This is a genomic window from Streptomyces sp. NPDC022910 (assembly GCF_055561075.1).
Genome location: NZ_JBVHHL010000027.1, coordinates 57,672 through 106,726, shown reverse-complemented (window position 1 = coordinate 106,726; position 49,055 = coordinate 57,672). Strand labels below are relative to the sequence as shown.

Genomic DNA, 49,055 nt, shown 5'->3' with positions numbered 1-49,055 from the left:
CGCAGGTTCGGCCCGTACTCCACCCGGCCGGCCCCGGCGCCCTCGGGCCGCTTCGCGGTGTGCACCCGCCCGCACTCGCAGGCCACCGCGTGCTGGTCGTACTGGACCACGCTCACGCTGACCAGCGGGATCTCGTGCTGCTGGTACCGGTCGGCCACGCCCAGGTCGGTAGCCGCGCCCAGGTCGGCGCCACAGTCGCACGTGCCCTCGGGGTAGCGGTCCTGGTGGTCGTCGAGTTCGTCCTGCTCGCGCCAGCGCAACGCGGTCCCCGACGCGCCGGGCTGTTTGCCCTTCGCCCGCCCGGAGGGCTTGGCGCGGCGCTCCTTGCGCGGCGGGGTCCGACCCGGGTCGTCGTCCTTCGAGGACGGCATAGAGGAGTTGCCGCTGTTGCGCGAGAGCAGATGCTGCAGCCGGGCCAGCTCCTCGGCCTGCTGCTCGAACTTCTCCATCAATTCAGCGAGTTGCGTAGACAACGCAGTGATCTGCGCGTCCTGACCAGCGATCACAGCCGCCTGTGCATCGATCCGAACCGCCTGGGCACGGGCGAGCGCAACCAGCTCACCGTGCGACAGCGACTCAAGATCGGACACAACAAGATCCAATCACACCGCCGCCCCACCTGTGCTCACAGGCCGTCATCAGCAGCCCGCGGCCATCACGCTCCGATTACCCGCTGAAGGTTTGCTCTGCGAGGTCGCCCGGCCCCTCGCCGGGCGACCTTCAGAAACGAAGGTTCGTTGAAGGTTCCGGCGATCAGGCGCTCACCTCATAGGCAGCCATCTCCAGCCTGTTCAAGGCAGTCGTCGCGTCAGCAGAAGGCTGTAGATGCTCGTGATAGTCAGGCCCCCTGTCGATCCGCTGTGGCATACGCCGCAGGGCATCAGCGACGAGCTGGCGAGCACGCTTCCGGTGGCCGGCCTCACCATGGCCCTCGGCGCGGAGCTGGGCGACGGCGACCCCCCACGGCACCGCCAGCGGATCATCACCCAGGAACCGGCCGATGTAGCGGACGGTGCAGATCTGCACCGCCATGCCCAGCCGGTGCGCGTCCGTACGCCGCAGCGCGATCAGGTCACGGTCGTCGTCATCGAGGAAGAAGAACCGCTCCAGCTCCGGACGCGTGGGCACCTGGGTGAACGTCCCGTACGCCTCGGCCTGCTCATCAGTCAGAAACTCCACCGGCATGAAGCGGACCGTAGTCAGCACCAACAGCCGCCCGGCGACCTTTCCGTGTACCCCAGTGGCAGCCGCATCCCGTGTGCCAGCCGACCATGATCAATCTCAGCGGCACTTTCTGTACCGCAACTACTCACACCAGGAGTTCGGCGACAGGACCCAGCGGCGCCTGATCGTCCGGCACCCCCAAGCGGGCGTCGCTCAGCTGAAGACGATCATCGAACCCTGGGCGAGGCTCCGCGTCGCCGCCGCGTGCAGGCCCAGCCAGACGTGCCGTTCGCGGGCGAACGGGCTCGGGTCGTACGGGGCGGGGAGCGCCGGTTCCTCCAACGCCGTGGGGGCGAGGGGGGCTTCCGGGGCGACGGGCGGGTTCGCCGGGTCGATGCCGATCGAGGGGGCGACGGACTCCAGCTCCCGCAACAGGGCCTGGGACGAACCCAACGGTCCGCCGCCCGCGAGCAGCTCGTCGTTCGACAGCGGCTGCGGGAAGTCCACCGGGACGTACGCGCCTGCGTGGTCGTAGTGCCACACCAGATGCGACTGCTGGGCCGTCGACTCGAACATCTCGAGGAGCTGCTCGTAGTCGCCGCCCAGCTCGTCGACCGGCGTCACCGCCAGACCGCACACCTGGAGCAGATAGGCGCGGCGCAGGAAGTGCAGGGCGTCGTAGTCGAAGCCCGCGACCGGCGCCACCTCACCGGTCAGCCCCGGCATGTACTGGTACACCGGCACCGGCGGCAGTCCTGCCTCGCCCAGCACCTTGTCGTAGAGGGCGAGTTCCTCCGCGAACGGATTGTCGGGCGTGTGGCACAACACGTCGACGAGCGGGACCAGCCACAGGTCACAGGCCAACAGTAAGCTCCTCGGGTTATCGGTGTGGTGCAGGCAGCGTAATGGGCGCGGGGTCCGGGCGCCTCAACCGTGCAGGTCCCATACCCACACGCCGCCGACCCACTTCCCGGGACGGCCCACCAGTTCGTCCACGGCCTGCCGTAGCTGGTTCTGGTACGGCTGCGGCGCCAGTACCAGCGCCCCCGCCTTCCAGTACGCGAAGTCGACGCGTGCCTGCGCCCGCCAGTTCTTGCCGATCACCGGGGCCACTCCGGTGAAGCTGATGTCGCGCAGCATGCTGGACGTGTAGCGGGGCGACGCGGTGTAGATGCCGATGCGCTCGCTGCCGTAGGGGCCGTTGAAGTAGCCGCCGGGCATGGTGAACGCGAGGCCCGCCGCGGTCTGCCAGTGCAGCGCCTCCGCATTGCCCGAGTCGGGCAGCGGAATCGGTACGAGCGTCTCGTCCTTGCCGACGTACGACTTCCACGTCCCGTCCGTGATGAAGGCCGGGACCTGGGCGCGTTCGACCGTCTTCAGCGGCGCCGGAAGGATGGGGATGAGTGCCGCCGCGACCGCGGTGAGGCCGATGAACTGGTTGCCGATGTTCGGCGTGCGCACCAGCCGCTCGACCGCCACCGCCAGCAGCATGCCGAGGGCGGGCGCGCAGACCATCGCGACCCGCCCCTCGATGACCGACTCGAACAGGGGCTTGTCCGCGAGCAGGGCCCACGGGCCGGGGACCGTGCTGTTGCTGAGCGGGATCCTGAAACGCGGACCCAGGGAGAGGAACGCGGCCGCCACCGCCGTGAAGGCCAGCGCCTTGACCAGGGCGTGCTCCCACACCCGTACGACGATCGCGAAGGCCAGGGCCACCAGCGGCCAGCCGTAGAAGGCGTTCTGCTCGGTGGGGTTCAGGGAGAGCGCGTTCGCGGTCACCTCGTTGCCCGCGACCAGCGAGCGCTCGGCGAAGGAGAGCAGGGCGAGCGGGCTGTTGCCCGCCTTGTCGCCGTGGAGCACGCTCTTGTAGCTCTGCGGACCGAAGAACTGCCAGTACAGAGGGAGCGCGACGAGCGGGAGGCACACCGCCCCGCCGATGGCCAGGCCCTTCAGCAGCGGTCGCCAGGCCGCCTTCGCCACGTCCCGGCGAACGACCGCGTACGCGCCCGCGAACAGCACCATGCCGAGGGACCCGAGCAGCAGCGGCTCCTCGCCGAGGAAGATCTGGTACGCCGCCATCAGCCCGAGGACCACCCCGTCCCGTACGACCCGTGTGCCCGCGCACAGGCGCAGCGCGCGCTCGATGATCAGCGGGATCATGAACAGGACGGTGAAGTTCGGGTGGGCGTTGGCGTGGCTGACCATCGGGGGCGCGAAGGCGGCGAGTGCCGCGCCGACGAAGGCCGCGCCCCGGTGCCGCACGACTCGTTTCACGATCAGCCGGTACCAGGCGGCGGCCGTGGCGCCCAGTCCGAGCGTCATGACGAGGGCGAGGGTGACCGCGGGGCCGAGGAGCAGCGTGACGGGTGCCAAGGGGACGGTCAGGCCCAGCATGACCGTGTTGGCCATGAGGTTCACGCCGTCGGGGTAGCCCTGGAGCGTGGTGAAGAGGGGGTTGCGGAGATGGGCCACGTTGTCGGCCGTCACCGCGAAGAACCACTCCCACTGGTTCTGGTCCTGGAGCGAGTCCGGGAGGTAGCGGTGGTTCGGGTCGGCCCAGCGCCCCGAGTACAGGCCCACCGACATCAGCAGGAACACGGCGACCGCGAGAAGGTCGGCGGGGCGGACGGAGCGGATCTTCAGGGCGGCGAGCTCGGCCAGGACGCGGGCGTAGTCGAGGGGGCGGACCTTGGAGCCCGGCTGATGCGCCCAGCGCACCGGCACCTCGGTGACCGGCCAGCCCGAGCGCCGGAAGTGCTGGAGTATCTCGACGTCGATGCCCCAGCCGCTGAGCCGTGATGCGGCGAACGCCTCGCGGACTCGGTCGCCGTCGAAGAGTTTGAAGCCGCACTGGGTGTCGCGTATGCCGGGAACTGCGATCCGTCGTATCAGGAGGTTCCCGGCCCGCCCGAGCAGTTCGCGGACGTGGCTCTGGTGCCGCTCTATGGTCGCGCCCGGCGCCGAGCGGGAGCCGATCGCCGCCGAGTGCCCCTCGGCCAGCGCCTTCTCCAGCGCCTCCAGTTCCTCGATCGGAGCGGCCAGGTCGGCGTCCGTGACCAGGACACGGCGGCCGTACGAGACGAGGACGCCCAAGCGCAGGGCGTGGCCCTTGCCTCGGTTGCGGGGGCTGGTGACGAGCTGCACGCGCCGGTCGCCGACCGAGGCGGCGGTGACGACGTTCCGTGTGCCGTCGGTGGACCCGTCGTCGACGACGACGACCTCCCACTCGCCGAAGCGGCCCTCGTTCTCGCGCAGGTACGCCACGATCGCGTCGAGGGTGGGTCCGAGCCGCTCCTCTTCGTTGTAGGCGGGGACGACGACGGACAGGTCGATGGAGATGGCCGGCATGTCCTCTATGACGTCCGCGGCCTTCGTCGCGCTCATCCGGCGGCCAGTCGCTCGAGCAGGGCGAGGGAGTGCGCGTTGTACGCGGCGACGATGGCCTGCGCGGCGGCGGGGCCGCGGCGAGCCAGCGCGTCGACGAGTTCGGTGTGCCCGGCCCAGAGGCGGCCCCTGAGGTCGGTGGCCTTGCGCAGATGCTGGACCGCGCAGACCCAGGACTGCACCCGCAGCCTGTGCAGGAAGTCGGCGAGGTAGAGGTTGCCGTACAGGGAGCTCAGCTCGCGCCAGAAGCGCAGGTCGTAGCCGATCAGGACGTTCAGCTCGCCGGCGGCGGCGGCGCGCTGCGCCTCCTCCCCGCGGCGGCGGACCGTGGCGAGGGCGGCGGCATGGCGGGGGTGGTCCGCGATGGCCTTGCCCTCGCCGTCGGCGAGGCGGTGGAAGATCCCGTCGGTGACGAGGCTGCGGGCCTCGATCATCTCGCGGTAGTCGTCGAGGGAGTAGGCGTGCACCTCGAAGCCGCGGTGCTGAACGGCGTCGAGGAGGCCCTGGGCCGACAGGTCGACCAGGGCCTCGCGGACGGGGGTCGCGGAGACGCCGTACTGCTCGGCGATCTCCTTCACCGTGAACTCCTGCCCCGGCTGCAACCGGCCGGCCAGCACCTCGTCGCGGAGCGCGTCCGCGATCTGCTGCCGCAAGGTGCTACGGGTGACCGCGCCATTGCCGGGCATCGTGGTCTGGATCCTCCATCCGCGGGCGGGTGCGTGTTCCTCATCGAGCACGTCACCTTACGCGGTGGGGGTTCCTGAGCGCCGCGCACGGCGTGGCGGCGTGCGGCGCGGTCCGGCAGGCGCCGGACCGTCATGCGGTGTACTCGTCCGCCACCGACAGCGCCGCGTCCAGGGCCGCGAGGCCCTCCTTCGCCTCCGCCTCCGTGATGGTGCAGGGCGGGACGATGTGCGTGCGGTTCATGTTGACGAAGGGCCACAGGCCGTTCGCCTTCGCGGCGGCGCCGAACGCGGCCATCGGCGCGTTCGCGTCGCCGGCCGCGTTGTACGGCACGAGCGGCTCCCGGGTCTCGCGGTTCTTCACCAGCTCCAGGGCCCAGAACATGCCGACGCCGCGCACGTCGCCCACCGACGGGTGCCGTTCGGTCAGCTCGCGCAGTCCCGGTTCGATGACCTGCGCACCGACGACCGCCGCGTTCGCGACGACGCCCTCCTCGGCCATCACGTCGATCGTGGCGACGGCCGCGGCGCAGGCCAGCGGGTGCCCCGAGTACGTCAGACCGCCCGGGTAGGGCCGCTTCCCGAACGTCTCCGCGATCTGCCCGGAGACGGCGACGCCACCGAGCGGCACATAGCCGGAGTTCACGCCCTTCGCGAAGGTCATCAGGTCGGGGGTCACCTCGAAGAGGTCCGCGGCGAACCACTCGCCGGTGCGCCCGAACCCGGCCATCACCTCATCGAGGACGAAGACGATGCCGTACTTGTCGCACAGGTCGCGGACGCCCGCGAGGTACCCGCGCGGCGGGACCATGATCCCGGCGGTCCCGGGGATCGTCTCCAGGATGATCGCGGCGATCGTCCCCGGACCCTCGAAGGCGATGGTGGTCTCCAGGTGCTCCAGCGCCCGCTCGCACTCCTGCTGCTCGGTCTCGGCGTAGAACCGCGAGCGGTACAGGAACGGCGCCCAGAAGTGCACCACGCCCGCGGAGCCGCTGTCGGAGGCCCAACGGCGCGGGTCGCCGGTGATGTTCACGGCCTGCTGGGTGCCGCCGTGGTACGAGCGGTACGCGGACAGCACCTTGGGCCGGCCGGTGTGGATGCGCGCCATGCGTACGGCGTGCTCGACCGCGTCGGCGCCGCCGTTGGTGAAGAAGATCCGGTCGAGGTCGCCGGGGGTGCGTTCGGCGATCAGCCGGGCGGCCTCGGAGCGGGCCTCGACTGCGAAGGCGGGCGCGAACGTGGTCAGCGTGGCGGCCTGCTCCTGTATCGCGGCGACCACCTTCGGGTGCTGGTAGCCGATGTTGGTGAAGACGAGCCCGCTGGTGAAGTCGAGATAGCGGTTGCCGTCGTAGTCCCAGAAGTACGACCCCTCCGCACCGGCGACGGCGAGCGGGTCGATGAGGTCCTGCGCTGACCAGGAGTGGAACACGTGCGCACGGTCGGCGGCCTTCACGGCAGCGCCGACCTCGGGGTCGGTCTGAGGGATCATGCGCGGAAGCGTAGGTGTCCGTGACACGGAGACGACATCGGCGTTCTGTTTGCGCTCGGGGGCTTTCAGCGACAGGTTGTCGCACGGGGCGATGCCCGGGGACCGCTTCGAGAAGCGTTCTCGCACGCGTACGGGTCGCGGTGGACCCCGCTGGAAGCGGATGCCCGACCCGTTACGGAACCGTAGACACCGCTCTGGCCGGCTCCCTCCTGCGGGGGCATTATTCTCGGGCTGTCGCAGGGGGGTAGCAGGGGGGCAGGTGACGCGGCGATGGAGAAGCTGGGGGCGGGGGATCCGCTGGGGGTCGCCCCGGGGCTCGAGCTCAGGGGGAGTGTCGGGGCCTATCGACTGCTCGCCCGGCTCGGGGCCGGCGGCATGGGGAACGTGTATCTGGCCCGCTCCGACCGGGGCCGTACCGTCGCCGTGAAGCTCGTGCGGCGCGAGCTGGCCGAGCAAGAGGAGTTCCGGGCGCGCTTCCGGCATGAGGTGCAGGTCGCCCGGCGTGTCGGTGGGTACTGGACCGCACCCGTCCTCGACGCCGACACCGAGGCCGACATCCCGTGGGTCGCCACCGGCTATGTCGCGGGCCCCACCCTCCAGACCGTCGTCTCACAGGACCACGGCGCCCTGCCGGAGCGCTCCGTGCGCATCCTGGCCGCCGGTCTCGCCCACGCCCTCCAGGACATCCACGCCGCCGGGCTGATCCACCGCGACCTCAAACCCTCCAACGTCCTGGTGACGATCGACGGGCCGCGGGTCATCGATTTCGGCATCGCCCGTGCCATGGAGACTCTCACCGGAGCGTGGCTCACGCGTACCGGAGCGCTCGTCGGATCGCCCGGGTTCATGTCCCCCGAGCAGGTGCGCGGCGACCGCGTCACGCCCGCATGCGACGTCTTCTGCCTGGGATCCGTCCTCGCGTACGCCGCCACGGGCGTCCTGCCCTTCGGCACCTCCGACAGCGGGGTGCACGCCCTGATGTTCCGCATCGCGCAGGGGGACCCCGACCTGGACGGCATGCCCGAGGAGCTCGCCGGTCTCGTGCGGGACTGCCTGCGCAAGGACCCGGCCGCCCGGCCCACCCCCGCGCAGATCCTGGAACGGACCGGCGCGGAGGACACGGTCTCCGGTGGCCGAAGCCGGGACCCCTGGCTGCCCGGTGCCCTGGTCGCCCAACTCGGCCGCCACGCCGTGCGGTTGCTGGACGTGGAGGATCCGCAGGAGGCGGCGGGGGCCGCAGGCCCGGTGAACTCGGCGGATGCGGCGGCCCAGGGGGCTGCGCCCGGAGCGGTCGGCGCCGACGGGGGTCCCGCGGCCTCCGGCGCCGGTGCCCCGCAGGCCCCCGTGGACCTCACCAAACAGCTTCCGGCGGCTCGGGCCCCGGAGGTCTCACCCGAGCACGCCCCCGCGCCCGACGCGGCGGACGGTGCCGCCCCGGCCCCGCCCGGCCGGCCCGGCGGCCTCGACCGGTTGCCCACCCAGGTGGCGGGCCCCGGCCGGACGCGTTCGGCGGGCGCTCCGCCGGCCGCCCACCCGGCCTACGGCCACCCGCAGCAGCACCCCCAGACCCCTGCGTACGGCTACCCGCAGAACGCCGACGGCTGGGGCGGCGCCCCGGTCCCCGGCTACGGTCCCGCCCTCGGCTCGACCCCGCCGTACGGGCCACCCCCGTACGGTTCGCCTCCCTACGGTGACCCGGGACAACAGGAGACCCGGCGCAGAAGCGGCCGCTCCACCACCGTACTGATCGTCGTCGCCCTGGTGGTCGCGCTCTGCGCGGGCGGCTCCGTGTACGCGCTCATGCGGGGCGGCGGGACCGGGACGAGCGGCGCCGCCGGTCCGTCGCGCACCTCCTCCGCGCCCACGACCCACGGCCCGACGACGCCCGCGCCCCCCACCCCGGCGAGCGCGAGCCCGACCACGCGGTCCCCCGCTGCGGGCGCCGTCCCCGACGCCTACCTCGGCACCTGGAACGCCGCCATCGACAACGCCAACGGGCACAGCACCCGCCGCCTGGTCGTCCAGCAGGGCGGGGTGGGTGACATGGTGCTCTCCCTGACCGCGGACGGCCCGCCCGGCAGCGGCACGTACCACTGCGTCTTCCAGGCGAAGCTGGCCGGGAGCCCCACTGCCGACGGTCCGTTGGAGATCGGTCCGTCCACGGTCACGGTCGGCCGTCCCGCTTCCTCCTGCACCCCGGGCGAGGCCACGGAACTGACGATCCTCCCGGACGGCCGCCTGAGGCGTGTGAACACGAGCACCGGCGAGTCCCTGACGTACACGAAGGCGGGCTGAACTCCCTTTACCCGCTTGCCTGTTGAACGTCACGCGAACTTCGGCGGACGGCTCCTGCGTGTGTCCGCCGACGGGCCGTACCGTGACCCCACGATCGGCTCCGGGGAGTAGCGGGGGACCCACGGTGCAATGGCTGAGTCCAGAGAACGTCGTGGCCGTGGGGACCGCGGTCCTCGGTGTCGTCGCATCCGGTGTCATGGTCTGGTACGAGCGCCGGGTACCGCGCCGCAAACGCGTCGGCTACCGCGTCCAGATGGACAACCCGATAGGTGACGACGTCCGCTCGGGCCGCGCGAACAGACGCCTCGGACTCTTCGACGAGACCCCGGGCATGGTGGACGCCACACTGGTCCTCCTCCGCATCGAGAACGACGGCTCGCAGAGCATCGACCGCGACGACTACACCGGCCCCGAACGCCATGGCCTGACCGCGGTCTTCACCGACCGCACCATCGGCGGTGTCTCGGTCACGCAGCCGACCGACACCGACCACCTCATGGACCACTTCACTCCGGAGCGGGGCTTCGGTTATGAGGGCAACAAGCTGCGCATACCTCGGGTCCCGCTCAACCGTGGCGACCACTTCAAGCTGCTCGTGCTGCTGTCGGGCGGCGATGTGGGCCGCGAGATACGGCTCATCGGCGGTATCCGGGACGGCGAGGTGCACCCCAACCGCAGTGCCACCCCGGACGACAAGGCGCCCCTGTTCAGCCGAGCGGCCCGGCTGATCAGCATCACCCTCACCCTCAGCGTCGTCACGCTGGCCGGCATCGTCATCGCCCGCGACGACAACCCGCCCCCCATCGGCTGCGCCCGCGGCTCCCTGACGATCAGCGGCTCCACTGCCTTCGCCCCCGTGGCACGGGAGCTGGCGAAGGAGTACGAGAAGAAGTGCGAGGGCTCCGACATCACGGTGGACGCGCGCGGGAGCGAGGCGGGCGTCGGTGAACTCGCCGCCCGGGGCGCCCGGTCGAAGGGCTCCCCGTCCATGATCGCGTTCTCCGACGGGCCCACGGCCGACGGGTCCCGTGACCTCGAGGGGAACAGAGTCGCGGTGCTGGCCTTCACCCTGGTGGTCAACCACGGCCTCGATCTCAAGGGCGGGCTCTCGCTGGCCGACGTACGCCGCATCTACCGCGGGCAGATCACACGCTGGAAGCAGCTCGACGCCCGCCTGCCCGATCTGCCCGTGGTGCTCGTCAGCCGCAACGCCGACTCCGGCACGCGGCAGATCTTCCAGCGGCAGGTGCTGGGCAGCTGGGAGCGGGCCCCCAGCACGTCGCTGGACTGTGTGCACAAGGACGACAGATCCGCCCCCGTCATGCGCTGCGAGCTCGACTCCACGCAAGAGGTGCTGGACAAGGTGGCCCAGATCCCCGGCGCCATCGGCTACAGCGAGCTCAACCTCGCCCTCGGCCACAAGGGCCTGCGCCGGGTGTCCCTGGACGGTGCCGTGGCCTCCGTCGAGGACATCGAGTACGGCAGGAGCGACTACCCCTATCGCGGGGTCGAGTACGCCTACACCTACCGCCGCCCGTCCGCGGGATCTCTCGCCGCCGGTTTCCTCGCCTACCTCGGTCAGGGCGTCGGCGAGACCGTGATCCGGGCCCACGGCCATCTGCCGTGCTCAGCGCGGGCGGTGCTGCCCCTGTGCGCCGACGACGGAGGAGGAACCTGACGCGTACGCGGCTCCCGGTGGGACGACGGGCCCCTGCGGTGTCTGGTGGGACGACTGGTTCGTCCCGCGGCTCCCGGTGGGACGACGGGCCCCTGTGGTGTCTGGTGGGACGAGCGGCTCGTCCTGTGGTGTCCGGTGGGAGGACCGGTTCGTCCCGCGGCTCCCGGTGGGAGGGCGGCTCGGTCCTGTGGTGTCTGGTGGGAGACCGGCCCTGCGGTGTCCGGTGGGACGACTGGTTCGTCCCGCGGCTCCCGGCGGGACGACCGGCCCCTGCGGTGTCCGGTGGGACGAATGGCTCGTCCTGCGGTGTGCGGTCGGACTACTGGCTCGTCCTGTGGTGTCCGGTGGGACGACTGGCTCGTCCTGTGGTGCCGGCTGTCTCACCTCGGCTCCGGCGGCCGCTGACGGGGCATGTTCGGCCGGGCTCCGTTCGGCGGCGCGAACCTTCCCGGCACCACCCCGTCCGCCCGCGGCGCGGTCATCCCCGTCGACTGGATGCCCAGCGGCCCCGACCGCGTCCGGAACTCCACCATCCAGTCCGCCGTCTCCGCCCGCACCAGCTCCGTCACGTCCTCCGAGAACCGCCGCAGCACCGAAAGGCAGCGCTCCGCGGCCTCCCCGGCGGTCCCCTCCGTCGGCCCCAGCACCTCCCGCACGCACTCCGACGCCCAGTCGAACTGCAGCGCCTGCAGCCGCCGCTGCACGGCCTGCGCGGTCGCCACGTCCCTTATCCATCCGGACGTCACACCGAAGAACCGGTCCCCGGCGACACAGGCCGCCCCCAGCAGCAGCGACAGATACGCCCACGGCGCGACCCCGCGCGCCACCCCGGTCAGATCGAGCAGCGGCAGCGCGGCCCCGCACACGGCCCCGGCCGCCGCGCCCCCGCGCAGCACCAGCGCCCCTCGCCGTTTCCACACCCGGTTCGCCAGATACCAGGCCGCCGTCTCCAGCGCCCGCTGCTCCACCCACCGGTACAGCTCGTCGAGCCGCCGTGCGGGCTCGCCCCAGTCGCCGTGCGGGAACGGCCGCCCCGCCAGGTCGTCCGGCCGGGGCCCCGCCGCACCGTCGCCCCGCCCGTCCTGGACCGGACCCTCGGGCTGCATCTCCGGCTGACTCACCCGGCACTCCCTACGTACGGCTGTGACGTTCCGCGATGCGCACTCCGCGGAGCGCCCGGCGCCCACGTCGCGCACGCTTCGCAATGTGCTCGTGACGCATGGTGCTGAAGCGCCGGACCCTTCCTACCGCCCAATGGGTGGCGAGCACCCGGGTTTCACCTCTTTTCCGCCCGGAAGTGGGCCCTGGGTCAGGTACAGGACGGCGGCCAATCTCACTCGAAAGAGTGCCGTCGTGGTGCCGGACCGGGTCCGGACGGACTACCGGAGCGATCGTCCCGGTGACCACGTAGGCTCGTGCCAGGCGGCAAAACCCGCCCTGACAGCCGCACGAAACCCTGACAGCCGTACCGTACGAAACCAGGAGCTGATCGTGATTCCCGGTGGTGGCCAGCCCAATATGCAGCAGTTGCTCCAGCAGGCCCAGAAGATGCAGCAGGACCTCGCGAAGGCGCAGGAGGAGCTGGCGCGGACCGAGGTCGACGGCCAGGCGGGCGGTGGTCTGGTGAAGGCCACGGTGACCGGTTCCGGCGAGCTGCGGGCCCTGGTCATCGATCCGAAGGCGGTGGACCCGGAGGACACGGAGACGCTCGCCGACCTGATCGTCGCGGCCGTCCAGGCGGCCAACGAGAACGCGCAGACCCTCCAGCAGCAGAAGCTCGGCCCACTGGCCCAGGGCCTGGGCGGCGGCATCCCCGGCCTGCCGTTCTGAGTCCACCGGCCCGTCCCTTCTAAGAAAGGCGAGGGCCAACTACCGTACGTACCAAGAAACCGAGCCCGGCTACCGTACGTACCGACGCTCTCCAGGAAAGGCAGTCCGTTGTACGAAGGCGTGGTCCAGGACCTCATCGACGAGCTGGGGCGGCTGCCCGGCGTCGGTCCCAAGAGCGCGCAGCGGATCGCCTTCCACATCCTGCAGGCCGAGCCGACCGACGTACGTCGGCTCGCCCAGGCGCTGCTCGAGGTGAAGGCGAAGGTCCGCTTCTGCGCGACCTGCGGCAACGTCGCGCAGGAGGAGCTGTGCGGCATCTGCCGTGACACACGCCGCGACACCTCGGTGATCTGCGTGGTGGAGGAGCCGAAGGACGTCGTGGCGATCGAGCGGACCCGCGAATTCCGGGGCTGCTACCACGTCCTGGGCGGCGCGATCAGCCCGATCGAGGGCGTGGGGCCGGACGACCTGCGTATCAGGGAGCTCCTCGCGAGGCTGGCCGACGGTACGGTCACCGAGCTGATCCTGGCCACGGACCCGAACCTGGAGGGCGAGGCCACGGCCACGTACCTCGCCCGGATGATCAAACCCATGGGCCTCAAGGTCACCCGCCTGGCCAGCGGCCTCCCGGTGGGTGGCGACCTGGAATACGCGGACGAGGTCACCCTCGGCCGCGCCTTCGAGGGGAGACGACTCCTAGATGTCTGACGCCACGCTGCACTCCACGACGCAGGACCCCGACGACTTCGCGGTGCAGATCGCGGACCAGATCGAGAGTTTCCTGGTCGCCGTCACGGAGGTCGCGAAGGGCGACGAGCCGGACTCGGCCATTCCGTTCCTCCTGCTGGAGGTCTCCCAGTTGCTCCTGGCGGGCGGCCGCCTCGGCGCACACGAGGACATCGTCCCGGACGAGCGCTACGAGCCGGACTCCGGCCCGGATCCGGACGCGGACGACCTGCGCGAACGCCTCGCCGCCATGCTGGACCCGGTCGACGTCTATTCGGAGGTCTTCGACCCGTACGAGCCGCGCAGGGCGCCCGTCCCGGCCCGCATCTCCGACGACCTGGCGGACGTCATCACCGACCTGCGCCACGGCATGGCCCACTACCGTGCCGGCCGCACCACCGAGGCCATGTGGTGGTGGCAGTTCTCGTACTTCTCCAACTGGGGCTCGACGGCGTCCGCGACGCTCCGCGCGCTCCAGTCCCTGGTCGCGCACGTGCGGCTGAACCAGCCCCTGGAGGAGCTCGACGGCCTCGACACCGACCAGGACCTCGGCGAGGAGGCCCTCGCCGAGGAGGCGGGCAGGGTCATGGCCCGGGAGATCGCGGGGCCGCTGGGGCTGCGGCCGGTCAAGTAAGCCGGCGGCCCCCTTCCCGGGCGTGGCCGGTCATGCAAGCCCGGCGACGCCCTTCCCGAGTGCGCTCAGGCCTCTGGCCAGCGCGAGCAGCAGGACGAGGGCGCGGGCCAGCTTCTCGGGTACACGCCCCGCGAGGGCCCGGCCGACCAGGGCGCCCGCAACCATGGCGGCGACGGCCAGGGCCCAGACGGGCGCGGTGAGACGGGGCGGTCCGTTGGACGCCACGGACACCGCGTTCACGACGACGCCGTAGAACTGTGCGTTCGGCACGAACTCGCGCACCGTCCACTCGGAGTTGAAGGCAGAGAGGGAGACGGGCGGTCCTCCGACCCCTGCGGCGGAGTTCATGAACCCGCCGAGGCCTCCGGCGACGACGGCCCCTCGCCCGCCGCGCAGTCCGGGCACCCGCAGACCGCGCATCACCAGCGCCACCGCCACGGTGACGAGCGCGCCCATGCAGGCCAGCAGCGCGGGTTCCGGCAGTTGCCGGGCCATCCAGGTCCCGGCGGGCACGGTGATCACGGCGGCCAGGCACAGGCGCACCATGACCGTGAGCCGTACCGTGCGCCACCCGTGGGCGATCCCGACGGCACTGATGGCCCCGGCGGCACAGTTGGCGAGCGCGACCCCCTGGGTCATGGGTCGGCATCCTTCCGCCGCCGGTCCGGTGGGATCAAGCGGCCGGCAGCCGGAGATCGAGGGATAGGCGTACGACCCGCACCTGTGCTTGAACTTGATTCACAAGCGTCTCCTGTGACACGCGGCACTTTCCGAGTACGGGGCCCGCGCCTGGGCAGATGCGGTGCTGGAGCGGCCGAATGGCGGCGGAAACAGGCGGTGAAAAGCGCCGTACGTCCGTCGTACGCCCGAAGAAAACCGGGGTGATCCCGGGGTGAGCGGGACATCTCACCATGCGGTATCCCGGAAGGGAAATTCGGTCGCTCGATAGACTGAGCCGACCGCACTCGCACTTGCGCAGATGCGGAAAGAGACGGACTGAGCGAGGAGCGCACGTGGGCCTTGTCGTGCAGAAGTACGGAGGCTCCTCCGTAGCCGATGCCGAAGGCATCAAGCGCGTCGCCAAGCGGATCGTGGAAGCGAAGAAGAACGGCAACCAGGTGGTTGTCGTCGTTTCCGCGATGGGCGACACGACGGACGAGCTGATCGATCTCGCCGAACAGGTATCCCCGATGCCTGCCGGGCGTGAGTTCGACATGCTGCTGACCGCCGGAGAGCGGATCTCCATGGCCCTGCTGGCGATGGCGATCAAAAACCTGGGCCACGAGGCCCAGTCCTTCACCGGCAGCCAGGCAGGCGTCATCACCGACTCGGTCCACAACAAAGCCCGGATCATCGACGTCACGCCGGGGCGCATCCGCACCGCGCTGGACGAGGGCAACATCGCGATCGTCGCCGGTTTCCAGGGCGTCAGTCAGGACAAGAAGGACATCACGACCCTGGGTCGCGGTGGCTCCGACACGACCGCCGTGGCGCTGGCCGCCGCCCTCGACGCGGAGGTGTGCGAGATCTACACCGACGTCGACGGAGTGTTCACCGCCGACCCGCGTGTGGTGAAGAAGGCCCGGAAGATCGACTGGATCTCCTTCGAGGACATGCTGGAGCTGGCCTCGTCCGGGTCCAAGGTGCTGCTCCACCGCTGTGTGGAGTACGCCCGCCGCTACAACATCCCGATCCACGTCCGCTCCTCGTTCAGTGGGCTGCAGGGCACGTGGGTCAGCAGCGAGCCGATTGAGCAAGGGGACAAGAAGGTGGAGCAGGCCATCATCTCCGGTGTCGCGCACGACACCTCCGAGGCCAAGATCACGGTCGTCGGCGTGCCGGACAAGCCGGGCGAGGCCGCCTCGATCTTCCGCGCCATCGCCGACGCCGAGATCAACCTCGACATGGTCGTGCAGAACGTGTCGGCCGCGTCGACCGGTCTCACGGACATCTCCTTCACGCTCCCGAAGACCGAGGGACGTAAGGCCATCGACGCCCTGGAGAAGGGCCGGACCGCGATCGGCTTCGACTCGCTGCGCTACGACGACCAGATCGGCAAGATCTCGCTCGTCGGCGCGGGCATGAAGACGAACCCGGGTGTCACGGCGTCCTTCTTCGAGGCGCTGAGCGACGCGGGCGTGAACATCGAGCTGATCTCGACCTCCGAGATCCGCATCTCGGTGGTCACGCGCGCTGACGACGTGCCGGAGGCCGTCCGCGCGGTGCACACCGCGTTCGGCCTGGACTCCGAGAGCGACGAGGCCGTCGTCTACGGAGGCACCGGGCGATGACCGGCCTCCCCGGCGGGGGCGCGGGACGCACGAAGCCGACGGGTCTCTTGTTCGGGGGGCCGGGTCGTACGGCGTCGACGGGTCTCTTGTTCGGGGGGCCGGGTCGTACGGCGTCGACGGGTCTCTTGTTCGGGGGCTCGGTTCCTACGGCGTCGACCAGCCTCCCCTTCGGGGGCCCTCTCCCTAGGGAGTGCCGATGACGGCGCGGACCGACAAGCCGACGCTCGCGGTCGTGGGAGCGACCGGGGCCGTCGGCACGGTCATGCTCCAGATCCTGTCCCAGCATGCGGACATCTGGGGCGAGATCCGCCTGATCGCCTCACCGCGCTCGGCCGGCCGCAAGCTGGCCGTGCGCGGTGAGGAGGTCGAGGTCGTGGCGCTGGCCGAGGACGCGCTGTCCGGCGTCGACGTGGCGATGTTCGACGTACCGGACGAGATCGCCGCGCACTGGGCGCCGATCGCCGCGGGCCGGGGCGCGGTCGTGGTGGACAACTCGGGTGCGTTCCGGATGGACCCCGACGTTCCCCTGGTCGTGCCGGAGGTCAATCCGCACGCGGCCCGGGTGCGTCCGCGCGGCATCATCGCCAACCCCAACTGCACGACTCTCACCATGATCGTGGCTCTTGGCGCGCTGCACGCCGAGTTCGGATTGCGCGAGCTGGTCGTCTCTTCCTACCAGGCCGTCAGCGGCGCGGGACGCGCGGGCATCGACACACTACGGCAGCAGCTGTCTCTGGTAGCCGGCACGGAGCTGGGGACCAGCCCCGGTGACGTACGGCGCGCGGTGGGCGACAACACGGGGCCGTTCCCGGAGCCGGTCGCGCTGAACGTGGTGCCGTGGGCCGGATCGCTGCGCGAGGACGGGTGGTCCTCGGAGGAGATGAAGGTCCGCGACGAGTCCCGCAAGATCCTTGGGCTGCCGGACCTGCGCGTGGCGGTCACGTGCGTGCGCGTACCGGTGGTCACCACGCATTCGTTGACGGTCCACGCCCGCTTCGAGGGCGAGGTCACGGTGGGCCGCGCCCGCGAGATCCTCGACACCGCGCCCGGCGTGGTCCTCTTCGACAAACCGGCGGCGGGCGAATTTCCCACGCCCGCCGACGTGGTGGGCACGGACCCCGCCTGGGTGGGCCGGGTGCGCCGCGCCCTGGACGATCCCACCGCGCTCGAACTGTTCGTGTGCGGCGACAATCTACGCAAAGGTGCCGCATTGAACACGGCGCAGATCGCGGAGTTGGTGGCGGCGGAGCTCGGGGCGGCGTAACGCCTCACGGGGTGCCGGCCACCCCGGTGGGTGCCGTGTGCCCGGCGCAGTGCGTAGGTACTCCTGCGGCGATGTCCACTGGCCGGAAACCCCGTGGCCGTTGGCTGAATCGTTTGTAGGATCTGTGTCGGTTCCATGGATGCTCGTTGGTCCGGACCACTTGAATCGAAGCCTCTCGGCGTCCGAAGATTTCCCTCCCCGCCCTCGCAACCGCGCGCAGGACGGGGAGCGTCTTTGCGGTCGGCCTTCGGGGGGCCGGGCACCACACATACGGGGCATAGGGGAAGAGCGGGTACGCATGAGGGCACTTGACGCACGGTCCGGTGCGCTGGGGGGCGCACGACAGTACGTGCAGACGGACGTGATGCCTGTCGCAAAAGTGATTCCTGCCGCGTACAACCCTGACGCGGGGAGACGTGTCCAACTGGCGTGGCAGAGGTTCTCGAATTCACCGCGGTACAGGCGAGGGGCGCGGCTCTTCGTCCACCACGCCGCCCCCGCTTGCCCGGCGCGCCCGGCGGCATGCCGGTGATCGCCCCCATGCCCGCAGCGCGGCCCGCCCGCATCCCGAACCAGCGCGAGGACGCCGACGAGACGACGGTCGCCGGCACCACGGTCGACCACCTCACCGAGACCTACCGCGCCCACTACCGCTCCCTCCTGGGTCTGGCGGCGCTCCTCCTCGACGACACCGCGTCCTGCGAGGACGTCGTCCAGGAGGCGTTCATCCGCGTCCACTCGGCACGCAAGCGCGTCCGCGACCCCGAGAAGACGCTCGCGTACCTCCGGCAGACGGTCGTCAACCTTTCGCGTTCGGCCTTGCGCCGCCGCATCCTCGGCGTCAAGCTGCTGTCCAAGCCGATGCCGGACATGGCGAGCGCCGAGGAGGGCGCGTACGACCAGCTGGAGCGCGACTCGCTGATCAGGGCGATGAAGGGCCTCCAGCGCCGTCAGCGCGAGGTCTTGGTGCTGCGCTACTTCGCTGACATGACCGAGGCCCAGGTCGCCGCGACACTGGGGATCTCACTGGGGTCGGTGAAGGCGTACGGTTCCCGCGGCATAGCGGCGCTCCGTACCGCGATGGGGGCGTCGGCATGAGCGAGTACGACGAGCGGCGCGCCGCCTCCTGGGGGCGCGACTCCCACGAACGACACGAGCCGTACGAGTGGCACGAGCCGACGGGCCGACCCGAGCCCCACGAGGACGAGCACAAGCAGCATGCTGGGAACGGAACTGTGAACCACCGCCCCGACGACCAGGGCCGACACGAAGCCGGACCGGACCGCGCTGCTTCCGACGCGACGGCAGCCGACGGCTTCGCGCTCGGGCGCGGTGCCTTCGACGGCGGGAACGACTCGGGCACGGAGCACAGGGGCTTCGACGGCGGAGCCGAGGACCCGGGTGCCGACGGCTTCCGAGGGCGGCACGACGACTTCGATGCGGCTGCCGACGGCTTCGGCGTGGGCCGGGATCGGCTTATGGCGGCACTCGGGGGGCTTGGCCGGGGCGGCGTCGGAGCCGGTGGTTCCGGAGCTGGTGGGGGCCGTCCGGGCGCCAAGGGGTCCGGGGCCGGACCCGACGAGCCCGAAGCGACCTCGGAGGGACTCGGCGCCGACGAACTGGCGCTGCGGCGGATGCTGCACCAGGCGGTGCGCGAGATCGAGCCGCGCGACGGCACGCTGGAACATCTACGGCGCGCGGTGCCCGCCCGGCGTGCCCGCAAGCGGCAGGCTTTGGTCGGTATGGCCGCCGCCGCCCTGTTCATCGGCACGGCGATCCCCGCCCTCGTCCATGTCTCGAACGCCACCGGCTCCAACGCCGACCCCTCCATCGCCGGCCAGGCCTCAGAGGCCCAGGGCGGCACCACCCAGGGCAAGGGCCCGGACGGCGGTTCCAGTGGTCCCGCGGGCTCCTCAGGCACGTCCAAGGACAAGGGCAAGGACGGCCAGAAGGGCAAGGAGGACAAGGGTAAGGGCGCGAGCAGCGGGGTCACGGACGGGGCCGACCCGACGGCCTCCGCGCAGAGCGCACCCGCGTGTACGGCGACCCAGCTCGGCGATGCGACCGGCACCGTGGGCGCCCCGGACTCCACCGGCACCGTCTACGGCACGTTCCGCGTCTCCAACATCTCCACCACGAGCTGTACCGTCTCGGGCGCCGGCAGCGTGGGCACCGTCGCCCAGGGTGCCGCGGACTCGTCCAAGATCAGCGTGGTCAACCATGTCGCGGGCGACGTGGCCACCGGTCTGCCCGACCCGTCCCAGGAAGTCACCTCCTTGGTGCTCAAGCCGGGGGTGGCATACGAGGTCAAGTTCGCCTGGGTCCCGTCGCAGACCTGCCCCACCACAGGTGACGGCGGCACCGGCGACCCGTCCCCGAACCCGAGCCCTTCGGACACCTCGAGCGCGGGCGGCAGTACGGGCACGGACAGTGGTGGCACGGCACCGCAACTGGTGAGGGAGGACGGCGTGGCCGAGGGCAGCGTGGTGGTCTCCCACACCCCGGAGATCGGCTCCGGCACCTCGACGGCGACCATCTCCAACGCGTGCGCCGGCACGGTCTACCGCACGGGAATGCTCCCGGCCACCTGAGCCGCACGCCGGCACGGCTCCGCCTGCCGCGTGGGTTTCGAACTGGATCCCGCCTTGCGGGGGCCTCGAGCAGCTCCCAGCCATGGCCTGACTGTCGAGTAGGTGGTTCTCAGACCGAGGTGGGGTCTCAGGCCGGGGCGGGCCTCAGGCCGGGGTGGGGTCTCAGGCCGGGGTGGGGTCTCAGGCCGGGGCGGGGTCTCAGACCGGGGCGGGCCTCAGGCCGGGGCGGGCCTCAGGCCGGGGCGGGGTCTCAGACCGGGGCGGGCCTCAGGCCGGGGTGGGGTCTCAGACCGGGGCGGGGCCTAAGACGAGGGTGGCCTCGGGCCGGAGAGGCCTTGATGGGTGGGCCTCGGATCGAGTGGACCTCGGATCGAGTGGACCTCGGATCGAGTGGACCTCGGATCGAGTGGACCTCGGAGGTAGGGGTGGGCCTCAGGCCTTCGTGGCCCGTGCCCGGCTCTCGCCGGCGGCTTCCTCGCTTCCGGCCTCCTTCGCCGGGCCCTCGGCCGAACCGTCGCCCCCGGCGGCCGCCGCCCCGGAACCCGTTCCTCCCGTTCCCTCCGGCACGAGCCCCAGTTCCGCGTCCCGGGCGTATTCGGCCTCACGTCGCAGCAGCCGGAACCACATGAAGACCGTGAAGCCCGCGAATACGAACCACTCACCCGTGTAGCCCAGGTTCTGGAACGCCTTCAGGTCCAGCCCGGAACCGTCGGGCGCCGTCGCCGGTACGGCTTTCATCCCACCGTCGGCCTTGTCGAGGGTGACCCACGCGTCGTACACGTCGTACGGCACCAGGTTCACCAACGACGCCGCACTGATCGCCGCGGTCTGGTCGGCGGGCAGCCCGCCGCCCGCGCCCACCCCGTTCGCCCCCGGGCTCTCCGACGCCTGCAGGGCTCCCGTGACGGTGACCTCGCCGGTCGGCGCGGCCGGAGCCTTCGTGGTGTCCGCGTCGCCCGGCAGCCAGCCCCGTACCACCGGAAGTGCCTTGCCCGTGTCGGTCCGCAGCATGGTCAGGACGTAGAAGCCGCGTGTGCCGTCCAGCTCACGGTCCGGCACCAGCAACTGCTTCCCGTACCGCCCGGTGGCCGTGGCCCTCATCCCGGACGTCCTCTTGTCCACCGGGAGCAACTCGTCCACGGGCCGGGCCGCCTCCTTCCGGTCCGCGGCGACCCGCTCGGTCAGCGTCCGGTGGTCCTGCACCCGGGCCTCGAACCGGCTCAACTGCCATGACCCCATGAAGATGCAGAAGGGGATGGCCAGCAGCACGAAGACGTTGATTCCCCACCAGCGGGGCGTCAGCAGGAACCGGTACACGCCCTCAACGGTACGGTGCCGCCCCAGCGGTCCTGCGTGTGGGGGCCGCGGACGCGCCTGAGGGATCCATGGACGTGCACCCGGGACCCATGGGCGCCCGCTTGTGGGATCCGCGGACTTGCGCGTAGGACCCCAGGACCGCGGTGGGACCCCGACGTGCCGGTGGGGCCCGTGGACCTACCGGTCGGAGCTGTGGACGGCTTGTGGGACCTGTCCCGCCCGTGGATCTGTGGGCTCGTGCCTGGGGTCCCGGACGGCGTGGGGCGCATCGGGCGACCCGCGGGACTCGTGGACCTACCGATCGGAGCCGTGGACCCGTCCACAGGACCTGCGCACCCGCCCGCGAGGCCTTCGGCACACCCCGCGGAGGCTGGGCACACGCCTGCGCCAGCACCCCCGCTCGCGAGACCTGGCACCCGCTCGCGAGACCTGGCGCCCGCTCGCGAGACCTGGGCACGCGCCCGCTCGACCTGGGTTTGCGGGGCACACGCGCATGCCCCGCAAGCCCGACCTGACCCCTCGATCTCGGGCACGCCATCCGTCCGACGCGCCCCTGCCCCGGTCGCCGAACCCCGGAGGACACCGCCCGACCTACACCGCGCTCGCCGCTCCCCTCACCTCCTCCGATGCCGCCCCCAGGTGCCGCGCGGCGAAGTCCAGCTCCAACCGCACCTGCTTGATCCGCTCGTCGACCACCAGCGAGCCGTGCCCCGCGTCGTACCGGTACACCTCGTGCACCGCGTCCCGCGCGGCGAGCCGGTCCACATAGTTCTCGACCTGGCGGATCGGGCACCGTGGGTCGTTCACCCCCGCCGAGATGTACACCGGAGCCTTCACCGCCTCGACGTACGTCAGCGGCGACGACGCCTCGAACCGCTCCGGCACCTCCTCGGGCGTGCCGCCGAGCAGTGTCCGGTCCATCGCCTTCAGCGCCTCCATCTCGTCGTGGTACGCCGTGACGTAGTCCGCGACCGGGACCGCCGCGATACCGATGGTCCACGCGTCCGGCTGTGTGCCGAGCCCGAGCAGCGTCAGGTACCCGCCCCAGGAACCTCCCGTCAGGACGAGCCGCTCCGGATCCGCGAGCCCGGACGACACCGCCCACTCCCGGACCGCCGCGATGTCCTCCAGCTCGATCAGCCCGACCCGGTGCTTGAGAGCGTCCGTCCACTCACGTCCATAGCCCGTCGAGCCGCGGTAGTTGACCCGCACCACCGCGTACCCGTGGTCCACCCAGGCCGCCGGTCCCGCCGCGAACGAGTCGCTGTCGTGCCAGGTCGGACCACCGTGGATGTCGAACACCGTCGGCAACGGCCCGCTCGCCCCCGCCGGCCTCTGCACCAGCGCGTGGATGCGGCCGCCGGGCCCGTCCACCCACACGTCCTCCACCGGAACCGACCCCGGCGACTTCATCCCGGGCGGATCCAGCACGACCTCGCCCGACGTCGACCGCACCACGGGCGCCTCGGCCGCCGACGACCACAGGTACTCCAGGGTCCCGTCGGGACGGGCCGTCGCCCCCGACACCGTGCCCGGCGGCGTAGGCACCCGCACCAGCTCGCGCGTCGACAGGTCGTAGCGGAACAGTTCGCTGCGCGCCTCGAAGCTGTGCACGATCAGCAGTGCTGAACCGTCGGGGTACCACTCCGCGGCCACGTCACCCGGCAGCTCCAGCGCCAGGTCCGTCTCCTCGCCCGAGGCGACGTCCCACACCATCGGCTCCCACCGGCCGCGCCGCTGGTGCGCGATCAGCAGCCGTGTGTCCCCGTCGAGCGGCGCGAAGCCCAGCACCTCCAGGCCCAGCTCGACCGTGCCGCCCTTGGTGTCGTCCAGCTCCGCCACGGTGGAACCGTCCGGCCGCAGCACGCGCAGCGCGGAGTGCATCGCGTCGCCGTGCTCGGTGTGCTCCACGGCGATCAGCGAGCCGTCGCGTGAGAGGTCGCCCACCCCGGCCGACTCACGATGCCGGTAGACCTCCACCGGGTCCTGACCGGTCCGCACGAGGTGGATCGTCGACCCGTCCTGGTCGGTCGAGCGGCCCACGACCGCCGTCCGCCCGTCCCGCCCGATCGCGAGCCCGGCAGGGTACGACGGCTCGAGCCCGGGAGCCGCAGGGCCGTCGATCCCGGAGTCCTTGCCGGAGGCGCCGGGCAGGAACCGCTGGCGTCTCCAGATCCCGAACTCGTCCCCGTCCGTGTCGTCGAACCACCAGATCCACTCGCCGTCCGGCGAGAGCACGCCGTCCGTCGTGCCGTTCGGCCGGTCCGTTACCTGGCGCTGCGCGCCCGTGGCGCGGTCCCACGCGTACAGCTCGTACGTCCCCGTCGCATTCGAGACGAACAGCGAGCGGTGCGGCGCGTCCTCCGCCCAGTCCGGCAGCGACACCCGCGGCGCCCGGAAGCGCTTCTCCCAGTCAGGCATGTCCACGCCGCGTTGCGGCGAGGCGGACCCGTTGCTCTCAGTCATGGCCCCATAGTGCCTGGCCCGGCCGACTTTCCGCGGGGAAGGCCCCCAGCCTGTGGATAACTCGCCCGCAAAGCCCTCTGACCACGCATGATCACGGGGCCGTGCCGCTCCGCAGATCGCCCAGTCCTGCGTGATCTCGCTTTGGCGGAGCTGGCACGCCTTTCGCAGGCCCCTGCCGGGACAACCGTCTCGTTCGTCACGCCCGGCGGCTTCTGCCCGGCCGCATCCGCTCGGCGGCTTCTGCCCGACGGCCTCGTCTGCCTTGCCGACTTCCGGTATTGCGCAGGTCAGAGACGATTGTCAGTGGCGGGATGCACACTCGCGGCATGACCTCGATGACCGATCTGCGTAAGACCGTGGAGATCTTCTGGGCCGCAGCGGCGGCCCGTGACTGGGACGCGTTCGCGGACTCCCTGGCCGAGGACGTCGTCTACACCCTGCCGCAGACGCGGGAGCGCATCCGCGGGCGGGAGAAGTACGTCCAGTTCAACCGCGAGTACCCAGGCGACTGGCACCTGCGCCTCGAGCGCATCGTCGCCGAGGCCGAACAGGTCGTCACGTGGGTGCACTTCACAGTGGGCCTTGAGGAGATGTACGGCATCTCGTTCTTCACGACCGACCGGGAGGGACACATAGCCACGGTGACGGACTTCTGGCCCGAGGCGTACGAGCCGCCGACGGGCCGCGAGCACCTGGTCGAGCGTTACTGACGGCCCGGGACCGACGACTCGCGCTCCTTTGCGTGGGCCGTCTCCTATGCTCCGGCCGGCTCGCGCCGCCTGCGGCCGAGGAGTTCGGCCAGACCGCGGCGCGTCGCCGCCAGGACCACGCGGTCCTCGGGACGCAGGACGTAGGTGGGCGGCAGCTCCCAGACCAGCCCCGAGGCGTGGTCGGGCGCGTCCGTCTCCGGGTGGGGCGTCTGGTTGCGTTCGTCCGGCGTCGAGGTGTCCAGGGCGATCACACGCCACGCTCCCGCCCGGAACGCCTCGGCGACCGTCCGTCCCTCCAGCTGCGGATGCCCGGCCACGTCAACGGCGGCGAACAGCAGCACCCGCCGCTCCACCGGGATCGCCCCCAGGATCTGCCGCCCCAGCATGGCTCCGGCGAACGCGGGTGCGGCCAGGTGGGACACGCTGCGGCTGCGAGTCGGCGCGTGCGGGTACGCGGCGCGCAGCGTGCGGTAGACGGCGGTCGCGAAGTCGTCGTCGTACAGGCGCAGGACCACCCGGAGGTCGGGCCGTACGGAGCGTGCGTACAGGACGGCCTCGAGGTTCGTGGTGTCGGCACTGGTCAACGCGAGCAGCGCATGCGCCCGGTGGATCTTCGCGGCCTCCAGGACGCCCTCCTGCGTCACGTCCCCGAGCACGACGGGCACCCGCAGCCGCCGAGCCGTGGCCAGTCCGCGTGCCTCGGGATCGCCCTCGACGCACACCACGGGGATCCTCAGTTCCCGCAGCCGGGTCATGACCCGCGTGCCGATCTTGCCGACACCGAGCAGCACGACGTGCCCGGACAGCCCGCGTGGTGGCTTCCGCAGTGCGGACCCGCTGCGGAAGGTGCCGAGTGCCTCCAGCACGGCCGCGAGCAGCACGGGCAGCAGCAGCAACCCCACCAGCCCGGACAGCAGTTGCAGAATCTGTCGCCCGGCCGGCTGACCGATGGCCGGGTTGTTGATCGCGAACAGGTCGAGCAGCGTCAAGTACGTGGCACGAAGCGGTGGTTCGCTGGCGACGGCCATGGACGCGACCGCGAGCGCGACGACACACCCCACAAGCCCGGCGAACGACCACCGCAGCCGTCGAGACAGCAGCGAGCCGAGTGGGACGACGCTGCGCCCGGCGGACAGCGCGGGACCCGCGTACGAGACGGTCTCCAGGACGACGGTTCCGCGCCCTGTCGCCTCCGCGATTGTCCTTTCGTCGGGCAGGAGTTGGGGCCCCTGCTCACCGCTTCCCTCGGAACCGTCGGCCCCGACGGGATCGTTGGTCGTCGCGGACAGCAGCGCCAGCGTGCAGAGTCCGGGGTCGGCGACCTGACCGGGCCCCGGCGGTGGGCGCTCGACGGCCCGCAGCATCAGCCCGTCGGTCTGTACGACCTTGGTGGTGCCTGCGACGGCGGTCGCGGCCAGTGCGGGCGCGGCAGTGTCGGCGTCGGACAGTACGGTCGTGGAGGCGTCGGCCCCCTCGGCCTCCGCGCCGGGCCCGCCCGTGGCCAACGCCGCGGCCTGGTCGAGGAGCGCCTCTATGTGCTGCCCGAGCCGCCGGTTGTAGAGGCGCAGGACGAGCCGGAGCCGTGGGTTCAGGCGGCGGGCGGTGAGTGCGGCGCGGATGTTGGTCTCGTCGTCGTCATAGACGAGGGCCAGTGCCGTCGCCCGCTCCACTCCTGCCTCGGCGAGCACCGCCTCGGACGCCTCGGCGGCCTCCAGAAGCCTTACGGCACCCGGTGTTCCCGCCGTGCGGCCGCCGGCGCCGGCGGCGCGTCCGTCCGTACCGTTGCCCTGACCGTTGCCGTTGCTCGCCGCGCGCGTGACGGCGGCGGACACCCGGTCGAGCAGCCCCGAGGCGCGGGCGCGGCCCACCACCGGCTGCCGGGCGACTCGTTCGGAGGCCGGAACGACGAGGGTCACCTGCTCGCCGTACACCCCGCGCAACTCGGCGGCCAGCCGGTGCGCGAGCCCGTCGTCCCCGCACACCACCATGTGCGCGACGGGGCCATCCGACCCGTTCTGCTGCGGAACGCCTGCCACAGAGAGAAAGACTGCCCTACTGAGGGTGCCGGTTCCACAGGGGCAGGGGACATGACGGGCGGCGCTCGGGGCTCGCTGCGCAACGACGCGGACGCCGCTCCCGATGGCCGAGAACAGCAGCCAGGAAGCCGGACTTGTCCGTCGCTCATCCCCGGGAGAGACTTCCACAACCTTGTAGATCCACACGCCTGTCCTGGGAGCAAGCCTGATGTTCGGCATGAGTGAGCTGGCCGTGTTCCTCCTCGTGGTGGTCGTGGCCCTCGGGATCAAGAAGCTGCCGGAGCTCGCGCGTTCGGCGGGGAAGGCGACGCGGATCTTCAAGAGCGAGGCGAGGGCGCTCAAGGATCAGGCGCCCGAAGGGCCCGGCGCGGCCCGTGTCATCAAGGGGACGGTGCTCGGGCGGGACGAGTCGACGCCGCGTTCGTGAGGCGTACGTTCTTGAGGCTAGGGCGTTCTTGAGGCGTATGACGTTCCTGAGGCTACGACCCTCCTGAGGCTACGACCCTCCTGAGGCTACGACCCTCCTGAGGCTACGACCCTCCTGAGGTGAGCGGCGTCCCTGAGGGTTTGCGGTGTCCCTGAGGCGTGCCAGGACCCGGGCGACGTTCGGAGCTGAAGGTATCCGACCCGAACTCCCCAATGCTTTTCACCGGTTCGGGTGTCCCGCATCACATGCCGCATTTTGAGCGGAACCCCCAGCCGATGTGCGTACCCACTCCTGACGACCGGGCCCGGATGCAAAGATGAGGGCCCTCATGGCTGCTGGGTGGTGTTCTCGCACGCTACGGGCCGCGGTGTTCGCGGCCGTCTGCGTGCTGCTCGCCGCTTTGGGGCACGTGATGATGTCCGGTTCCCCGGTGCCCTGGTGGCGCTGACTGCCGGTGCCCTGGTGACCGGTGCCGGGGGCTGGTGCCTGGCGGGTCGCGAACGCGGGGTCCCGCTCGTTGTCTCCGTCGTGGTCACCGCACAGGCGGCGCTGCACTCGGGCTTCTCGTACGGTCGGGCCGACACCCCATGGCACTCATTCCCATGGACGGGGGACCTGCGCCCCTGAGGCACATGGATGCCATGGACATGGGACCCACGTCTGTGGGACCTGCGCACATGGGACCTGGGCACATGGGGTCCATGGACGCCATGGATATGAGCCGTATGCCGGGCATGGGGCCCATGGGCTCCGCCGGGTCGGCCCTGTCCGACACGTTCTCCTCCGGCATGCTCGCCGCCCACCTCCTCGCCGCCCTGCTGTGCGGCCTGTGGCTGGCGTACGGCGAGCGTGCCGCGTTCCGCATCCTGCGGGCGGTGGCCAGCTGGCTGGCCGCACCGCTGCGGCTGCTGCTCGCCCTGCCCGCGCCGCCGTCCTGCCCGCGCATCCGCGCCCGCCGCCGTCGTTCGGACCGCTCACCACGGCGCTCCTCCTCGTTCACACGATCACCTCTCGGGGCCCGCCCCTGGGGACCGCTGCCCTCTGACCGACAGCCGTATCCGGGGTCGCGCCCATGCGCGCCGCCCCGGGCACCGGCCGTGGGCCGCGCAGGCGTCGTACGCGCACACCGCCGTACGCACTCGCTGCCGCCCCATGGCCGCACCCCACTCACCGGGCCACCACGCTGACCTGCGGCATCGCCGTGACGGCGCAGACGGCCCGGATCCCGGACGACCGAGAGGGACACCAGGTGACCACTCCTGCCCTGCCCGCTTCACGCGAGGAAAGCGGCACCACCGGATCGAGGGACGATTCGATCACGGCCTGGGCGCTTGCCGCCCGACGCGGCGACGCCGACGCCATCGAGCACTTCGTCCGCGCCCTGCAGCGCGATGTCCAGCGCTACGTCGCCCACCTGTGCGCCGACCCGCAGGCGGTCGACGACCTGGCGCAGGACACGTTCCTGCGGGCACTCAGCAGCCTGCACCGCTTCGAGGGCCGCTGCTCGGCCCGTGCTTGGCTGCTGTCCATCGCCCGGCGTGCCGTGGTGGACAGCTTCCGCTGCGCAGCCGCCCGGCCGCGGTTGTCCGACATACCCGACTGGCAGCTGGCCGTCGAGCGTGCCCAGCCGTACGACCTGCCCGGCTTCGACGACGGTGTCGCGCTGTTCGATCTGCTGGCCGCGCTGCCCGACGAGCGGCGGGAGGCGTTCGTCCTGACCCAGTTGCTCGGGCTGCCCTACGCGGAGGCGGCCGTGCTGAGCGGCTGCCCGGTCGGCACGGTCCGCTCCCGGGTGGCCCGCGCCCGCGCGACCCTCCTGGACCTGCTCACCGAGGCGGAAACCGTGTTGGTCGCCTGAAGGGTGCCGGAGGCGTCGGTTCGCTCGTGGCGGCGGCCGCATTCGCCACGGTCGCCGCCGCGAAACCGCCGCCGGCCCACCGCCGACGGTCAGGGTGTCAGGCAGGCCGGCCCTGTTTGGGGCCGCGCCTCTGGAGGAGGCCGAAGGCTGTCCCGAGTGAGACGACGCCCATGCCGACGGCGGCGCCGACTCCCTGGGCACCGTCGACGGCAAAGGGCGCGACCGCGGCGACGGCGAGGTTGAACAGGAACAGGAACCAGAGCACCGGCCGCGAGGAGAGGAACGACTTGAGTGGTTCCCTCTCCCCGAGAACGGCGCCCGACAGGAGTGCGAGTGCGGCCCCGCCGACGGTGGCGAGGGTCTTCTCCGTGCCGTCGAGGACGGTTCCGGAGGCCACGGTCGCGGTCGAGACCGAGCAGGAACAACGTCGTCAGCAACGTCCACGACAGCGCCCTCATGGGGCAGATTCCTTCCGAACGGAGGGCAACGGGGGTCTTGAACTTCCGCGATCAACCATTCCGTCGCGGACCCGCCGCCACGAGGGACCGCGCTCCCGAACCAGGGGTGTAGCCCGATACACCCTTCAGCTCTCCGCGGACGGTGCGCCGTTCGGTGATGAGCGAGGCAGCAGCCCATGAGTCATACTCGTGTGTGTGCCATGGCCACGATGGGAGCGCACGTCGGAGATCCGGCACCCATCGCCGGGGGTGCGGAAGTCGTCACATTCGAATACTCAGGCCCGGACGGGTGGTATCGGCTCGCCCCGACAAGGGAGCGAGGCAGTCATATCGGGGGCGCTCGGAGGCGAGAGGAGCCGCCACTGGCCGGACCAGTCCCTTAGGGGGCCAACATGGCTGTGGAAATCCCGCCCCTGGTACGACCCTCCCGGCTCAGGCGCCGAGGGGGCCTGCTCGGCGAGTGCCTCGCAGAATTCCTGGGGACGTTCGTCCTCATCTCCTTCGGATGCGGCGCAGTGGCCACGGCGGTGGCCGCGCTGCCGGGATCGGGCCGTACCGCGGGACCCACCACCATCTTCGTCGCCGCCGGTGACTGGCTTTTGATCACGTGGGGCTGGGCCATGGCCGTGACCTTCGGCATCTACGTGGCCGGCGGCGTCACCGGCGCGCACATCAATCCGGCGGTCACGCTCGCCTTCGCGGTGCGTCGCCGATTTCCCTGGCTCAAGGTCGTGCCGTACATGTTTTCGCAGCTGGCCGGCGCGTTCGCCGGAGCCGCGCTGGTGTACGGCGTCTACCACGACGCGATCAACGCCTACGACCAGGCCACGACGGGTCCGAAGACGAACGGCCACACGCTCGCCACCTTTTCGATCTTCGGGACGTTCCCCGCGCAGTACTTCCACGGCGGCATCTGGGGCCCGTTCGTGGACCAGATCGTCGGCACGGCGTTCCTGGTCATGTTCGTGGTGGCGGTCATCGACCTGCGCAACACGGCGGTGAAGGCCAACCTCGGGCCTCTGGTGATCGGCCTCGTGGTCGCCGCCGTCGGCATGTCGTACGGCGCGAACGCCGGCTATGCCATCAACCCCGCCCGTGACTTCGGGCCACGCCTGTTCACCTGGGTGGCGGGGTGGCAGGACCTTGCCCTGCCCGGCACGTTGGCCGGTTCCTTCAGCAACTACTTCTGGATCCCCATCGTCGGGCCTCTCGTCGGCGGCGTGATCGGGGTCCTGGTCTACGACCTCTTCATCGGCGATGTCCTGCACATCCGGGCACAGTTGGCGGAACCTCCCGGGCCCGGTCGGACCCGCCCGGTGACGACCACGGACGAGGAGTGACCGACGGCCGAGTCGATCAGCGGTCGTGGGCCGGAGCGAGGAGAGAACGGGTACAGGCCACCCTCGGAGGTCCCGACAGGCCGCATGGTGCTGGCCAGGGCCACCGCGAGGACGTCATCCAGGGTCCCGGCTGCCCGCTCCCTCATCCTTGCTCATCGAACCCAGGCGGGCCTGTTCGCGCACTCCTTGGCCTGTGTGCCCTGCAGGCGTCAGTGGTCGAGCGGGTCAGCCCTGGTCCTGGGCGTAACGGGCCGCGTACCAACTCGAATCGATGTCGGGGTTGCGCAGCACCGCCCAGAACAGGTTGTCCGGCGTGGGCGGAATCGGTGGGTTGCCGAGGTCTGCGAGCAGTTCGGCACGCCAGTCAACGCTCAGGTGGCTGCGGATGGTCGCGATCTTGTGCACTGCGCGGTGCGGCGAACTGCACACCGCGTGCACCATGCTCTCCGCCGCCCATCTGCGGTGCTCGTCCCGGTGCGCCGTCGCCTGGGCGATCACTTGGCGCAGCCGCAGGGCCAGCGGGCTGTCCTGGTCCAGTGGGACGGCCTCGTTCCGCTCCCCGGCCTCCATCGCAGCAGTGACCTCGGCGTACTTGGCCAACCCGGTCTCGACGGCCAGCCGGCGCATCTGCTTCCACGCCGCCTCGGTCACCCGCTCCCAGGGCAGGGTGGCGACCAGCGCGCCGAGTTCCTGCAGTCCGCGCAGATAGGCCGCTCTCAGGGGTTCCGCCGGGTCCGAGGGCAGCTCCAACGGCGGGAGCCCTGTCGCGGGCCCGGGGAGCGGGTCGTCGGCGCTTCCCCACTCCGGTCGGGGCGCACGCGCCGACTCCCAGATCAGCCGGCCGTTGAATGTCACCGGGCTTGGGTTCACCCTCTTGCCGTGGGCCGTCCGACCGCTCTCCAGCCTGTCCGCCAGATCCGTCAGACAGGCGCCCAGTGACTCGGCGTGCCCGAAGTCGGTCCCGGTCTCGTCGAAGAACCGCCCGATCGCGCCGTACGCGTCGCGCCCGGATCGGCAGTCGACGGTGAGGCCGTCGGCGGTGACCTCGTAGGAACCGAACTTGAGGTAGCCGTGGTGCCAGTAGTGCTCGGCATCCTTCTCGTCCAGGTCAGCGGCGATACCCCGCATGAACCCGGTCGCCTTGACTATCTCCCGCACGCCGAGCAACCGGTCGTGCGTAGTGAATCGGAACGCCTCCTCGCCACCCTGCGCCCCGTCGTGCCGACGCAGCGAGGCGGCCAGGTCGGGGTGGAAGGTGACGCCCAGCTCCTCCTCTGCCGCCCGTATCTCCTCGTCCCTCGCGGGTGGGCAGAGCGAGGCGAGGGTGCGCGGCGCATGCTCCCGCAGTCAACTGTCGATGCGGTCCCAGGAGTTCTTGACCAGGTCGGTAGTCACACGGCTGACCCTGGACGCGGGCACTGACAACGCACCGGTTGTTGTGGGTATGCCCCTCGGGCAGGGCGGATGCTCTTCCGCTCGCACGGAGCGGCGCTCCATCTGATTGCCGGATGTGTTGTGGATCAGGGCGCGGCCGCCGTACTGGGGGCGGCAGTAGGTGTGGCCGGTACGGCATGCACCTCGCTATTGACCATGTGGGGACTGCGGTGGCAGGCGCGACAGCAGCAGCGATCCAGCCTTGATCATTGGAGACGCAGTGTGCGACGTGATGCGTACGTGCAGTTTCTCGGCTGCCAGCAGGCCTTGAGCCGCGCGGCCCTGGACGCGATGAACGCCGTCGGCCGCCAGGACCTCGACCTGGCCCAGGTGACCCGCACGGCTGACGAGTGTCACAAACGGTGGAACGACTTGCAGTTCATGAGAGAGACCGTAGAGCTCGAAGGGACGGAGAGCATCATCGCTGCGTCCGAAGCGATGCTTCCGCTGGAACAGACGGCATTCAGAGCACTGTTCGCAGCGATCGAGGCCGCTCGCGCGTCAGCAAGCCTTGAGGAGCGGACCCGGCTGGTGGACGCCTTCGTGGAGTGCAACAACGAGCAGGCTGAGGCAGAACGACGGTTCCGCCGCGTCGCACGCGAAGTGCTGGACATGCCGGCATCCGCCATGGCCGACTTGCCCCGATACCCGTTAGCGCGGCAGACATCAGCTTGGGAAGCTGTGGCAGCTCAGCGGCAACACTGGCGTTGACCTGGGCGAACGGCTGGCTCGGGTTCTAGTCACAGCGGCGCCTACGCCACTATGCAGAAGGCGGGAAGTTCGTCGTCTACCGCAGCATCGGCGGTCCCTCCACTGGCGGCGCCCTGTGGGCCAGCGACACCTGGCAGGACCTGTCCTGACCCTTCCCCGTCCCCGGCCGGCCCGCCCGGCACAACACGTCGCGCGGGCCAGTTGCGGCCGGCGGGGGATGCCAGATCCTGGGTCCATCAGATGAGCCACCGATCACCAATTGGCCCGCGACCTGGGCACGGCACGCCTGAGAAACTTGGCCTTCGTACCTTGAGGAGATGCCATGCAGGTAGCTGTGGTCACCTTTGACGGATTCAACGAGCTTGACAGTTTCATCGCCTCCGCGCTGATCAACCGGTGCCGAAAGGATGGCCTGGAGGCCTTCATCACGACGCCGACGCCAGTGGTCACGTCGATGAACGGCGTTGAGGTAACCGGGCAGCGTCCGATGGAATTCGTGGCCGAAGCCGACGTCGTGCTGATCGGTAGCGGGGTGAAGACGCGAGACGTGGTCGCCGACGACCGGCTGATCTCCAGGCTGCCGCTGGACCCTGCGCGACAGCTGATCGGTGCGCAGTGCTCCGGCGCGCTGGTGCTCGCCCGGCTCGGGTTGCTGGATGGCATGCCCGCCTGCACGGACATGAAGAGCCGGCCCTTTGTCGAAGCCTGCGACGTCACCGTGCTGGACGCGCCGTTCCACGCCGAGGGGAACATCGCTACGGCGGGCGGCTGCCTGGCGTCACAGTATCTCGCCACATGGGTGATCACCCGAATGCTCGGGGAGGACGCCGCGCGCGACGTCATCGGCTACGTGGCTCCGGTCGGCGAGAACCAGGAGACTGTCGAGCGCGCCATGCGTGCCGTCCATACGGGCGAGGTCGCACTGCGCTGACGCCCCGCGAATCAGCCCTCTGGGCTGCCGCTTCCCCGTCCAGAACTGCCCACTGTGCACAGCTCCACGTGTCCCCTGAGCTTGCCTCGTCCGTACCGGGGTCGGCGGCCGGCGCGCTGCCGCACCCGCGGCGAAACATCAAGCCAGGGCAGTCGACGCATGTGCATCGCGCCCGCCTGTCCCCGCTCGGCACACGGTCCCTGGCCTGCTCCTCAGCGGAAGAATCAGCGGCCCGGAAGGTGCGGCGGTAGGCCAGGGGTGAGACGCCCAGCTCGGCGTTCAGGTGCTGGCGCAGCGAGGCGGCGGTGGCGAAGCCGATCTCGAGCGCGATCTGATCAACGGTCAGATCGGTGGATTCCAGCAGGTTCCGGGCGCGTGCGAGACGCTGTTTGGTCAGCCACTGGCCGGGGGGCAGACCGGTCTCGGCACGGAAACGTCGGACGAAAGTGCGCACGCTCATGTGGGCGTGCTGGCCATCCGCTGCACGGTGAGCCTGTGGTCGCCCTGCTAACCGGTGCCCGCACTGAGGAGCTGCGCGCACTCACCTGGGACCACGTGTTCCTCAAGGGCAGGCCGGACGCCGACCCGCCGCAGCCTCCACATATCGCGGTGTGGCGATCGGTCCGGCGCGTCGGGGACACCAAGACCAGGAAGTCCCGGCGAACGCTCGCTCTGCCGGCGCGTTGCGTCGAGGTCTTGTGGCAGCAGTTCGAAGACCAGGGCTGGGAGCGACTTGCTGTCGGTGACGACTGGGAGGAACACGGCCTGGCCTTCTCGTCGGCTGTCGGCAAGCCTCTCGACGCGACGTCCGGCGCGCCTTCCGCCAGGCGCTCAAGAACGCCGAGGGGATCAACGCCGACGACTGGACGCCCCGAGAGCTCCGGCACAGCTTCGTGTCCCTGCTCTCCGACCGAGGCGTCCCCCTGGAGGAGATCTCCCGACTCGTCGGCCACTCCGGCACGGCCGTGACCGAGGAGGTGTACCGCAAGCAGATCCGCCCCGTGATCCAGACCGGCGCTGTGGTCATGGACGGCATCTTCAAGCGCGATCCAGAGCGCTAGTCACGCAGATAGACACGCAGCAACGCCAGAGGGCCCTCACCGAATCGGTAAGGGCCCTCTGAACTGCTACTTAGCTGTCGGGGTGGCGGGATTTGAACCCACGACCTCTTCGTCCCGAACGAAGCGCGCTGCCAAGCTGCGCTACACCCCGATGTCACTGCTTGTCGCGGCGACGACGTTTACTTTAGCCCACTGGTGGCTGGAGACGAAATCCGGTTTTGTTGCGGCGGCGGGTCGGGTCCGGGCGGACATGGTCGAGGGTGACCAGGAGGAGGGCCAGGGCGAAGAAGGCCAGGCCCAGCAGGAGCGCGTTGGCGAGGACGCTCTTGTAGCCGAGCTGTCCCACGTCCAGGAACGGGTAGAGGTAGCGATCTTCCGTGCCCGGCAGGAGGAGATCGCCGCGTACCAGGGAGAAGGCCAGGTACGCCATGGGGTAGAGCAGCCACTGTCTCGCGTGCCGCAGGGTCGGTGGGGCCGGGCGCGTCAGCAGCAGCCAGTCCAGCAGAGCCGCGACCGGCGTCAGCGTGTGCATCACCTGGTTCGCGAGCGAGGACCAGCCCATGTGTCCGCCGGCCTGGCCGGTCATGGAGAAGGGGCCGGGTTCGTTCACCAGGAGCACGTGGTAGACCAGGCCCGCGATCAGGGCGTAGAACAGCGTGCCGCCGGTGACCAGCGGTGACAACGGGCGGCGGGCCGTCCACGCTCGCCAGGCCGACAGCGTGAAGACGAGGGCGACGAGCGCGTTGGCCTGGATCGTGAAGTAGCTCAGCACCCGGACCGGGCTGCCTAGGAGCAGGTCGACCGCCACCGCCGCCGCGGCCGCCAGCGCGACCAGCAGACGGTAGGCGGCCGCCACCGGGCGGTATGCGGGAGCCACCACGGCGGCGGCGGGGACGACGGACGGCCGCAGCCCCGGTCTGCCCGGCACCGCCGGGAGGTCCGGGATCTCCTTGGGTATCGGCGAGCTCATGCCCTCACGCTAAGCGGGTGGGGCAAATGGGGCGATACGGATGATCCGCGCGGGTGATGCTCCCGCCTGCAGCGGAACCGGTGCAGGCGGGAGCGGTGCAGGCGGTCTGTTCCGTCGGCCGTTACTCCCTGCCTACGAGCGTCAGCAACGACGCCTCCGGCGGGCACGCGAACCGAACGGGCGTATAGCGGTTCGTCCCGCAGCCCGCCGACACGTGCAGGTAGGACGTCCGTCCCTCCGTCGTGTGCCGTGACAAGCCTTTCACCCGGTCCGTGTCCAGGTCGCAGTTGGTCACCAGGGCGCCGTAGAAGGGGATGCACAACTGGCCGCCGTGGGTGTGGCCCGCCAGAATCAAGGGGTAGTCGTCGGCCGTGAACGCGTCCAGGGCGCGCAGGTACGGCGCGTGGACCACGCCCATCGAGAAGTCCGCCGACGAGGACGGGCCGCCCGCCACGCGCTGGTACCTGTCGCGCTTGATGTGCGGGTCGTCCAGGCCCGTCAGCTCGATCTCCAGGCCGTCGATCTTCAGCGTTCCCCGCGTGTTCGTCAGGTTCAGCCAGCCCGCGGCGTCGAAGCCGTCGCGCAGGTCCTCCCAGGGGTTGTGGATGACGTCGACCGCGGGCGGGTTGCCGTTCAGACCGTGGCGGCCTTTCGCCTTCTCCACCAAGTAGCGCGCGGGGTTGCGTGGTTTTGGGCCGTAGTAGTCGTTCGAACCGAAGACGTACGCCCCCGGGAGCTCCATCAACGGGCCCAGCGCGTCCAGCACCTCCGGCACGCCCTCCGGGTCGGAGAGGTTGTCCCCGGTGTTGATCACGAAGTCGGGCCGCAGACCCGCCAGCGAACGCAGCCAGCGCTGCTTCTTGCGCTGCCCGTTCACCATGTGGATGTCGGAGACCTGGAGCACGCGAAGTGGGCGCGCCCCCGGGGGCAGCACCGGGATCGTCACCCGACGCAGCCGGAAGGAACGGGTCTCGATCCCAGCCGAGTACAGCAGTCCGGCAGCGGCCACTGCCGTGATTCCCAGGGGTACTCCGTATCGCGCGCGCATACGACCATCGTGTCAGAACACGAGGATGCTTCGACTCACCTGTGGACAACCGTGGATCGTCGGCGAGAGTTCCTGTGGACAACCGTGGAACGTCGGCCGAGGGTGCCTGTGGAGAACGCAGGGTCGTGGCCACCGCGTTCGGGGGACAACGGCCGCAACCCCTTGGAAATCGGCGGGCGGCTGTCCCGTCACACCTGCGACAATCGGAGCCATGACCACGCTCAAGTCGAAGCTGCACGAAGACCTCAACGCCGCGATCAAGGAGCGCGACGAGCTCCGCTCCTCGACGCTCCGGCTGACGCTCGCCGCGATCACCAAGGAGGAGGTGGCGGGCAAGGAGAAGCGTGAGCTCTCCGACGAGGAGGTCACCAAGGTGATCACCCGTGAGGCGAAGAAGCGCCGAGAGGCCGCCGATGCCTTCGCGCAGGGCGGGCGCGCCGAGCAGGCCGAGCGGGAGAAGGCGGAGGGTGAGGTGCTCGCCACGTACCTGCCCAAGCAGCTGTCCGACGACGAGTTGCGGCAGATCGTCGCCCAGGCGGTGGAGGAGGCGAAGGCGGCCGGTGCCGAGGGCCCGCGCGCCATGGGCCAGGTCATGAAGATCGTGAACCCGAAGGTGGCCGGCCAGGCGGAGGGCGGCCGGGTCGCCGCTGTGGTCAAGCAGCTCCTCGCGGGCGGCTGACCGACGCCCGGCCCCGCCCCAGGCGCGTACGACGACGGGGGCGCACCCTCCAGCGAGGGGCGCCCCCGTCGTCGTACAAGAAGGGGACAAGAAGAGAGAGCTCTTCCGGGGCCGAGGCCAGTGCCGGAGGCCGAGGGGCGGATTACCCCCTTACCCCCTCTGCCCGCCGTTTCCGTTCCCCCCATTGCCGTTCCCCTGGATCCATCCCTCGGGGAGGGAGATGGAAGGCGTCGGGAACGTGCCGCCGGTGGTCCCGCCGGTAGTTCCGCCGGTGGTCAGGCCGCCGTCGATCAGACCGCCCGTGGTCTGCCCGCCGTTGTCGTTTCTGTCTCCGTTGCCGTTCCCCCGGTCGGTGTTGTCGGGGATGTCGACGAGGTTGAAGTTCTCGACCGGCTTGTTCGCCAGCGCACCCGTCATCATGTCGCGCCAGATCGGGCCCGGGACCTTGCCGCCGTAGACCTTGGCCCAGGTGGTGCCGCCGATGGTGATGTCGACCATGCGCCGCTTGTGCGCGGGGTCACCGACCCAGACCGCTCCCGCCATGTTCGGCGTGTAGCCGACGAACCAGGCCGCGTAGCGGAAGTCCGTCGTACCGGTCTTGCCCGCGCTGGGGCGGCTTCCGAGGCCGGCCTCCGTACCCGTGCCGTCCTCGACCACGCCCTTCAGGAGCGTGTTGATGGTGTCCGCGGTGGTCTCCGACATCGCGCGCGAGCACGTCGACTTCGGGACGGCCAGGGACTTCCTCTGGTTGCCGACGGCCTGCGTGATCGACTCTATGGCGATCGGCGTGCAGTATGTGCCGCGGTCGGCGAAGGTCGCGTATGCGCTTGCCATGGTCAGCGGCGACATCTCCTGGGTGCCGAGGGCGATCGACGGGGCCTCGGTGATCTGCGCGCCGTCCGCGCGGTTCACACCCATCTTCTTGGCCATGTCTATGACCGGGCAGATGCCGATGTCGCTGATCAGCTGCACGTAGTAGGTGTTGACCGACTTGGCGGTCGCCTCCTTCATGGAGTACGGGCCGTGCTCCGACTCGTCCTCGTTGGTGAGCTTGGAGCCTTCCGTGTTCATCCAGTTCTTGCCGTTGCAGGCCGCGACCGGGCTCGGGTACTCCATCTCGTACGGCGACGGGTACTCCTGCGTCGCCGGCTTGCCGCCCTCTATGGCCGCAGCGGCCACGATCGGCTTGAACGTCGATCCGGGCTGATAGCCCGCGCCGCCGCCCATCGCCTTGTCCACCGAGAGGTTGATCTGCGTCTCGTTCTTGCCGAAGCCGTACGGGCGGGACTGGCCCATCGCGAGGATCTTGCCGGTGCCGGGCTCCACTATGGTCGCGGCCGTGGCCACCTCGTCGCTCTTGTTGACGTGTTCCTTGATGGACTGCTGCACCGACTGCTGCGCCTGCGGGTCGAGCGTCGTACGGATCGTGAGACCGCCCTGGTTCCAGATCTTCGCCCGGTCCGTCTGGGTCTTGCCGAACGTCGGGTCGTTCAGGAACACCTCGCGGACGTAGTCGCAGAAGAAGCCGGCGCCCTTGACCGCGGTGATGCACCCGTTCTTCGGCTGGCTGACATGCAGCCCCAGCGGGGTCTCCTTGGCCTTGTCGGCCTCGGCCTGCGAGATGTCGTGCACTTCGGCCATGCGCTGCAGCACCACGTCGCGCCGCTTCTTGGCCTCCGCCTCATCGTTGACCGGGTCGTACCGCGTGGGCGACTGGACGAGGCCCGCGAGCAGCGCGGACTCCTGGAGGTTCAGGTCCTTGGCGTGCTTGGAGAAGTAGCGCTGGGCGGCGGCCTCGACGCCGTACGCCTGCTGGCCGAAGAACGTGATGTTCAGGTAGTTCTCGAGAATCTTCTTCTTGCCGAGCTTCTGCTCGATCTGGATCGCGTACTTCAGCTCGCGGACCTTGCGACCGAGGGTCTGCTGGGTGGCCTGGGCGACCTTCGTCGGGTCGTTGCCGGCCTCCTCCACGAAGTAGTTCTTCACCAGCTGCTGGGTCAGCGTGGAGGCGCCCTGGGCCACTCCGCCGCTCTGCGCGTTCTGGTTCAGCGCGCGCAGGACGCCCTTCAGGTCGATCGCGCCGTGATGGTAGAACCGCGAGTCCTCGATCGCGACGATCGCCTTCTGCATATAGGGCGAGACGTCCTTGAGCTCCACGACCGTGCGGTCGCGCGAGTAGACCGCGGCGATCTGACCGCCCTGACTGTCCAGGATGGTGGTGCGCTGGCTCAGCTGGGGGCTCTTCAGATTGGCCGGGATCTCGTCGAATCCCTTGACCGACCCCTTGGCCGCGAGCCCGAGCGCGCCTGCGGCGGGCAGCGCGATGCCGGCCATCACCGCCCCCGCGAGCACACTCACTCCGAGGAACTTTGCGGCCTGCTGCACGGGGGACAGCCCCCCGCCCGAGCGCTTCTTTGGCATGAGGGCAGCCTACGTTCTCATTCGCCGGACACGCGTATAGGCCTTGGCCTAAGCTGATCCCAACTGTCACAGCAGTAGGGCCACGTATCAAGTACGTCCGGCGACCCCGAATCGTTCCGGTGTTCCCCCATTTTTTTGTTGGGTGCGTGCCCGAATCCGCCTTGTGTGTCACCAGGCGACCGTTGTCACGCAGCTGAACTGCCCGGTTTTCGTCCGGAAAGTCACGTATGTCACCAGCTCACTCCCCCGGGTGATCTGCCGCTTACCCATAGTCCGTTCGGGCCATTCAAGATTGGGCCCGAAGGGGGTGTTGCGCTGTGCCCACCTTCCGTAACGTCCTCAACTGGCGGCGGTGAATATGCCGCTGCCGCCGTGGGGGAGCCTCGATTCGGGAGAGGACGGCGCCGGTATGGGCTGGGTAACCGACTGGAGTGCGCAGGCGGCCTGCCGCACTACCGATCCGGATGAACTGTTCGTTCAAGGAGCAGCGCAGAACAGAGCCAAGGCGGTGTGCACCGGATGCCCGGTACGTACGGAGTGCCTGGCCGATGCGCTGGACAACCGCGTCGAGTTCGGCGTGTGGGGTGGCATGACGGAGCGAGAGCGCCGCGCACTGCTGCGCAGGCGGCCGACCGTCACCTCGTGGCGTCGCCTGCTGGAGACCGCGCGTACGGAGTACGAGCGCGGAGCGGGCCTGCTTCCCCTCGACGAGGAAGAGGTGTACGAGGACTACGCGGCCGTGAGCTGAGGCGGGCCGCTTCCGGGCGCGGCCGTTCGCCGTCGCCCGACGTGGACGCCTCCGCGGTGTCTCGGCGGTCGTCTCGCGGCCCCTTGGCGGGGCCTGTGAGAGCGGATCTGGTGGTGTGGCGATGCTCAAGGGGCATGCCTCGTCCGGCAGGTGTCGCCATGAACGGACTCGGCGTGCGCCATGGCCGACGCGGGCGGGCCGTCATAAGGGGCATTTCGGGCGCCCGATGACGGGCTTGCCGAACCTGCGGCGCATGCCATGCGGTCTCTTGCAATGCCCCGGGCCCAGCGGGCGTCTCCGTGCGGATCTGCGCGCTCGCGGAGGCGCGCTCGCACCGGTCGCGGCACCCCTGCGTCCGCCTTGGTGTCGGCGGATGCCGGGCGTCGGCTGCAGCCGGAGCCAGGCCCCACCGGGACTCTCACGTGTGGGCAGTGCGCCAGGGGTACGTGGCCGCCATGGCATGTCCCGGGCGAGGGACCTGGGCCAGGGCGGCCAAGGCTCCTTATGCGGGCGCCTCGCGCTCCTCGGGACGCCCGTGCTGGTTGGCCGCGAGCCGATCCCCGATGTCCCGCAGGCCTGCGAGGTCGTGGACGTCGCCGGGCAGCGCGGCCACTTCCGCCACGGCCACCTCGGGGTGGCGGGCGGTGAAACGGTCACGCGTGCGTTGCTCGCGGGTGAGCAGCTGCATACGTTCTGCATGCAGCCTCAACAGGCCCGCGGTGAGTTGCTCGACGCTCCGGTCCTGGTCCGTGGCGGCGGGGGAGCCTGCGCCGGCGTCAGGTGCGTCGGATGGATGAGATTCTGAACTGCCGTGCATGTCGGGAGAGTTACGAATTCCAGCTTTCCCGCCCTTCTGATCCACAATGCGGGGCTCTTCAAGATTTTCCGCGGCGGCGAGTGCCCGCTCCGCCGAAAGCCGGGCGGCGCCGCTGGCGTGGACCCGGTTGAGCACCAGACCGGCAAGCGGCATGTCCTCGGCGGCCAGGCGCTCCACGAAGTACGCCGCCTCCCGCAGTGCGTCCCGCTCCGGCGCCGCCACCACGAGGAACGCCGTACCGGGTGCCTGCAGCAGCTTGTATGTGGCGTCCGCCCGGGTGCGGAACCCGCCGAACATGGTGTCCATGGCGGCCACGAACGTCTGGACGTCCTTCAGGAGCTGACCCCCGAGCAGCTTCCCCAGGGCGCCCGTCATCATCGACATCCCGACGTTCAGGAACTTCATCCCTGCTCGGCCGCCCACCTTCGCCGGGGCCATCAGGACCCGGATCAGCTTGCCGTCCAGGAAGGACCCGAGGCGCTTGGGGGCGTCCAGGAAGTCCAGCGCCGAGCGCGAGGGCGGGGTGTCGACGACGATGAGGTCCCATTCGTCCCGCGCGCGCAGCTGCCCCAACTTCTCCATCGCCATGTACTCCTGCGTGCCCGCGAAGCCCGCCGAGAGTGACTGGTAGAAGGGGTTGCCCAGAATGGCGGCCGCCCGCTCGGGGTCCGCATGCGCCTCGACGATCTCGTCGAAGGTGCGCTTCATGTCGAGCATCATGGCGTGCAGTTCGCCGCCCGCGGCGTCCTCGATGCCCTTCACCCGCCGCGGGGTGTTGTCGAGCGCGTCGATGCCCATCGACTGGGCGAGCCGACGGGCGGGATCGATGGTGAGCACGACCACCTTGCGGCCGCGCTCGGCCGCGCGCAGCCCCAGGGCGGCCGCCGTGGTCGTCTTGCCGACGCCGCCGGAGCCGCAGCACACAACGATGCGGGTCTTCGGGTCGTCGAGGAGAGGGTCGACCTCCAGGACGGGGCCGGGATTCAGTGCGCGCGTGGAGCCCGTGTCATGGTGGTGTGCCGCATCCGGTGCGGGGGCCGTGTCGTCGCGCGTGGGGGCGGGGTCCGAGTTCATGAGATCCCTTGCTGACGCAGTTCCGTGGCCAGTTCGTACAGGCCCGCCAGGTCCATTCCCTCGGCGAGCAGCGGCAGTTCGTGCAGCGGCAGGCCCAGCTCCGTGAGCACGGCGCGCTGCTCTCGCTCCAGGGCGAACCGCTCCGCGTATTCGTCGGCCTGCTGGAGCAGCGGGTCCACCAGCCGCTCCGCGAGCCCGCCACGGCGCGCGCCACCTAGCCCGGCGCCCGACAGGGACTTGGCGATGGCCGTCCGCGGCACGGCGTGCGCGAGGTCGAGGTCCGACTGGTCCAGGACCGCGGGACGCACCGTGTTCACGATGATCCGGCCCACCGGCAGCTTCGCCGCGCGGAGTTCAGCGATCCCGTCCGCAGTCTCCTGGACGGGCATCTCCTCCAGGAGTGTCACCAGGTGCACGGCCGTCTCCGGGGACTTCAGCACCCGCATCACGGCCTGGGCCTGATTGTGTATCGGGCCGATCTTGGCGAGGCCCGCCACCTCGTCGTTCACGTTCAGAAAGCGGGTGATGCGCCCTGTGGGCGGTGCGTCCATCACCACGTAGTCGTAGACGAACCGGCCGCTCCTGTCCTTCCGGCGGACGGCCTCGCACGCCTTGCCGGTGAGGAGCACGTCCCGGAGGCCGGGCGCGATGGTGGTGGCGAAGTCGATGGCGCCCAGCTTCTTCAGGGCCCGCCCCGCGCCCCCCAGCTTGTAGAACATCTGGAGGTAGTCCAACAGGGCGAGCTCGGGGTCGATCGCGAGTGCGTACACCTCGCCGCCGCCCGGGGCGACGGCGATCTTCCGCTCCTCGTACGGCAGCGCCTCCGTCTCGAAGAGCTGCGCGATGCCCTGTCTGCCCTCGACCTCGACGAGGAGGGTGCGCTTGCCCTCGGTCGCGAGGGCGAGCGCGAGTGCGGCGGCCACCGTGGTCTTACCGGTTCCGCCCTTGCCACTGACGACCTGGAGCCTGCTCACGTCTTCGAGCCTAACCAGTCCGTGCGCGGCCTACGCGGGAGGCTGTGGACAACTCCGCTCACAGTCGGCCACACGTGCAGTCGTACCGGTGCCCCGGTGGGCGGATGCAGGCCGGTCACACCGGGTCGTGGTCGGCCACATGCGCCGGGCGCCACAGCGGCTACAGTCGGCCCCATGACCAAGTGGGAATACGCAACCGTGCCGCTGCTCGTCCACGCCACGAAGCAGATTCTGGACACCTGGGGCGAGGACGGCTGGGAGCTCGTCCAGGTCGTGCCCGGGCCGAACAACCCCGAACAGCTGGTGGCCTACCTGAAGCGGGAGAAGCAGGCATGAGCACGGTCGAGTCCCGGCTCGCCGAACTGGGGCTGACGCTGCCGGAGGTCGTGCCGCCGCTCGCCGCCTACCAGCCTGCCGTGCAGTCCGGGGTCTACGTGTACACCGCCGGCCAGCTCCCGATGGTTGAGGGCAAGCTTCCGGTGACCGGCAAGGTGGGCGCCGAGGTCACCGCTGAGGAGGCCAAGGAACTGGCCCGCACGTGCGCCTTGAACGCTCTCGCCGCGGTCAAGTCCGTGGCGGGCGACCTCGACCGCATCGCGCGCGTGGTGAAGGTCGTCGGCTTCGTGGCGTCGGCGTCGGACTTCACGGGCCAGCCGGGCGTCGTCAACGGCGCCAGCGAGCTGCTCGCCGAGGTCCTCGGCGACAAGGGCGTGCATGCCCGCAGCGCGGTCGGTGTGGCGGTGCTCCCGCTGGACGCGCCGGTCGAGGTGGAGATCCAGGTGGAGCTGACGGAGGCGTAATCGCAACTCTTGGGGCCGGCCGTCCCGCCCGCGGCTGCCTGGGACAGGGCGATGGTCTCCTGGAGGGGGCGATCGTTGCCTCTCGAACATCCGCGCACCACGGGATAGCCTCCGCCCATGGCGAATGGGCAGTGGTTCCCACCAGAGTGGCCAGAGCGGATCCGCGCGCTCGCGGAGGGCACGCTCACCCCGGTCGTCCCGAAGCGTGCGGCCACCGTCATGCTCCTCAGGGACACCGACGGTGCCCCTGCCGTCCACATGCTGCGCAGACGCGCCTCCATGGCCTTCGCCGGAGGCGCGTACGCCTACCCGGGCGGCGGCGTCGACCCGCGCGACCACGACCGCAGGATCGGCTGGGCGGGCCCCACGCGCGCGTGGTGGGCGGACCGCCTCGGCGTCGACGAGACGTCCGCCCAGGCCATCGTCTGCGCCGCCGTACGGGAGACGTACGAGGAGGCGGGCGTCCTGCTCGCCGGCCCCACCCCGGAGACCGTCGTCGGCGACACCACGGGCGCGGACTGGGAGGCGGACCGTGCCTCCCTGGTCGCCCGCGACCTGTCCTTCGCCGAGTTCCTCGACCGTCGGGGGCTGGTCCTGCGCTCGGACCTGCTCGGCGCGTGGACCCGCTGGATCACCCCGGAGTTCGAGCCCCGCCGCTACGACACGTGGTTCTTCGTGGCCGCGCTCCCCGAAGGACAGCGCACCCGCAACGCCTCCACGGAGGCCGACCGCACGGTGTGGATCCGTCCGTCGGAGGCGGCCGCCTCGTACGACAAGGGTGAGCTGCTGATGATGCCGCCCACCGTCGCGACCCTGCGTCAGCTGGTCCCCTACGCCACCGCGGCCGAGGCGCTGAAGGCCGCGCCCGGCCGCGATCTGACCCCGGTTCTGGCCCGGGCCCGCCTTGAGGACGGCGAGGTCGTACTGGCCTGGCCCGGCCACGACGAGTTCACCAAGCACATCCCGACGGGTGGAGCGCTCGCATGACGTACGCGACGGAAGGTGCCCCCGCATGACGGACGCCACAGCTCTTCCCGGACAGCCACGCGGCGGGGTCTTCTCGGGTCCCGCCACCGAGCGCGCCGTGAACGTCCTCGCTCCCAACGCGTCGGCGATGACCCTCGACGGCACCAACACATGGATCGTCTCCGAGCCCGACTCCGAACTGGCGGTGGTGATCGACCCCGGCCCGCTCGACGACGGACACCTGGGCAATGTGATCGACACGGCGGAGAAGTCCGGCAAACGGGTCGCGCTGACGCTGCTCACGCACGGTCACCCGGACCACGCGGAGAGCGCCGTACGGTTCGCCGAGCTGACCGGCACGAAGGTGCGCGCCCTCGACCCGGCGCTCCGGCTCGGTGACGAGGGGCTGGGCCATGGGGACGTCGTCACGGTCGGCGGCCTGGAACTGCGCGTCGTGTCGACGCCCGGCCACACAGCCGACTCCCTGTGCTTCCACATCCCGGCCGACCGGGCCGTGCTGACCGGCGACACCGTCCTGGGCCGCGGTACGACGGTCGTGGCGCACCCCGACGGCCGTCTGGGGGACTACCTGGACTCCCTGCGGCGCCTGCGGTCACTCACGGTCGACGACGGCGTCCACACCGTGCTGCCCGGCCACGGGCCCGTCCTGGAGGACGCCCAGGGCGCCGTCGAGTACTACCTCGCCCACCGCGCCCACCGTCTGGCCCAAATCGAGACGGCGGTCGAGAACGGTCACCGCACGCCGAGCGAGGTCGTCGCGCACGTCTACGCCGACGTTGACCGCTCGCTGTGGCCGGCGGCCGAGCTGTCGGTACGGGCGCAGCTGGACTACCTGGGGGAGCACGGGCTGATCTGAGCCTCTGGCGAGCCGAGTCCTCGGGGGCGTGGGCTCCGACGGGGCAGGGGGCCGAACGTGCCCTGTCTGTGTCCTGACAACGAACGACTTCAGCCCGTCCGGCCTTCGAGGACGAGGCCGTTCAGATCGAAGCAGGAGTCTGGGGGCAGACCCCGGGACGGCTACGACAATGGGCCCCGCCTCTTGAACGAACGGGACCCGTGGTCGCATGGCCAAGGCCGAGCGTCAGCGCGACCGCTTGGCCAGCCGCTCCACGTCCAGCAGGATCACCGCGCGCGCCTCCAGACGAAGCCATCCACGGCCGGCGAAGTCGGCCAGCGCCTTGTTGACCGTCTCACGCGACGCGCCGACCAGCTGGGCCAATTCCTCCTGCGTGAGGTCGTGCACGACGTGGATGCCCTCCTCGGACTGCACGCCGAACCGCCGCGAGAGGTCCAGCAGCGCCCGGGCCACACGGCCCGGCACGTCCGAGAAGACCAGGTCGGACATCTGGTCGTTGGTCTTGCGCAGCCGTCGCGCGACGGCGCGCAGCAGCGCGGCGGCCACCTCGGGCCGCGCGTTCAGCCACGGCTGGAGGTCGCCGTGGCCCAGGCCCAGCAGCTTGACCTCGGTCAGCGCGGTCGCCGTCGCCGTACGGGGACCGGGGTCGAACAGCGACAGCTCGCCGATCAGCTCGCCGGGGCCGAGGACCGCAAGCATGTTCTCGCGGCCGTCGGGGGAGGTGCGGTGAAGCTTGACCTTGCCCTCCATGACCACGTACAGGCGGTCACCGGGGTCGCCCTCGTGGAACAGCGAGTCGCCGCGGGCGAGGGTCACCTCACTCATGGAGGCGCGGAGCTCCGCGGCCTGCTCGTCATCGAGCGCCGCGAAGAGCGGGGCGCGCCGCAGAACGTCGTCCACGAGTTCTCTCCTTGTCGACCTGCTCAGGGGATCTTGCTCCCCCGTGTACCAGGGGACCGTGTTCCCCATTTTGCCGGACGGTCCAAACAGTGTGATCTGTCACAAGGATGCCGCACCGATGTGCCGGGGTATGCGGCAGGGGTCCAATCGGGGGCTGATCTTCTGGCTCCGGGGCGGATGTCGGTCGAGGGCTTTAGGCTGGCCGAGTGTCCAAATCGCCGGTAGAGCACAGGCCAAGGGGGCTGGGCGGGTGGTTGTACGTCGCGATTCCGCTGTGGGCGAACAGGGCCCTGGCGGCGGAATGAAAACGGCAAAGACGGCAAAAGCGGCACCTGGTGAGGTGCCGGCGAAGCAGCCTGCCAAGAAGGTGGCCGCCAAGAAGACGGCGCCTCCGAGGTCCGCGGCCAAGAAGACTGCGGCGAAGAAGACGACTGCGGCGAAGAAGACGACTGCGGCGAAGAAGACGACTGCGGCGAAGAAGACGACTGCGGCGAAGAAGACGGCGCCCGCGAAGGCCGCGGTCAAGAAGGCCGCCGGGGTCAAGAAGAAGACCGCTCCCCCGAAGGCCGTCTCCAAGGCAGCCACGGTCGCCGTCAAGGACGCCGCTCCCAGCAAGACCATCACCACGAAGCCCCCGGGAAACGAGTCGCGCCCCGCTCTCGTCCGCCGAGCCCGCCGTATCAACCGCGAGCTCGCCGAGGTGTACCCGTACGCCCACCCGGAGTTGGACTTCGAGAACCCCTTCCAGTTGATCGTCGCGACGGTCCTGTCCGCGCAGACCACCGACCTGCGGGTGAACCAGACCACCCCGGCGCTCTTCGCGAAGTACCCGACCCCCGAGGACCTCGCGGCGGCCAATCCGGAAGAGGTCGAGGAGATCCTGCGCCCGACCGGCTTCTTCCGGGCCAAGACCAAGTCGGTGATAGGGCTCTCCAAGGCGTTGGCGGAGCAGTTCGGCGGGGAGGTGCCCGGCAATCTGGAGGACCTCGTCAAACTGCCCGGTGTCGGCCGTAAGACCGCCTTCGTGGTGCTGGGCAACGCCTTCGGCCATCCCGGCATCACCGTCGACACGCACTTCCAGCGGCTGGTCCGTCGCTGGCAGTGGACCGACGAGACGGACCCCGACAAGATCGAGGCGGCCGTCGCCGCGCTCTTCCCCAAGAGCGACTGGACGATGCTGTCGCACCACGTGATCTTCCACGGCCGCCGGATCTGCCATGCACGCAAGCCGGCCTGCGGCGCCTGCCCGATCGCCCCGCTCTGCCCGGCGTACGGCGAGGGCGAGACCGACCCCGAGAAGGCGAAGAAGCTCCTGAAGTACGAGAAGGGCGGCTTCCCGGGCCAGCGGCTCAAGCCCCCGCAGGCATATCTGGACGCGGGCGGCAAACCGGCCCCGCCGCTGGGGGCCGGGTGAGGAGCAGGCGCGGGACCGCGCGCCGCCCGGGAGAGGGACGGGTTCCGGCGGGCCGGATGCCAGGACACCCACACGAGGGATGTGCGGAACGATCCGCGGTCCTGCGGGCGTTGGGATCGGCAGAACGGGGGTGGCGATGACACACGCGAGCAATACGGACCGCATGAGCGACACGGACGGCGGGCGGCTGCGGCTGAGCACGGAGGGCCTGCCCGACTGGCTTGACCCGGTCGTGCGGGTCGTCGAGACCGTCGAACCGCTCCAGCTCAGCCGTTTCCTGCCGCCGGAGGACGGCGCGGGACGCCAGTCGGCCGTGCTGATCCTGTTCGGCGAGGGTGACCACGGCCCCGAGCTGCTGCTGATGGAGCGCGCCGGTTCGCTGCGCTCGCACGCGGGCCAGCCCTCGTTCCCGGGCGGCGCCCTCGACCCCGAGGACGGCGACCCGAGGGCCGAAGGGCCGCTGCGCGCCGCACTGCGAGAGGCCGAGGAGGAGACCGGGCTCGATCCCCGCGGCGTCCAGCTCTTCGGCGTGCTCCCCAAGCTCTACATCCCGGTGAGCGGCTTCGTTGTGACCCCTGTCCTGGGCTGG

At 70.5% G+C, this 49,055-nt stretch carries 41 protein-coding genes, 1 tRNA gene and 4 pseudogenes (1 of these 46 only partly in view); 25 read left to right on the top strand and 21 right to left on the bottom strand.

The genetic code is table 11. The annotated features are described in order from the left end of the window. The 6 genes and pseudogenes from ACZ3TS_RS24745 to ACZ3TS_RS24720 all read right to left on the bottom strand — a co-directional run. Nucleotides 1-590, bottom strand: a 590-nt coding sequence (locus ACZ3TS_RS24745) for a DUF6444 domain-containing protein (protein WP_467621614.1), incomplete at its 3' end; no start/stop codon positions are given. A 363-nt stretch (nucleotides 591-953) separates the two neighbouring features. Next, a pseudogene (locus ACZ3TS_RS24740) lies at nucleotides 954-1,185 on the bottom strand (DUF4158 domain-containing protein); the annotation flags it as partial. A 192-nt stretch (nucleotides 1,186-1,377) separates the two neighbouring features. Next, entirely contained in the window at nucleotides 1,378-2,028 is a 651-nt protein-coding gene (locus tag ACZ3TS_RS24735) for a hypothetical protein (protein ID WP_467621612.1), read from the bottom strand. Between the two features lie 63 nt (nucleotides 2,029-2,091). Beyond that, entirely contained in the window at nucleotides 2,092-4,548 is a 2,457-nt protein-coding gene (locus ACZ3TS_RS24730; RefSeq protein WP_467621610.1) for a dolichyl-phosphate beta-glucosyltransferase, read from the bottom strand. Beyond that, nucleotides 4,545-5,234, bottom strand: coding sequence for a GntR family transcriptional regulator (locus tag ACZ3TS_RS24725; protein WP_467621634.1), 690 nt, complete (start codon nucleotides 5,232-5,234; stop codon nucleotides 4,545-4,547). The genes ACZ3TS_RS24730 and ACZ3TS_RS24725 overlap by 4 nt, the downstream gene beginning before the upstream one ends. Before the next feature lie 130 nt (nucleotides 5,235-5,364). Further along, nucleotides 5,365-6,720, bottom strand: a complete 1,356-nt coding sequence (locus ACZ3TS_RS24720) for an aminotransferase class III-fold pyridoxal phosphate-dependent enzyme (protein WP_467621608.1) — start codon at nucleotides 6,718-6,720, stop codon at nucleotides 5,365-5,367. Nucleotides 6,721-6,990: 270 nt separating this feature from the next. Between ACZ3TS_RS24720 and ACZ3TS_RS24715 the strand changes: the two genes are divergently transcribed. After that, entirely contained in the window at nucleotides 6,991-9,015 is a 2,025-nt protein-coding gene (locus ACZ3TS_RS24715; protein ID WP_467621605.1) for a serine/threonine-protein kinase, read from the top strand. Between the two features lie 124 nt (nucleotides 9,016-9,139). Then, a complete protein-coding gene (locus ACZ3TS_RS24710) occupies nucleotides 9,140-10,693 on the top strand; it encodes a PstS family phosphate ABC transporter substrate-binding protein (protein ID WP_467621604.1) in 1,554 nt (517 codons plus the stop codon). Between the two features lie 380 nt (nucleotides 10,694-11,073). Here ACZ3TS_RS24710 and ACZ3TS_RS24705 read toward each other — a convergent pair whose 3' ends face one another. Then, entirely contained in the window at nucleotides 11,074-11,814 is a 741-nt protein-coding gene (locus tag ACZ3TS_RS24705) for an SLATT domain-containing protein (RefSeq protein WP_467621601.1), read from the bottom strand. Nucleotides 11,815-12,184: 370 nt separating this feature from the next. Here ACZ3TS_RS24705 and ACZ3TS_RS24700 point away from each other — a divergent pair, with 370 nt between their 5' ends. From ACZ3TS_RS24700 to ACZ3TS_RS24690, 3 genes are all read left to right on the top strand, one after another. Continuing rightward, nucleotides 12,185-12,523, top strand: coding sequence for a YbaB/EbfC family nucleoid-associated protein (locus tag ACZ3TS_RS24700; RefSeq protein WP_467621598.1), 339 nt, complete (start codon nucleotides 12,185-12,187; stop codon nucleotides 12,521-12,523). A gap of 108 nt (nucleotides 12,524-12,631) precedes the next feature. After that, nucleotides 12,632-13,231 (top strand): recombination mediator RecR, encoded by a 600-nt coding sequence (gene recR / locus ACZ3TS_RS24695; protein WP_467621596.1) that lies wholly within the window; start codon nucleotides 12,632-12,634, stop codon nucleotides 13,229-13,231. Further along, a complete protein-coding gene (locus ACZ3TS_RS24690) occupies nucleotides 13,224-13,883 on the top strand; it encodes a DUF5063 domain-containing protein (protein WP_467621594.1) in 660 nt (219 codons plus the stop codon). Before recR ends, ACZ3TS_RS24690 begins: the two co-directional genes overlap by 8 nt. Nucleotides 13,884-13,913: 30 nt before the next feature. On the opposite strand, the gene ACZ3TS_RS24685 is transcribed toward ACZ3TS_RS24690, so the two are convergent. Beyond that, nucleotides 13,914-14,522, bottom strand: a complete 609-nt coding sequence (locus ACZ3TS_RS24685; protein ID WP_467621592.1) for a TSUP family transporter — start codon at nucleotides 14,520-14,522, stop codon at nucleotides 13,914-13,916. Between the two features lie 374 nt (nucleotides 14,523-14,896). Between ACZ3TS_RS24685 and ACZ3TS_RS24680 the strand changes: the two genes are divergently transcribed. From ACZ3TS_RS24680 to ACZ3TS_RS24665, 4 genes are all read left to right on the top strand, one after another. Continuing rightward, nucleotides 14,897-16,174, top strand: a complete 1,278-nt coding sequence (locus tag ACZ3TS_RS24680; protein WP_467621589.1) for an aspartate kinase — start codon at nucleotides 14,897-14,899, stop codon at nucleotides 16,172-16,174. 196 nt (nucleotides 16,175-16,370) lie between these two features. Continuing rightward, nucleotides 16,371-17,438 (top strand): aspartate-semialdehyde dehydrogenase, encoded by a 1,068-nt coding sequence (locus ACZ3TS_RS24675; RefSeq protein WP_467621587.1) that lies wholly within the window; start codon nucleotides 16,371-16,373, stop codon nucleotides 17,436-17,438. Between the two features lie 429 nt (nucleotides 17,439-17,867). After that, a complete protein-coding gene (locus tag ACZ3TS_RS24670) occupies nucleotides 17,868-18,536 on the top strand; it encodes a SigE family RNA polymerase sigma factor (RefSeq protein WP_467621584.1) in 669 nt (222 codons plus the stop codon). Then, complete coding sequence (locus tag ACZ3TS_RS24665) at nucleotides 18,533-20,029, top strand: hypothetical protein (protein WP_467621582.1); 1,497 nt, start codon at nucleotides 18,533-18,535, stop codon at nucleotides 20,027-20,029. Before ACZ3TS_RS24670 ends, ACZ3TS_RS24665 begins: the two co-directional genes overlap by 4 nt. 432 nt (nucleotides 20,030-20,461) lie before the next feature. Here the strand turns inward: ACZ3TS_RS24665 and ACZ3TS_RS24660 are convergent, their stop codons facing one another. Then, nucleotides 20,462-21,346, bottom strand: a complete 885-nt coding sequence (locus ACZ3TS_RS24660; RefSeq protein WP_467621580.1) for an SURF1 family protein — start codon at nucleotides 21,344-21,346, stop codon at nucleotides 20,462-20,464. A 591-nt stretch (nucleotides 21,347-21,937) separates the two neighbouring features. Further along, nucleotides 21,938-23,812, bottom strand: coding sequence for a S9 family peptidase (locus ACZ3TS_RS24655; protein WP_467621578.1), 1,875 nt, complete (start codon nucleotides 23,810-23,812; stop codon nucleotides 21,938-21,940). A gap of 335 nt (nucleotides 23,813-24,147) precedes the next feature. On the opposite strand from ACZ3TS_RS24655, the gene ACZ3TS_RS24650 reads away from it, so the two are divergent. Beyond that, nucleotides 24,148-24,522, top strand: coding sequence for a nuclear transport factor 2 family protein (locus ACZ3TS_RS24650; protein WP_467621632.1), 375 nt, complete (start codon nucleotides 24,148-24,150; stop codon nucleotides 24,520-24,522). 44 nt (nucleotides 24,523-24,566) lie between these two features. Here the strand turns inward: ACZ3TS_RS24650 and ACZ3TS_RS24645 are convergent, their stop codons facing one another. Beyond that, nucleotides 24,567-26,510 (bottom strand): NAD-binding protein, encoded by a 1,944-nt coding sequence (locus ACZ3TS_RS24645; RefSeq protein ID WP_467621629.1) that lies wholly within the window; start codon nucleotides 26,508-26,510, stop codon nucleotides 24,567-24,569. Between the two features lie 265 nt (nucleotides 26,511-26,775). On the opposite strand from ACZ3TS_RS24645, the gene ACZ3TS_RS24640 reads away from it, so the two are divergent. The 3 genes and pseudogenes from ACZ3TS_RS24640 to ACZ3TS_RS24630 all read left to right on the top strand — a co-directional run bounded on the left by ACZ3TS_RS24640 (nucleotide 26,776) and on the right by ACZ3TS_RS24630 (nucleotide 28,843). Next, nucleotides 26,776-26,985 carry a twin-arginine translocase TatA/TatE family subunit gene (locus ACZ3TS_RS24640; RefSeq protein WP_467621575.1) on the top strand — a complete coding sequence of 70 codons (210 nt, stop codon included), beginning with the start codon at nucleotides 26,776-26,778 and terminating at the stop codon, nucleotides 26,983-26,985. 328 nt (nucleotides 26,986-27,313) lie between these two features. Continuing rightward, a pseudogene (locus tag ACZ3TS_RS24635) lies at nucleotides 27,314-28,030 on the top strand (hypothetical protein). 204 nt (nucleotides 28,031-28,234) lie between these two features. After that, a complete protein-coding gene (locus ACZ3TS_RS24630) occupies nucleotides 28,235-28,843 on the top strand; it encodes a sigma-70 family RNA polymerase sigma factor (protein WP_467621628.1) in 609 nt (202 codons plus the stop codon). A 97-nt stretch (nucleotides 28,844-28,940) separates the two neighbouring features. Here the strand turns inward: ACZ3TS_RS24630 and ACZ3TS_RS24625 are convergent, their stop codons facing one another. Beyond that, nucleotides 28,941-29,240, bottom strand: coding sequence for a hypothetical protein (locus tag ACZ3TS_RS24625; protein ID WP_467621573.1), 300 nt, complete (start codon nucleotides 29,238-29,240; stop codon nucleotides 28,941-28,943). A gap of 453 nt (nucleotides 29,241-29,693) precedes the next feature. Between ACZ3TS_RS24625 and ACZ3TS_RS24620 the strand changes: the two genes are divergently transcribed. Further along, on the top strand, nucleotides 29,694-30,641 hold the full coding sequence (locus ACZ3TS_RS24620; RefSeq protein WP_467621570.1) for an MIP/aquaporin family protein: 948 nt from the start codon (nucleotides 29,694-29,696) through the stop codon (nucleotides 30,639-30,641). A 225-nt stretch (nucleotides 30,642-30,866) separates the two neighbouring features. Here ACZ3TS_RS24620 and ACZ3TS_RS24615 read toward each other — a convergent pair whose 3' ends face one another. Further along, on the bottom strand, nucleotides 30,867-31,988 hold the full coding sequence (locus ACZ3TS_RS24615; protein WP_467621625.1) for an SMI1/KNR4 family protein: 1,122 nt from the start codon (nucleotides 31,986-31,988) through the stop codon (nucleotides 30,867-30,869). Between the two features lie 309 nt (nucleotides 31,989-32,297). On the opposite strand from ACZ3TS_RS24615, the gene ACZ3TS_RS24610 reads away from it, so the two are divergent. Further along, nucleotides 32,298-32,786: a hypothetical protein gene (locus ACZ3TS_RS24610; protein WP_467621568.1), complete on the top strand. Its 489-nt coding sequence runs from the start codon at nucleotides 32,298-32,300 to the stop codon at nucleotides 32,784-32,786. 322 nt (nucleotides 32,787-33,108) lie between these two features. Beyond that, the gene (locus ACZ3TS_RS24605) at nucleotides 33,109-33,717 is read left to right on the top strand and encodes a DJ-1/PfpI family protein (RefSeq protein ID WP_467621566.1); all 609 of its coding nucleotides are present in this window, start codon (nucleotides 33,109-33,111) and stop codon (nucleotides 33,715-33,717) included. A gap of 226 nt (nucleotides 33,718-33,943) precedes the next feature. Here ACZ3TS_RS24605 and ACZ3TS_RS24600 read toward each other — a convergent pair. Next, a pseudogene (locus tag ACZ3TS_RS24600) lies at nucleotides 33,944-34,177 on the bottom strand (helix-turn-helix domain-containing protein); the annotation flags it as partial. A 35-nt stretch (nucleotides 34,178-34,212) separates the two neighbouring features. Between ACZ3TS_RS24600 and ACZ3TS_RS24595 the strand changes: the two are divergent. Further along, a pseudogene (locus tag ACZ3TS_RS24595) lies at nucleotides 34,213-34,778 on the top strand (site-specific integrase); the annotation flags it as partial. 77 nt (nucleotides 34,779-34,855) lie between these two features. Here ACZ3TS_RS24595 and ACZ3TS_RS24590 read toward each other — a convergent pair. From ACZ3TS_RS24590 to ACZ3TS_RS24580, 3 genes are all read right to left on the bottom strand, one after another. Further along, nucleotides 34,856-34,929, bottom strand: a tRNA-Pro gene (locus ACZ3TS_RS24590). 33 nt (nucleotides 34,930-34,962) lie between these two features. Further along, a complete protein-coding gene (locus ACZ3TS_RS24585; RefSeq protein ID WP_467621563.1) occupies nucleotides 34,963-35,748 on the bottom strand; it encodes a Pr6Pr family membrane protein in 786 nt (261 codons plus the stop codon). A gap of 121 nt (nucleotides 35,749-35,869) precedes the next feature. Then, nucleotides 35,870-36,796, bottom strand: coding sequence for a metallophosphoesterase (locus tag ACZ3TS_RS24580; RefSeq protein WP_467621560.1), 927 nt, complete (start codon nucleotides 36,794-36,796; stop codon nucleotides 35,870-35,872). Nucleotides 36,797-37,007: 211 nt separating this feature from the next. Between ACZ3TS_RS24580 and ACZ3TS_RS24575 the strand changes: the two genes are divergently transcribed. Beyond that, entirely contained in the window at nucleotides 37,008-37,475 is a 468-nt protein-coding gene (locus tag ACZ3TS_RS24575; RefSeq protein ID WP_467621557.1) for a GatB/YqeY domain-containing protein, read from the top strand. A gap of 150 nt (nucleotides 37,476-37,625) precedes the next feature. On the opposite strand, the gene ACZ3TS_RS24570 is transcribed toward ACZ3TS_RS24575, so the two are convergent. Further along, nucleotides 37,626-39,896, bottom strand: a complete 2,271-nt coding sequence (locus ACZ3TS_RS24570; RefSeq protein ID WP_467621554.1) for a transglycosylase domain-containing protein — start codon at nucleotides 39,894-39,896, stop codon at nucleotides 37,626-37,628. A 409-nt stretch (nucleotides 39,897-40,305) separates the two neighbouring features. Between ACZ3TS_RS24570 and wblA the strand changes: the two genes are divergently transcribed. Then, complete coding sequence (gene wblA, locus ACZ3TS_RS24565; protein ID WP_467621553.1) at nucleotides 40,306-40,644, top strand: transcriptional regulator WblA; 339 nt, start codon at nucleotides 40,306-40,308, stop codon at nucleotides 40,642-40,644. Between the two features lie 502 nt (nucleotides 40,645-41,146). Here the strand turns inward: wblA and bagB are convergent. Together bagB and bagA are read right to left on the bottom strand one after the other, a co-directional pair. Further along, nucleotides 41,147-42,535, bottom strand: coding sequence for an ATPase BagB (gene bagB / locus ACZ3TS_RS24560; protein WP_467621551.1), 1,389 nt, complete (start codon nucleotides 42,533-42,535; stop codon nucleotides 41,147-41,149). Further along, nucleotides 42,532-43,509: an ATPase BagA gene (gene bagA / locus ACZ3TS_RS24555; protein WP_467621549.1), complete on the bottom strand. Its 978-nt coding sequence runs from the start codon at nucleotides 43,507-43,509 to the stop codon at nucleotides 42,532-42,534. Before bagA ends, bagB begins: the two co-directional genes overlap by 4 nt. A 174-nt stretch (nucleotides 43,510-43,683) precedes the next feature. On the opposite strand from bagA, the gene ACZ3TS_RS24550 reads away from it, so the two are divergent. The 4 genes from ACZ3TS_RS24550 to ACZ3TS_RS24535 all read left to right on the top strand — a co-directional run bounded on the left by ACZ3TS_RS24550 (nucleotide 43,684) and on the right by ACZ3TS_RS24535 (nucleotide 46,152). Beyond that, nucleotides 43,684-43,845 carry a DUF4177 domain-containing protein gene (locus tag ACZ3TS_RS24550; RefSeq protein WP_003975360.1) on the top strand — a complete coding sequence of 54 codons (162 nt, stop codon included), beginning with the start codon at nucleotides 43,684-43,686 and terminating at the stop codon, nucleotides 43,843-43,845. Further along, nucleotides 43,842-44,309: a RidA family protein gene (locus ACZ3TS_RS24545; protein WP_467621546.1), complete on the top strand. Its 468-nt coding sequence runs from the start codon at nucleotides 43,842-43,844 to the stop codon at nucleotides 44,307-44,309. The genes ACZ3TS_RS24550 and ACZ3TS_RS24545 overlap by 4 nt, the downstream gene beginning before the upstream one ends. Before the next feature lie 117 nt (nucleotides 44,310-44,426). Beyond that, entirely contained in the window at nucleotides 44,427-45,296 is an 870-nt protein-coding gene (locus tag ACZ3TS_RS24540; protein ID WP_467621544.1) for an NUDIX hydrolase, read from the top strand. A gap of 25 nt (nucleotides 45,297-45,321) precedes the next feature. Beyond that, nucleotides 45,322-46,152, top strand: a complete 831-nt coding sequence (locus ACZ3TS_RS24535; protein WP_467621541.1) for an MBL fold metallo-hydrolase — start codon at nucleotides 45,322-45,324, stop codon at nucleotides 46,150-46,152. A gap of 225 nt (nucleotides 46,153-46,377) precedes the next feature. Here the strand turns inward: ACZ3TS_RS24535 and ACZ3TS_RS24530 are convergent, their stop codons facing one another. Further along, nucleotides 46,378-47,052 (bottom strand): Crp/Fnr family transcriptional regulator, encoded by a 675-nt coding sequence (locus ACZ3TS_RS24530; protein ID WP_030573597.1) that lies wholly within the window; start codon nucleotides 47,050-47,052, stop codon nucleotides 46,378-46,380. Between the two features lie 301 nt (nucleotides 47,053-47,353). Here ACZ3TS_RS24530 and nth point away from each other — a divergent pair, with 301 nt between their 5' ends. Continuing rightward, a complete protein-coding gene (nth, locus tag ACZ3TS_RS24525) occupies nucleotides 47,354-48,466 on the top strand; it encodes an endonuclease III (protein ID WP_467621538.1) in 1,113 nt (370 codons plus the stop codon). Nucleotides 48,467-48,629: 163 nt separating this feature from the next. Further along, nucleotides 48,630-49,055 carry the 5' portion of an NUDIX hydrolase gene (locus ACZ3TS_RS24520; RefSeq protein ID WP_467621535.1) on the top strand. 261 nt of this gene lie beyond the right edge of the window, so only the first 426 of its 687 coding nucleotides appear in the window; the start codon lies at nucleotides 48,630-48,632; the stop codon falls past the right edge of the window.

What these genes read in the sequence shown, in the direction of transcription:
- ACZ3TS_RS24730 (WP_467621610.1), bottom strand. Translation starts at nt 4,548, where the DNA reads ATGAGCGCGACGAAGGCCGCGGACGTCATAGAGGACATGCCGGCCATC.
- ACZ3TS_RS24725 (WP_467621634.1), bottom strand. Translation starts at nt 5,234, where the DNA reads ATGCCCGGCAATGGCGCGGTCACCCGTAGCACCTTGCGGCAGCAGATC.
- ACZ3TS_RS24720 (WP_467621608.1), bottom strand. Translation starts at nt 6,720, where the DNA reads ATGATCCCTCAGACCGACCCCGAGGTCGGCGCTGCCGTGAAGGCCGCC.
- ACZ3TS_RS24715 (WP_467621605.1), top strand. Translation starts at nt 6,991, where the DNA reads ATGGAGAAGCTGGGGGCGGGGGATCCGCTGGGGGTCGCCCCGGGGCTC.
- ACZ3TS_RS24690 (WP_467621594.1), top strand. Translation starts at nt 13,224, where the DNA reads ATGTCTGACGCCACGCTGCACTCCACGACGCAGGACCCCGACGACTTC.
- ACZ3TS_RS24685 (WP_467621592.1), bottom strand. Translation starts at nt 14,522, where the DNA reads ATGACCCAGGGGGTCGCGCTCGCCAACTGTGCCGCCGGGGCCATCAGT.
- ACZ3TS_RS24675 (WP_467621587.1), top strand. Translation starts at nt 16,371, where the DNA reads ATGACGGCGCGGACCGACAAGCCGACGCTCGCGGTCGTGGGAGCGACC.
- ACZ3TS_RS24665 (WP_467621582.1), top strand. Translation starts at nt 18,533, where the DNA reads ATGAGCGAGTACGACGAGCGGCGCGCCGCCTCCTGGGGGCGCGACTCC.
- ACZ3TS_RS24655 (WP_467621578.1), bottom strand. Translation starts at nt 23,812, where the DNA reads ATGACTGAGAGCAACGGGTCCGCCTCGCCGCAACGCGGCGTGGACATG.
- ACZ3TS_RS24650 (WP_467621632.1), top strand. Translation starts at nt 24,148, where the DNA reads ATGACCGATCTGCGTAAGACCGTGGAGATCTTCTGGGCCGCAGCGGCG.
- ACZ3TS_RS24645 (WP_467621629.1), bottom strand. Translation starts at nt 26,510, where the DNA reads ATGGTGGTGTGCGGGGACGACGGGCTCGCGCACCGGCTGGCCGCCGAG.
- ACZ3TS_RS24640 (WP_467621575.1), top strand. Translation starts at nt 26,776, where the DNA reads ATGAGTGAGCTGGCCGTGTTCCTCCTCGTGGTGGTCGTGGCCCTCGGG.
- ACZ3TS_RS24620 (WP_467621570.1), top strand. Translation starts at nt 29,694, where the DNA reads ATGGCTGTGGAAATCCCGCCCCTGGTACGACCCTCCCGGCTCAGGCGC.
- ACZ3TS_RS24605 (WP_467621566.1), top strand. Translation starts at nt 33,109, where the DNA reads ATGCAGGTAGCTGTGGTCACCTTTGACGGATTCAACGAGCTTGACAGT.
- ACZ3TS_RS24585 (WP_467621563.1), bottom strand. Translation starts at nt 35,748, where the DNA reads ATGAGCTCGCCGATACCCAAGGAGATCCCGGACCTCCCGGCGGTGCCG.
- ACZ3TS_RS24580 (WP_467621560.1), bottom strand. Translation starts at nt 36,796, where the DNA reads ATGCGCGCGCGATACGGAGTACCCCTGGGAATCACGGCAGTGGCCGCT.
- ACZ3TS_RS24575 (WP_467621557.1), top strand. Translation starts at nt 37,008, where the DNA reads ATGACCACGCTCAAGTCGAAGCTGCACGAAGACCTCAACGCCGCGATC.
- ACZ3TS_RS24570 (WP_467621554.1), bottom strand. Translation starts at nt 39,896, where the DNA reads ATGCCAAAGAAGCGCTCGGGCGGGGGGCTGTCCCCCGTGCAGCAGGCC.
- wblA (WP_467621553.1), top strand. Translation starts at nt 40,306, where the DNA reads ATGGGCTGGGTAACCGACTGGAGTGCGCAGGCGGCCTGCCGCACTACC.
- bagB (WP_467621551.1), bottom strand. Translation starts at nt 42,535, where the DNA reads ATGAACTCGGACCCCGCCCCCACGCGCGACGACACGGCCCCCGCACCG.
- ACZ3TS_RS24550 (WP_003975360.1), top strand. Translation starts at nt 43,684, where the DNA reads ATGACCAAGTGGGAATACGCAACCGTGCCGCTGCTCGTCCACGCCACG.
- ACZ3TS_RS24545 (WP_467621546.1), top strand. Translation starts at nt 43,842, where the DNA reads ATGAGCACGGTCGAGTCCCGGCTCGCCGAACTGGGGCTGACGCTGCCG.
- ACZ3TS_RS24540 (WP_467621544.1), top strand. Translation starts at nt 44,427, where the DNA reads ATGGCGAATGGGCAGTGGTTCCCACCAGAGTGGCCAGAGCGGATCCGC.
- ACZ3TS_RS24535 (WP_467621541.1), top strand. Translation starts at nt 45,322, where the DNA reads ATGACGGACGCCACAGCTCTTCCCGGACAGCCACGCGGCGGGGTCTTC.
- nth (WP_467621538.1), top strand. Translation starts at nt 47,354, where the DNA reads ATGAAAACGGCAAAGACGGCAAAAGCGGCACCTGGTGAGGTGCCGGCG.